This is a genomic window from Paenisporosarcina sp. TG-14 (assembly GCF_000297555.1).
GTDB lineage: Bacteria > Bacillota > Bacilli > Bacillales_A > Planococcaceae > Paenisporosarcina > Paenisporosarcina antarctica.
Genome location: NZ_AMGD01000005.1, coordinates 1 through 57,671 on the forward strand (window position 1 = coordinate 1; position 57,671 = coordinate 57,671).

Annotated in this window: 58 protein-coding genes, 1 riboswitch and 1 other annotated feature (1 of these 60 running past the window's edge); of the genes, 20 read left to right on the forward strand and 38 right to left on the reverse strand. The window is 36.7% G+C overall.

Annotation, left to right across the window (positions count from 1 at the left end; all coding sequences use genetic code 11):
* Positions 1-33: 33 nt before the first annotated feature.
* Positions 34-1,521 (reverse strand): peptide MFS transporter, encoded by a 1,488-nt coding sequence (locus C406_RS0101680; protein ID WP_017378852.1) that lies wholly within the window; start codon positions 1,519-1,521, stop codon positions 34-36.
* 259 nt (positions 1,522-1,780) lie between these two features.
* Here C406_RS0101680 and C406_RS0101685 point away from each other — a divergent pair, with 259 nt between their 5' ends.
* Positions 1,781-3,499: an ABC transporter ATP-binding protein gene (locus tag C406_RS0101685; protein ID WP_017378853.1), complete on the forward strand. Its 1,719-nt coding sequence runs from the start codon at positions 1,781-1,783 to the stop codon at positions 3,497-3,499.
* Between the two features lie 50 nt (positions 3,500-3,549).
* Here C406_RS0101685 and hflX read toward each other — a convergent pair whose 3' ends face one another.
* The 3 genes from hflX to C406_RS20425 all read right to left on the reverse strand — a co-directional run bounded on the left by hflX (position 3,550) and on the right by C406_RS20425 (position 5,914).
* Positions 3,550-4,821 (reverse strand): GTPase HflX, encoded by a 1,272-nt coding sequence (gene hflX / locus C406_RS0101690; RefSeq protein WP_017378854.1) that lies wholly within the window; start codon positions 4,819-4,821, stop codon positions 3,550-3,552.
* 142 nt (positions 4,822-4,963) lie between these two features.
* Positions 4,964-5,653 carry a VOC family protein gene (locus tag C406_RS0101695; RefSeq protein ID WP_017378855.1) on the reverse strand — a complete coding sequence of 230 codons (690 nt, stop codon included), beginning with the start codon at positions 5,651-5,653 and terminating at the stop codon, positions 4,964-4,966.
* 48 nt (positions 5,654-5,701) lie between these two features.
* Complete coding sequence (locus tag C406_RS20425; RefSeq protein ID WP_155966677.1) at positions 5,702-5,914, reverse strand: hypothetical protein; 213 nt, start codon at positions 5,912-5,914, stop codon at positions 5,702-5,704.
* 128 nt (positions 5,915-6,042) lie between these two features.
* Here C406_RS20425 and C406_RS0101705 point away from each other — a divergent pair, with 128 nt between their 5' ends.
* Together C406_RS0101705 and C406_RS0101710 are read left to right on the forward strand one after the other, a co-directional pair.
* The gene (locus C406_RS0101705) at positions 6,043-7,665 is read left to right on the forward strand and encodes a diguanylate cyclase (RefSeq protein WP_017378857.1); all 1,623 of its coding nucleotides are present in this window, start codon (positions 6,043-6,045) and stop codon (positions 7,663-7,665) included.
* A 13-nt stretch (positions 7,666-7,678) separates the two neighbouring features.
* On the forward strand, positions 7,679-8,050 hold the full coding sequence (locus C406_RS0101710) for a response regulator (RefSeq protein ID WP_017378858.1): 372 nt from the start codon (positions 7,679-7,681) through the stop codon (positions 8,048-8,050).
* 24 nt (positions 8,051-8,074) lie between these two features.
* Here the strand turns inward: C406_RS0101710 and C406_RS19200 are convergent, their stop codons facing one another.
* From C406_RS19200 to C406_RS0101725, 3 genes are all read right to left on the reverse strand, one after another.
* A complete protein-coding gene (locus C406_RS19200; protein WP_017378859.1) occupies positions 8,075-10,480 on the reverse strand; it encodes a sensor histidine kinase in 2,406 nt (801 codons plus the stop codon).
* A 157-nt stretch (positions 10,481-10,637) separates the two neighbouring features.
* Complete coding sequence (gene putP, locus C406_RS0101720; RefSeq protein WP_017378860.1) at positions 10,638-12,122, reverse strand: sodium/proline symporter PutP; 1,485 nt, start codon at positions 12,120-12,122, stop codon at positions 10,638-10,640.
* A 150-nt stretch (positions 12,123-12,272) separates the two neighbouring features.
* On the reverse strand, positions 12,273-13,907 hold the full coding sequence (locus C406_RS0101725) for an AMP-binding protein (RefSeq protein WP_017378861.1): 1,635 nt from the start codon (positions 13,905-13,907) through the stop codon (positions 12,273-12,275).
* Between the two features lie 159 nt (positions 13,908-14,066).
* Positions 14,067-14,211, forward strand: a riboswitch (FMN riboswitch).
* A 612-nt stretch (positions 14,212-14,823) separates the two neighbouring features.
* Between C406_RS0101725 and ribE the strand changes: the two genes are divergently transcribed.
* The 5 genes from ribE (at position 14,824) to C406_RS0101750 (ending at position 19,026) form a co-directional block, all read left to right on the forward strand.
* Positions 14,824-15,453, forward strand: a complete 630-nt coding sequence (gene ribE / locus C406_RS0101730) for a riboflavin synthase (protein ID WP_017378862.1) — start codon at positions 14,824-14,826, stop codon at positions 15,451-15,453.
* Positions 15,454-15,466: 13 nt separating this feature from the next.
* Positions 15,467-16,660 carry a bifunctional 3,4-dihydroxy-2-butanone-4-phosphate synthase/GTP cyclohydrolase II gene (locus C406_RS0101735; protein ID WP_017378863.1) on the forward strand — a complete coding sequence of 398 codons (1,194 nt, stop codon included), beginning with the start codon at positions 15,467-15,469 and terminating at the stop codon, positions 16,658-16,660.
* A 16-nt stretch (positions 16,661-16,676) separates the two neighbouring features.
* Positions 16,677-17,144 carry a 6,7-dimethyl-8-ribityllumazine synthase gene (gene ribH, locus C406_RS0101740; RefSeq protein ID WP_017378864.1) on the forward strand — a complete coding sequence of 156 codons (468 nt, stop codon included), beginning with the start codon at positions 16,677-16,679 and terminating at the stop codon, positions 17,142-17,144.
* Between the two features lie 65 nt (positions 17,145-17,209).
* Positions 17,210-17,737, forward strand: coding sequence for a histidine phosphatase family protein (locus C406_RS0101745; RefSeq protein ID WP_017378865.1), 528 nt, complete (start codon positions 17,210-17,212; stop codon positions 17,735-17,737).
* A gap of 128 nt (positions 17,738-17,865) precedes the next feature.
* Positions 17,866-19,026, forward strand: a complete 1,161-nt coding sequence (locus C406_RS0101750) for a class I SAM-dependent methyltransferase (protein ID WP_017378866.1) — start codon at positions 17,866-17,868, stop codon at positions 19,024-19,026.
* A 103-nt stretch (positions 19,027-19,129) separates the two neighbouring features.
* Here C406_RS0101750 and C406_RS0101755 read toward each other — a convergent pair whose 3' ends face one another.
* Genes C406_RS0101755 through C406_RS0101765 form a run of 3 tightly spaced genes read right to left on the reverse strand, consistent with a single transcriptional unit; the run spans position 19,130 to position 21,268 of the window.
* Entirely contained in the window at positions 19,130-19,789 is a 660-nt protein-coding gene (locus tag C406_RS0101755; protein WP_017378867.1) for a diphthine--ammonia ligase, read from the reverse strand.
* Between the two features lie 2 nt (positions 19,790-19,791).
* Positions 19,792-20,280, reverse strand: a complete 489-nt coding sequence (locus tag C406_RS0101760; RefSeq protein ID WP_017378868.1) for a hypothetical protein — start codon at positions 20,278-20,280, stop codon at positions 19,792-19,794.
* Positions 20,270-21,268: a GNAT family N-acetyltransferase gene (locus tag C406_RS0101765; RefSeq protein ID WP_017378869.1), complete on the reverse strand. Its 999-nt coding sequence runs from the start codon at positions 21,266-21,268 to the stop codon at positions 20,270-20,272. The genes C406_RS0101760 and C406_RS0101765 overlap by 11 nt, the downstream gene beginning before the upstream one ends.
* 109 nt (positions 21,269-21,377) lie before the next feature.
* Between C406_RS0101765 and C406_RS0101770 the strand changes: the two genes are divergently transcribed.
* Positions 21,378-21,632, forward strand: a complete 255-nt coding sequence (locus tag C406_RS0101770) for a hypothetical protein (RefSeq protein WP_017378870.1) — start codon at positions 21,378-21,380, stop codon at positions 21,630-21,632.
* Positions 21,633-22,240: 608 nt separating this feature from the next.
* On the opposite strand, the gene C406_RS0101775 is transcribed toward C406_RS0101770, so the two are convergent.
* The 9 genes from C406_RS0101775 to C406_RS0101815 all read right to left on the reverse strand — a co-directional run bounded on the left by C406_RS0101775 (position 22,241) and on the right by C406_RS0101815 (position 30,166).
* Complete coding sequence (locus C406_RS0101775) at positions 22,241-22,933, reverse strand: HAD family hydrolase (protein ID WP_017378871.1); 693 nt, start codon at positions 22,931-22,933, stop codon at positions 22,241-22,243.
* 130 nt (positions 22,934-23,063) lie between these two features.
* Positions 23,064-24,002 carry an HD-GYP domain-containing protein gene (locus C406_RS0101780; RefSeq protein ID WP_017378872.1) on the reverse strand — a complete coding sequence of 313 codons (939 nt, stop codon included), beginning with the start codon at positions 24,000-24,002 and terminating at the stop codon, positions 23,064-23,066.
* Positions 24,003-24,227: 225 nt separating this feature from the next.
* Positions 24,228-25,769, reverse strand: a complete 1,542-nt coding sequence (locus C406_RS0101785) for a flotillin family protein (RefSeq protein ID WP_017378873.1) — start codon at positions 25,767-25,769, stop codon at positions 24,228-24,230.
* 17 nt (positions 25,770-25,786) lie between these two features.
* Complete coding sequence (locus tag C406_RS0101790) at positions 25,787-26,308, reverse strand: hypothetical protein (protein ID WP_017378874.1); 522 nt, start codon at positions 26,306-26,308, stop codon at positions 25,787-25,789.
* Between the two features lie 406 nt (positions 26,309-26,714).
* Positions 26,715-27,353, reverse strand: a complete 639-nt coding sequence (locus tag C406_RS0101795; protein WP_017378875.1) for a pentapeptide repeat-containing protein — start codon at positions 27,351-27,353, stop codon at positions 26,715-26,717.
* 108 nt (positions 27,354-27,461) lie between these two features.
* Positions 27,462-27,833, reverse strand: a complete 372-nt coding sequence (locus tag C406_RS0101800) for a YobA family protein (protein WP_017378876.1) — start codon at positions 27,831-27,833, stop codon at positions 27,462-27,464.
* 5 nt (positions 27,834-27,838) lie between these two features.
* Positions 27,839-29,149 (reverse strand): RNA-binding domain-containing protein, encoded by a 1,311-nt coding sequence (locus tag C406_RS0101805; protein ID WP_017378877.1) that lies wholly within the window; start codon positions 29,147-29,149, stop codon positions 27,839-27,841.
* An 88-nt stretch (positions 29,150-29,237) separates the two neighbouring features.
* The gene (locus C406_RS0101810) at positions 29,238-29,696 is read right to left on the reverse strand and encodes a GNAT family N-acetyltransferase (protein WP_026045572.1); all 459 of its coding nucleotides are present in this window, start codon (positions 29,694-29,696) and stop codon (positions 29,238-29,240) included.
* A 2-nt stretch (positions 29,697-29,698) separates the two neighbouring features.
* Positions 29,699-30,166: a hypothetical protein gene (locus C406_RS0101815; protein WP_017378879.1), complete on the reverse strand. Its 468-nt coding sequence runs from the start codon at positions 30,164-30,166 to the stop codon at positions 29,699-29,701.
* 246 nt (positions 30,167-30,412) lie between these two features.
* Between C406_RS0101815 and C406_RS0101820 the strand changes: the two genes are divergently transcribed.
* Entirely contained in the window at positions 30,413-31,198 is a 786-nt protein-coding gene (locus C406_RS0101820) for an HAD family hydrolase (RefSeq protein WP_017378880.1), read from the forward strand.
* Between the two features lie 90 nt (positions 31,199-31,288).
* Here C406_RS0101820 and serA read toward each other — a convergent pair whose 3' ends face one another.
* From serA to C406_RS0101850, 5 genes are all read right to left on the reverse strand, one after another.
* The gene (gene serA / locus C406_RS0101825) at positions 31,289-32,875 is read right to left on the reverse strand and encodes a phosphoglycerate dehydrogenase (protein WP_017378881.1); all 1,587 of its coding nucleotides are present in this window, start codon (positions 32,873-32,875) and stop codon (positions 31,289-31,291) included.
* Positions 32,876-34,036, reverse strand: a complete 1,161-nt coding sequence (locus C406_RS0101830) for a pyridoxal-phosphate-dependent aminotransferase family protein (RefSeq protein WP_017378882.1) — start codon at positions 34,034-34,036, stop codon at positions 32,876-32,878.
* A gap of 54 nt (positions 34,037-34,090) precedes the next feature.
* Positions 34,091-34,327, reverse strand: a binding site (T-box leader).
* Between the two features lie 172 nt (positions 34,328-34,499).
* The gene (locus tag C406_RS0101840) at positions 34,500-35,990 is read right to left on the reverse strand and encodes a DASS family sodium-coupled anion symporter (protein ID WP_017378884.1); all 1,491 of its coding nucleotides are present in this window, start codon (positions 35,988-35,990) and stop codon (positions 34,500-34,502) included.
* Between the two features lie 408 nt (positions 35,991-36,398).
* Entirely contained in the window at positions 36,399-36,827 is a 429-nt protein-coding gene (locus tag C406_RS0101845) for an NUDIX hydrolase (RefSeq protein ID WP_017378885.1), read from the reverse strand.
* 21 nt (positions 36,828-36,848) lie between these two features.
* Positions 36,849-37,583 carry an SDR family NAD(P)-dependent oxidoreductase gene (locus tag C406_RS0101850; RefSeq protein WP_017378886.1) on the reverse strand — a complete coding sequence of 245 codons (735 nt, stop codon included), beginning with the start codon at positions 37,581-37,583 and terminating at the stop codon, positions 36,849-36,851.
* Between the two features lie 208 nt (positions 37,584-37,791).
* On the opposite strand from C406_RS0101850, the gene C406_RS0101855 reads away from it, so the two are divergent.
* Positions 37,792-38,733, forward strand: a complete 942-nt coding sequence (locus tag C406_RS0101855) for a 3-hydroxyacyl-CoA dehydrogenase NAD-binding domain-containing protein (RefSeq protein ID WP_017378887.1) — start codon at positions 37,792-37,794, stop codon at positions 38,731-38,733.
* Between the two features lie 146 nt (positions 38,734-38,879).
* On the opposite strand, the gene C406_RS0101860 is transcribed toward C406_RS0101855, so the two are convergent.
* The 8 genes from C406_RS0101860 to C406_RS0101895 all read right to left on the reverse strand — a co-directional run bounded on the left by C406_RS0101860 (position 38,880) and on the right by C406_RS0101895 (position 45,432).
* On the reverse strand, positions 38,880-40,547 hold the full coding sequence (locus C406_RS0101860; protein WP_017378888.1) for a hypothetical protein: 1,668 nt from the start codon (positions 40,545-40,547) through the stop codon (positions 38,880-38,882).
* Between the two features lie 588 nt (positions 40,548-41,135).
* Entirely contained in the window at positions 41,136-41,747 is a 612-nt protein-coding gene (locus C406_RS0101865; protein ID WP_017378889.1) for an NUDIX hydrolase, read from the reverse strand.
* Positions 41,748-41,820: 73 nt separating this feature from the next.
* Positions 41,821-42,324, reverse strand: coding sequence for a GNAT family N-acetyltransferase (locus C406_RS0101870; protein ID WP_017378890.1), 504 nt, complete (start codon positions 42,322-42,324; stop codon positions 41,821-41,823).
* A gap of 12 nt (positions 42,325-42,336) precedes the next feature.
* Positions 42,337-42,957: an FMN-binding negative transcriptional regulator gene (locus tag C406_RS0101875; RefSeq protein ID WP_026045573.1), complete on the reverse strand. Its 621-nt coding sequence runs from the start codon at positions 42,955-42,957 to the stop codon at positions 42,337-42,339.
* A gap of 21 nt (positions 42,958-42,978) precedes the next feature.
* Positions 42,979-43,665: a peptidase E gene (locus tag C406_RS0101880; protein ID WP_017378892.1), complete on the reverse strand. Its 687-nt coding sequence runs from the start codon at positions 43,663-43,665 to the stop codon at positions 42,979-42,981.
* A 57-nt stretch (positions 43,666-43,722) separates the two neighbouring features.
* Positions 43,723-44,118: a hypothetical protein gene (locus C406_RS0101885; RefSeq protein ID WP_017378893.1), complete on the reverse strand. Its 396-nt coding sequence runs from the start codon at positions 44,116-44,118 to the stop codon at positions 43,723-43,725.
* A 19-nt stretch (positions 44,119-44,137) separates the two neighbouring features.
* Positions 44,138-44,338 carry a YwbE family protein gene (locus C406_RS0101890; RefSeq protein ID WP_017378894.1) on the reverse strand — a complete coding sequence of 67 codons (201 nt, stop codon included), beginning with the start codon at positions 44,336-44,338 and terminating at the stop codon, positions 44,138-44,140.
* Positions 44,339-44,484: 146 nt separating this feature from the next.
* Positions 44,485-45,432: an ABC transporter substrate-binding protein gene (locus C406_RS0101895; RefSeq protein WP_017378895.1), complete on the reverse strand. Its 948-nt coding sequence runs from the start codon at positions 45,430-45,432 to the stop codon at positions 44,485-44,487.
* 119 nt (positions 45,433-45,551) lie between these two features.
* Between C406_RS0101895 and C406_RS0101900 the strand changes: the two genes are divergently transcribed.
* The 3 genes from C406_RS0101900 to C406_RS0101910 are packed head-to-tail and all read left to right on the forward strand — an operon-like array spanning position 45,552 to position 48,257.
* Entirely contained in the window at positions 45,552-46,550 is a 999-nt protein-coding gene (locus C406_RS0101900; protein WP_017378896.1) for a FecCD family ABC transporter permease, read from the forward strand.
* A gap of 3 nt (positions 46,551-46,553) precedes the next feature.
* The gene (locus tag C406_RS0101905) at positions 46,554-47,591 is read left to right on the forward strand and encodes a FecCD family ABC transporter permease (RefSeq protein WP_017378897.1); all 1,038 of its coding nucleotides are present in this window, start codon (positions 46,554-46,556) and stop codon (positions 47,589-47,591) included.
* Positions 47,592-48,257 (forward strand): (2Fe-2S)-binding protein, encoded by a 666-nt coding sequence (locus tag C406_RS0101910; RefSeq protein WP_017378898.1) that lies wholly within the window; start codon positions 47,592-47,594, stop codon positions 48,255-48,257. It begins immediately after the preceding gene.
* A gap of 231 nt (positions 48,258-48,488) precedes the next feature.
* Here C406_RS0101910 and C406_RS0101915 read toward each other — a convergent pair whose 3' ends face one another.
* Positions 48,489-49,244 (reverse strand): LysM peptidoglycan-binding and 3D domain-containing protein, encoded by a 756-nt coding sequence (locus C406_RS0101915; protein ID WP_017378899.1) that lies wholly within the window; start codon positions 49,242-49,244, stop codon positions 48,489-48,491.
* A gap of 389 nt (positions 49,245-49,633) precedes the next feature.
* Positions 49,634-50,488, reverse strand: coding sequence for an STAS domain-containing protein (locus C406_RS0101920; RefSeq protein WP_017378900.1), 855 nt, complete (start codon positions 50,486-50,488; stop codon positions 49,634-49,636).
* Positions 50,489-50,751: 263 nt separating this feature from the next.
* Here C406_RS0101920 and C406_RS0101925 point away from each other — a divergent pair, with 263 nt between their 5' ends.
* Both C406_RS0101925 and C406_RS0101930 read left to right on the forward strand, forming a co-directional pair.
* Positions 50,752-51,189 (forward strand): OsmC family protein, encoded by a 438-nt coding sequence (locus C406_RS0101925; RefSeq protein WP_017378901.1) that lies wholly within the window; start codon positions 50,752-50,754, stop codon positions 51,187-51,189.
* 22 nt (positions 51,190-51,211) lie between these two features.
* Positions 51,212-52,003, forward strand: a complete 792-nt coding sequence (locus tag C406_RS0101930) for an SDR family oxidoreductase (RefSeq protein WP_017378902.1) — start codon at positions 51,212-51,214, stop codon at positions 52,001-52,003.
* Positions 52,004-52,316: 313 nt separating this feature from the next.
* Here the strand turns inward: C406_RS0101930 and C406_RS0101935 are convergent, their stop codons facing one another.
* The 3 genes from C406_RS0101935 to C406_RS0101945 all read right to left on the reverse strand — a co-directional run bounded on the left by C406_RS0101935 (position 52,317) and on the right by C406_RS0101945 (position 54,848).
* Complete coding sequence (locus C406_RS0101935; RefSeq protein WP_017378903.1) at positions 52,317-53,399, reverse strand: ATP-binding protein; 1,083 nt, start codon at positions 53,397-53,399, stop codon at positions 52,317-52,319.
* A gap of 346 nt (positions 53,400-53,745) precedes the next feature.
* A complete protein-coding gene (locus C406_RS0101940) occupies positions 53,746-54,255 on the reverse strand; it encodes a GNAT family N-acetyltransferase (RefSeq protein WP_017378904.1) in 510 nt (169 codons plus the stop codon).
* Positions 54,256-54,506: 251 nt separating this feature from the next.
* The gene (locus C406_RS0101945) at positions 54,507-54,848 is read right to left on the reverse strand and encodes a TraR/DksA family transcriptional regulator (RefSeq protein ID WP_017378905.1); all 342 of its coding nucleotides are present in this window, start codon (positions 54,846-54,848) and stop codon (positions 54,507-54,509) included.
* A gap of 125 nt (positions 54,849-54,973) precedes the next feature.
* On the opposite strand from C406_RS0101945, the gene C406_RS0101950 reads away from it, so the two are divergent.
* The 3 genes from C406_RS0101950 (at position 54,974) to C406_RS0101960 (ending at position 56,858) form a co-directional block, all read left to right on the forward strand.
* A complete protein-coding gene (locus C406_RS0101950; protein ID WP_017378906.1) occupies positions 54,974-56,155 on the forward strand; it encodes a YbfB/YjiJ family MFS transporter in 1,182 nt (393 codons plus the stop codon).
* Entirely contained in the window at positions 56,142-56,507 is a 366-nt protein-coding gene (locus C406_RS0101955; protein ID WP_017378907.1) for a VOC family protein, read from the forward strand. Before C406_RS0101950 ends, C406_RS0101955 begins: the two co-directional genes overlap by 14 nt.
* Positions 56,508-56,654: 147 nt before the next feature.
* Positions 56,655-56,858 (forward strand): 2-hydroxymuconate tautomerase family protein, encoded by a 204-nt coding sequence (locus tag C406_RS0101960; RefSeq protein WP_017378908.1) that lies wholly within the window; start codon positions 56,655-56,657, stop codon positions 56,856-56,858.
* A gap of 70 nt (positions 56,859-56,928) precedes the next feature.
* On the opposite strand, the gene C406_RS0101965 is transcribed toward C406_RS0101960, so the two are convergent.
* Complete coding sequence (locus C406_RS0101965) at positions 56,929-57,429, reverse strand: GNAT family N-acetyltransferase (protein WP_017378909.1); 501 nt, start codon at positions 57,427-57,429, stop codon at positions 56,929-56,931.
* 88 nt (positions 57,430-57,517) lie between these two features.
* Here C406_RS0101965 and C406_RS0101970 point away from each other — a divergent pair, with 88 nt between their 5' ends.
* Positions 57,518-57,671, forward strand: the 5' portion of a protein-coding gene (locus tag C406_RS0101970; RefSeq protein ID WP_017378910.1) for a MarR family winged helix-turn-helix transcriptional regulator. 293 nt of this gene lie beyond the right edge of the window; the window shows 154 of its 447 coding nt (coding positions 1-154); the start codon lies at positions 57,518-57,520; its stop codon lies off the right edge, out of view.

Below are 57,671 nucleotides of genomic sequence, written 5' to 3' on the forward strand. Positions count from 1 at the left end.
ATAATATTATCGGTAGGCTCTTCTCTGTTTTTATTAACGTATTCCACGCATAAGGTTTTCGATTTTTGATGCAAATAAATACAGCAATAAACCGATAACTAATGCAATACCCCCGATGACACCAAAATAGATGATCTCATTTTCAGGGCTGTACAATTTTACAACTTGAGCATTAATTGCTTGTGCAGAAGCATTTGTTAAGAACCACAAACTCATCGTTTGGGCAGCAAATGCACCTGGTGCTAGTTTTGTTGTTACTGATAAACCAACTGGAGAAAGAAGTAATTCACCAATTACAACTAGGAAGAAACTTAACACTAACCAGTATGGACTAACTAATGTTTCTGTTCCGTATAGGTAAGCTGGAATAATCATCACTAAGAATGACATACCTGCAAAGAATAAACCTAACGCAAATTTCTTCGGTGTAGATGGTTGTCTTTCAGCAAGACGTACCCAAAGCCATGCGAATACTGGCGCAATTGCAATAATGAATAGAGGGTTTAAAGATTGGAACCATGCTGGAGATATTGTCCAAGATCCAATCGTTAAGTCTGTTCGCTGGTCTGCATATTGAGCTAAAATGATGGCACCTTGTTCTGCTATTGCCCAAAATACCATAGCCGAGATAAATAGTGGGATATACGCAAGAACACGAGATTTCTCATCTGCATTTGTTTTGGCACTTCGGTACATCACGATAAAGTAAATCGTAGGAATCACAATACCTAAAATCGACACGATCATCGTAAAGACATTAATTGTCATAACTCCAGTTTGAATTAAAATAAAACCAATAATTAAAATGGCAACTAGAGCAATTGCCAAACGCCCGAAAATTTTCTTGCGTTCACTTTTGGCAATTGGGTTCGGCACATATGAACCAGCTAAACCAAGGTATTTCTTTTTGGTAATCATAAAGACGATTAATCCTAGTAACATACCAACTGCAGCAATTCCGAAGCCTAAATGGAAGTTATAGTTAAGACCAATTGTACCTACTATTAATGGTGCTATAAATGCACCCATGTTGATTCCCATGTAGAAAATACTGAAACCAGAGTCACGACGAATATCGTTATCTGAATACATTTCTCCGACAATACTTGAAATATTAGGTTTTAATAAACCTGTACCAATGATGATAAACGCCATCGATATGAACAGCGTATTAATGCCACCCGGTAACGACAAAGCAACGTGGCCTAACATAATTGCTATACCACCATAAAATACGGTTTTGGTCGTTCCTAGTAATCTGTCAGCAATCCATCCTCCGATAATCCCAGACATATATACAAGTGATCCGTATACCGCCATTATCGAGTTTGCCGTAGATTGTTCTAAACCAAGTCCGCCTTGATTTAGTTCATAGTACATATAGTAGAGCAAGATTGCGCGCATACCGTAGTATGAAAAGCGCTCCCAAAACTCTGTAAAGAATAAGCTTAATAAGCCTTTTGGATGTCCAAAGAATCCTTTTTGAGGAACGGACTTGACAATCTCTTCTCTTGTCGCCATATTTTTCACTTCTTTCTTTTAAATTTTAAGAAATACACATTCCTTTTTTATGTAGAATGTACAAAATATACTGATAATAAAGGTCTAATTGCTATATCAGTATAAAGACAACTTTAACAGTTTAACGTTCCATCTTTACATTGTCAAAAAACATTGGGAACTTGAAATACGTTAAAATCCTTCGAGTTTAGAAGTTTTTATGTCGTGTTTTGGATATTTCGGCTATAATTCTTATATCAAAACATCAAGGAGAAACTTAATGATAAAAAAATTCTTTTCGTATTATCGTCCACATAGACGATTGTTTATAATCGATTTCAGCAGTGCTATAATCGTGGCTATTTTAGAGTTGGCTTTCCCATTAGCTGTTCAATGGTTTATTGACACATTACTTCCAACTCGTGAATGGGATACGATTGTCACAGTTAGTGTCATCTTACTAGCCATTTATTTAATTAGTACCGTACTACAATATATTGTCAGTTACTTAGGACACAAGCTAGGTATTAATATAGAAACGGACATGCGTGAACAGCTCTTTACTCATGTACAGCGCCAATCTTTCCGTTTTTTTGACAATACCAAAACTGGCCATGTGATGAGCCGTATTACAAACGATTTATTTGATATTGGCGAGCTCGCCCACCATGGTCCTGAAGACTTCTTTATCGCAATCATGACGTTCATTGGTGCTTTTGTGATCATGTACAACATCAACCCTGAGCTCGCCATCATTGCGATTATTATGGTTCCATTCCTTACAGTACTTGTGGCATTTAGTAATATTAAAATGAATCGAGCATGGAAGAACATGTACATTAAAATTGCCGATGTAAATGGTCGAGTAGAAGACAGTGTTTCTGGTGCTCGTGTTGTTCAATCTTTCACAAATGAAGAGTTTGAAATTAATCGCTTTAAACATGACAATGGACAGTTCCGGTTAGCTAAACTGGTCGCCTACAAAGTAATGTCTGGAACACATTCCAGTATTTACATGATGACTCGTCTTATGACACTGGTCGTATTGGTTGTTGGCGCCTGGTTCACTATTAACGATAAATTAACGTATGGAGAGCTTGTTAGCTTTGTCTTATTTATAAATGTTTTAATTAAACCCGTCGATAAGATAAGTGCTCTACTTGAACTTTATCCAAAAGGTATGGCTGGCTTCAGACGATTCTTAGATTTAATTGAGCAAGATCCAGAAATCGTGGATCGAGAACACGCAAAAACGGTTGATCATTTAAACGGTGACATTTGGTTTAATGATGTGGACTTCGGTTATGATGAACACAAAAAAGTACTCTCAGGTATTAATCTCAAGGTGAAAGCTGGGGAAACAGTAGCCTTTGTTGGTCCTTCTGGTGCTGGTAAAACAACGATTTGTTCATTGATTCCACGGTTTTATGATGTAACAAAAGGATCAATCTCAATAGATGGACTAGATATTCGGGATATGACAAAGCATTCTTTACGATCTCAAATCGGGATTGTTCAACAAGACGTATTCTTGTTCACAGGAACGGTCCGTGAGAATATTGCATACGGTAAAAAAGGTGCAACAGATGGTGAAGTGCTAGAGGCTGCTCGAAAAGCTCATTTACAAGAATTCATTTCGGAACTTTCTGATGGATTTGATACACAAATTGGTGAACGAGGCTTGAAATTATCAGGTGGCCAAAAGCAACGTTTAGCAATCGCTCGTATGTTCTTAAAAAATCCACCCATTCTTATTTTGGATGAAGCGACTTCTGCTCTTGATACAGAAACCGAAAAAATTATTCAACAATCATTAGCAGAACTTGCTGAAAACCGGACAACGCTTATTATCGCTCACCGATTTGCAACAATTCGGGATGCTGACCGCGTCCTAGTTGTTACCAAAGACGGGATTGCAGAAGATGGTACGTATTCAGACTTAGTGAAAGCTGATGGTTTGTTTGCACGACTTCATAATATTCAGTACCAAGAAGTATAAAGAAAAGAAAAAAACGCATTTCCGAGATAAAAATCGGAAAATGCGTTTTCTTATTTTCCAAGCACGAATTCTTGGTAACGATCATAATCTGCTTGTTTTAATTCGACTTTTAATAATGTACCTTCCTCTTCATACTCAGAGGTTTGAACAGATGCTTGGTCATTTAAATAAGATACCACGTCCCCACGTTCATAGGGGATGAGCATTCGACATGTCTTATAGTCAGCAAAAATATGAGTGCGAATCAATTCGAGTAATTCGTCTAATCCAGCACCTTCTTTTGCAGAAATCCAGATGTTATTACCGCTAACATTCGGATAGTTCAAATCAGCTAAGTCAGATTTGTTGTATACCTCAACTGTCAGTACATTTTCAACCCCGACGGCTTGCAATGTTTCATTCGTAACATCCATCATATAGCGATATTCATCATTTGAAACATCTACAACATGAAGAAGTAGGTCAGCTTCGCGTGCTTCTTCCAATGTAGATCGGAATGCTTTTACTAAATGAGTTGGCAACTTACTTACGAACCCTACTGTATCAGTGAGCAAAAATTCTTTTTGGTCGGGCAAGCGAATTTGACGAACGGATGTCTCAAGCGTTGCGAATAACATATCTTTCTCAAACACTTGCTTGTCATCAATCTGTCCAGTTTTGGTAAGTAAGCGATTCATTATCGTCGATTTACCTGCATTTGTGTAGCCCACAATCGATACGACAGGAATTTCATTTTTCTTGCGTTGTTTTCTTTGTGTTTCTCGTTGATCTTTTACATGCTCTAAGTCTCGGCGAAGTTTTGCAATTTGGTCTTCAATCTTCCGACGATCGAGTTCTAGTTTAGTTTCACCAGCACCACGGTTCTGAAAACCACCACCAGCACCTCCTCCTTGTCGACCAAGAGATGCATTTAGTCCAACTAGTCGCGGTAACATATACTGAAGTTGCGCTAACTCCACTTGCATTTGTGCTTCTTTCGATCTTGCACGACGAGCAAAGATATCTAAAATCAACATTGTTCGGTCTATGACTTTACATGCAAGTGCCTCTTCTAAGTTCCGAATTTGAGAAGGGGATAATTCATCATTAAAAATAACTAGATTTGCATCTGCTTCTTCAAAGAATGCTTTTATTTCATCTATTTTCCCTTTTCCAACATAATGCGCATGATTCACTTTGTCTAAATTTTGAGTGACTTCCCCCACAACTTCTACGTTTAATGCATTTGCCAAGTTGTGTAATTCTTCTAAACCATACTCAAAGTGTTTATCTTTTTTTAAATTAACGCCCACTATGATAGCGCGTTCTAGTAATTCGTCCATATAGCAATTCCTCCTATAGTTTCAACCGAGAGATAATTGTATTATTGCTTATTTTTTCACAATTTAGATATATCTTTATTTTATCATAGTCATTGTAATGCAGACAAATTCAGTCGCGCGCCGGTATTCCTGAACCCATATATTATTCAATTGTACTAACAATAACATCAACTAAGCGTTCTTTTTCATTTGTTATTTCTTGAAATATCAGATTTGTATTCGGTAATTCCAATGAATTTTCCACTGCAGTTATATTTAATAAATTACTCCATTCTAATACGCATTGTCGTAAGTGTTTAACCTCTAGTACACAACTAGAAATGACACTTTTTTCATACTCTTCTTGAATGGATCCATCTTCTCTTAAACTTTGCATACGCTCTTGAAACGATTCTTCCCATTCAATAAAAAAAGGGTACGGCAATTCATCTGAAACTTCCTGCTCGATGAAAAGCATTTTCCATTTCCGAATAAATCCTGAAGATGTCTCACGTTCAGCATCTAACACACCAGAAGTTAGCCATCCTTCACTACATAATCTATCATTTAATTCACTTATATTATCAGTTCGAAAACAAATACTTCCCCATCCTTCTCCACTTTCTAAATCATGCAGTAAGAGTTTTGTAAGAGGATGATTTACTTGTTTTGCAACGTCCAAATTTTCCACAGATAAATATTCTATATAACTATTTTTTGTATAAGTTAATGCATTTACCGTTCCCCAATTTTTGTGACGCCCCCCGATTGAAGTGCCTTTGTGTTTTTGTACATTCTCTTTTGGAGATTGTTTACTAAAATACACAACATGATCAAGTTCTATCATAGCCATCATTCCTCTCCTCTTTATTATGAAGAGGAAACCTATAAGTCGCAAACGTTACAAATGGTTAATTAGCCATGTGAGCCCTTTGTGTTCACGTAAATCTCCTTCTGGAACCGTCTTATTCAAAATAATGATATCTAATTGTTGTGCATGTTGGTCTTGCCATAACCATATGAAAAGCGGCATTAATAAAACCAAAAGAAATAACATAAACCAACCTATAAATTTCATAAATGCCACCGTCTCTCTGTTACTAGATATTTTCATTTCACAATAATTCCAGACTGATTTCCTACTTAATTCTATCTATGTATCTAGATAAATAAAAAACACATCCGTAATTTTCCCTACACAAATATTTGTTATAATTAGGAGAAAGCCAATGATAATGGGGTGTGGTTCAAACGGGAACATCGTATAGCCAAATGTTAAAACAACGCGTGAAAGATACAGTTGTTTTATGGGAAAGCCAAGAACAACTTTCGAATAAAGATATGTTTCAATTTTTTCATAGTTTAAAAGGAACTGCCGGAACCGTTGGACTTCATGAATGGTCTGAAATAGCTGGAAAGTTACTCTATTTATTTGAGGAAACCAGTGAAGATCTAGTGTCTTCAAAATTAAGGAACACTGCATTACAAAAAATGAAAAACTTATTAATAGAGGACGAACAATTAGTAGCTCATTCAGAAGTAGTTAGTACTCTACTAGAAGAAAAGTATTTTGTTCTCATTATTGATAATGATATTGAGTTTGTTAGGCTTGTTAAAGACACGTTAGAAACAGAAAATATTGGGGTTTTAATTGCCCCTACAGCAAAAAAAGGGCTAGAAATGTTCTTTACATTGCAGCCGAATTTTGTGTTAATTGATTTATTATTACCTGATGACAATGGCTTTAATATACTAAAACAAATTTCCGCTCAAGCAAGACAACATTTTATTCCTTTGGCCATTACCAGCTCTAATAAAACAAAAGAAGCTGCTAAGGAGGCATATGAGCTTGGGGCAACAGATTTCATTGGTAAACCACTAGATATCGATATTTTTGTGCCATATGTAAACAATAGAATTCAAAACAAAGAAAAAATCTTACACTCTATTGCAACAGATGAATTAACTGGGGCATTTAACCGGAAACAATTAACAAGTAGCGCACCATATCATATACAAATGCACAAACAGCTTGGAAAACCCCTTTCCATCGCTATGCTCGATTTAGATAATTTCAAAAAAGTGAATGATACATATGGACATTTAGTCGGTGATGAAGTGTTAAAAGAATTCGCTAAAGCTATTCAAAACGAATGTGATCAAAATGAAATTTTATTTAGATATGGTGGAGAAGAATTCACTATATTATTTTTGAATAAAACAGCTGATGAAGCTGATAAAAGAGTTAACCTTTTCCGTAAAGCTATTTCAGCGAAATACTTTTCTAGTACTGCTAATCCATTTAAAATGACCTTTTCGGTCGGAATCTCATGTTTACACAACAACCAAACTCATATTAAACAGTTGTTAGAGGAAGCTGACTACGCACTCTACCAATCTAAACATAGTGGCAGAAATTGCACGACCTTGTTTACAGAAGAAAAAGTACCTATGATTCATAAACGCTCACTTAATATTTTTATTATTGACGATGATCCAATTGTTGGAACTTTGTTAGTCTCTCAGTTTTTAAATTGGCACCATCCTCGATTCGAGATCATCGTAACAGCAATAAACGATGGCAGAGAATTTGTAGGCTCCAATTGGTACCATGAGGGACAAGATCATATTTTATTATTAGATAGCTTAATGCCTAGCATGTCCGGAATTGAAGTGCTTGATCATGTACGCACCAACTATCCTTCAAAAAATGTGTTAATCTCTATGCTATCAGCCCAAAAAGAAGAAGAGAAGATTTTGCAAGCACTCCATCTTGGAGCGGATGATTATTTATTAAAGCCCTTTCATACGAAAGAAGTTATCTTGCGCATTCAACGTTTAGCTGAACGATTATTCTTATCATGAGGGAGTTTGTGAAATGGACAACAGGAAAAAAATATTAGTATGTGATGATGACGAGATTATCCGAATGTTGTTAGCAGACTCTTTAGAAAATGAAGAGTGGATTGTGGAAGAAGCTGTTGATGGCAAAGAAGCTTTAGACAAGTTAATAAATCAGCATTACGACTTAGCCGTAATTGATTACATGATGCCTTATTTCACGGGGATCGAAGTAGTCGAAAAATTGCCTTTACATGTAAAACAAAATCTACCTATCATTATGCTCACAGCTAAGTCACAAAAAGAAGATAAACAATTAGCAACAGCTGTTGGTGTGACTCACTTTGTACAAAAGCCGTTTAGCCCAGCATATTTATATGAACTTATTAGTACAACTTTCACAAATTAAAATGGCCACAAAATGTGGCCATTTTTATATATGCTGTGGAAAAAATAAGTGTACGGTCGTTTCTTCACCTTTAATAGAGGTAATCCAAATTTGTCCTTTGTGGTATTCTACAATTTCTTTTACTATTGACAAACCAAGTCCAGTTCCTCCAACTTTTCGCGTTTCACTATTATCAATTCGATGAAATTTTTGAAAAAGTTTTGGTATTTCATCAGCATGAATGCCAAGTCCATAATCTTGTATAGTGATTTTTAATCCACTATCTTTATTAACCAAACGAATATTTACAACTTCTTTACCAGGAGAAAATTTGATTGCATTACCCAGTAAGTTGATGAAAACCTGTTTAATACGATCAACATCTGCGATTAACATACTGTGAAAAGCTTGATTATCAATATTGATTTCGTGATTATTTTGGTATTCATAGTTCCCTATAATTTCAGGAAGTAAAGACGCTATATCAACTTCAGTGAAGTGATACATAAGTTTGCCGCTCTCCATTCGCTGAACATCCAAAAAATCATCGACTAGACTAGATAATCTTTTTGATTCTTTATATATTGTTTCTATATATCTTTGTTTCCGATCATTTGTCGTTTTCTTGTTCAATAATAACTCTGAAAATCCTAATATACTAGACAACGGCGTACGAAGTTCATGACTGACAGTACTGATTAGTTCAGTTTTCATTTGATCAATTTCATATTCTTTCGTAATATCTCGATTAACAAAAATCGTACTCGTTTTTGTCCCATCTGAAAAAATACAGGCTGAGTAAAGATTAATAATTTTAGTACCTTTTCGTTTAAATGTGTATTGAATTCGTCTAATGTCTGTGAAATCTTCCTTTATAGCTTGTTCAAAAAAACCAATAATTTCATCTGGATTGTCAGCAAATTTTTGGTGAAGGGAAATCCATTTAGAAAACGGTGTACCTTTTGGATAATGACTTTCTCCAGAAAGAAGATCATATAAGGATTGATTGTACTGAAGTAATTCTCCCTGTTGTCCAACTAAGAAAATTCCTTCTTGAATCGTTTTCACAATTCCTTCATTTAAGTTACGCTCATATTGATTATTTTCATATAGTCGAATTCGTTCTAGTGACAAACTAACTCGATTTAGCAATGCTTCAATATCGGTAATTTCTTCAGTTGTAAACAACCTTCCTATTCGTGCACAGGAGAAGACTGCAATTAGTCCGCCTTTTTCCTCTTTTATGCCCACAAATAAATCATTTACTAAAGTACCTTTTGGTGCCAATCCTAGCTCAATATCGCCTTCTCGAATAATAGAAAATGAATCTTCAATATGTAGTCTTTCCATCACATAGTTATAACGATCTTCCATAAATCTCCGATCAAACTCTTCCGTAATTCCCTGTGAAGAACTTTCAAGCGTTTCTAAAAGCCATAAAAGACTAATATTTAAATCGAATTTTTCATGTAAATATTCACGAACAATTACCACTAACTCTTGTCGATTGAGAGAGAATGTTAAGCTATGATTAAGTTGATTCATCACTTCTAAACGATTTTTTGCATTTTTAACTTCTAGTAGTGAATTCTCAAGTAACTTTTGTTTTGACTGCACTTCACCTTGTTTCATTATTAGTTCATCATTTTGAGCCTGCATATCTGATTCATTTTCATGGATTGTCTTCATTAATGATATTAATGAGAAATTTAATGCACCCAATTCATCAGTTCTTACGGTGTTAGGTAAATTAATTTCACCAGTGTTTGCAAAAAAATCTGTTCCTTGTTTCATCACTTCAAGAGGTTTCACAATACGATTCAGTGTTTGAAAAAACGTAATAAGTAAAATAATAAACAATAATATGGCGACAAATATTGTTATGTTAATCTTCGTTTGGAAGTCGTCATTAATTTGTTGAGAAATCAAATCACGAGAATTAGTCGTTTTTTGATGAAATTCATCTGTGTAAGCAATAAATTCATTAACCTCATTATTTATTCCGCTCTTGGAGAGGGCTCGCAAACCTATATAGTCATTAGCCTGAACCAAAGCGATGGCATTTGGCAATGAGGACGTTTCAAACGTCACTAAGAAATCTGTAAGTCCAACTAGCAAATCATCTTCTTCTTTAGATAGTTTATATTGAGTTAATAAGGCCAATGTATTTTTCGTCTCCGTTAATTCATCGTAAACAAGACTTAATTCAACCTCATTTTGAAACGCATAATAGCCTCGTGACCGAAAAAACACATTATTTAATGATTCTTTTAATTCATTAATCAAAACATCCTTTTTTTTCAACGCTTCCCCTTGTTCGGTAAACTCTTGTTGATTTTTTTCAAGCCAATACACAGAACAGGCTCCTAAAATTATTAAAAACAAACCAATCATCAATACAATGACTAAATACTTTTTACGTATGCTATCTTGGATGTTCAGAACGTTCACCTCTTGTACCTCTACATTTTACTTACACCATACTTTATGATCTAAATAATTGCATTCATCTATGTAATAATTTTTGAGTTTATTAAAGATATTTATTTCTTCATAAGAAAATTTTGCACAAAAAAATCCCACAACTTTTGAGTTGTGGGATTAATCTTTATTTTTCTTGGTCTAATAGCTTCATCGTTTCATCGAATTCACGTTCGATTTCTGTATTCTTACGGTACGTAAAGATACTCACAACAACAGCAAATAATAGACACAATATGAAACCTGGAACAATTTCAAACATTAGTCCTTTTAAATAGTCATTATTACCCCATATAATAACGGTAATTGTACCAATGACCATCCCAGATAATGCGCCCCATGTCGTTAATTTTCTCCAGAATAGAGATAATAAAATTACTGGGCCAAATGCAGCACCAAATCCTGCCCAAGCATATGAAACTAAATCTAAAATTGATTTATTTTGCTCCCAAGCTATGAACATCGCTACTAGAGAGACAAGTAGAACGGCAATACGACCCAATGTAACATATTGTTTGTCCGTTGCTTGTTTTTTCACAACAATTTTGTATAAATCTTCAACTAACGCTGATGAAGTTACGATTAATTGAGATGATATTGTACTCATAACAGCGGCTAAAACAGCGGCCAACATAATACCTGCAACAAAAGGATGGAACATAATTTGTCCTAATGCAATAAATACAGCCTCTGGATTGCTTAAAGATTGACTAGGATTTTGTTGGAAGTAAGCAATACCAATTAAAGCAGTTGCAATAGCACCAAGTAAACTTATTGCCATCCAACCAATCCCAATACGACGAGCTTGTTTTGTTTCTTTAACTGATCTAATTGCCATAAAGCGTACAATAATATGTGGCTGACCAAAGTATCCTAGGCCCCAAGCAACTGCTGAGAGAACACCTAATACAGATGCGCCTTCAACTAAACTTAAAAGTCCTGGATCTACTGCGCGGATACTTTCAGATGCTCCTTCAATTCCTCCTACCGCAAATATACCGATAACTGGCACCAATATTAACGCTAGGAACATGATAATCCCTTGAAGAAAATCTGTGTAACTTACAGCTAAGAATCCACCAAATAGTGTATACGCAATTACAACTGCAGAAACGATTAGCAAACCTACATGGTAATCAAGTCCAAATGAACTTTTAAAGAACACTCCACCTGCTACCATTCCCGAAGATACATAGAACGTAAAGAATATTAGAATGATGATTCCAGACACGATGCGTATTAGACGTGTTGTGTCTTTCAATCGATTTTCTAAATAACTCGGAATCGTAATTGAGTCATTTGAAACTTGAGAGTACGCACGTAAACGTGGGGCTACAAACAACCAGTTTAAGTAGGCACCGACTGTTAAACCTATCGCAATCCAAGCCTCTACTAAACCAGATACATAAATAGCACCTGGTAGACCCATTAATAGCCAACCTGACATATCTGAAGCACCAGCACTAAGTGCAGTTACGCCAGGACCTAATGAACGTCCTCCTAACATGTAATCTGTTAAGTTCGACGTTTTTCTGAAAGAATAGTAGCCAATCAATAGCATAGCAGCCATGTAAATAATTATAGCAATTAGTTGATAAACATAATCCGTCAAATAAATTCCTCCTTTGAGAATATTATGATTTCTATCTAATCATAACATGCTTATAGAAGAACCACGAGTACATATTTTTAGTGAAATCAAATAAACCTTATAATTACCAATGCTTTGCAGGTTACTCTATTTCCCGGGAAATATGTCGAATTATGCAGGTTGAATTGTTTCTTTCGATAATTCACGCAGTAAATATTTTTGAATTTTACCCGAAGCTGTCATCGGATATGCATCAGTAAATTGAATATAGCGTGGTATTTTATGACGAGAAATTTTTCCTTTACAGTATTCACGTATTTCTTCTGCATCAATAGTTAAACCATCTTTAGTAATAATCCAAGCCATTAATTCTTCACCATACTTTGGATCAGGTACACCTACTACCTGGACATCTTGAATGCTTGGGTGTTGATATAGGAATTCTTCGATTTCACGAGGATAGACATTTTCTCCTCCTCGAATTACCATATCTTTAATTCTTCCAGTAATTTCGATGTATCCTTCACTATCTAAAATTGCAATATCTCCAGTGTGAAGCCATCCTTCATGATCAATGGCTGCTCTAGTTGCTTCTTCGTTTTTATAATAGCCTTTCATAACGTGATAACCTCTTGTACACAATTCTCCAGGCATTCCCGTTGGTAATTCTTCATTGGTTGCTGGATCAATAATTTTCACTTCAACATATGGATGTGGTTTCCCAACAGTTGCTACTCGTTTTTCAATTTCATCATCAGATTTCGTTTGAGTAATAACAGGGGAAGATTCAGTTTGTCCATAACATATAGTTATTTCGCTTGCTCCCATATCGTCAATTACTTCTTTCATTACCTCAATTGGACAAGGAGACCCTGCCATAATTCCTGTGCGTAGTGATGATGTATCGTATTGTTTATAGTCCGGATGATTTAATTCCGCAATAAACATGGTTGGTACTCCGTGAAGTCCAGTACACTTTTCGTCTTGGACAGCTTGTAAAACACGTTTAGCATCAAATTGTTCCACTAATACCATTGTGGATCCATGAGTAACTGCAGCTAACGTCCCTAATACACAACCAAAACAATGAAAGAAAGGCACAGGAATACATAAGCGATCGACTTCAGTTAATTTCATAAAATCACCTATGATTTGCGCATTATTTACAATGTTCATATGCGTCAACATGACACCTTTAGGAAAACCAGTGGTACCAGAAGTGTATTGAATATTAATGACATCATCAAAGTGCAGCGAGTTAAGTCTTTCGTCAAGCTCTTTATCACTAATAGTTGTTGCATATGATTCAAACTCACTCCACGTAAAAATGCCAGGGTAGTTTTTCTCACCCATGACAATAACACGCTTGAAATGCGGTAAATTTTCACTGTCAATATTGCCTTTTACTGATGTTTTTAATTCAGGGCATACTGCATTAATTATATCTATATAGGAAGTACCTTTAAATTCTTCACCCAAAATAAGCGTCGTTGCATCCGATTGTGTTAACAAATATTCAAGTTCTCTTTCTTGATAATTTGTATTAACCGTTACAAGAACTGCGCCCATTTTGCCGGTTGCAAATTGACTCAGCAACCATTCTCGTTTGTTGTCTGACCAAATGGCAACATGCTCGCCTTTAGCAATCCCCATCCCCATGAAAGCCTTTGCTAAATGATCAGTTTCTTCATCAAATTCCTCATATGTTTTACGAATCTGATGTTCTGGATATACGTACGCTTCAGTAGTAGGATATTTTTTTGCTATTTCCCTAACAACCGCTCCCACCGTTTGCTCTTTTAACATGATACATTCCTTCCCCCTTCGTAAACATTCGTGAATAAGTTTATGTTATCACAAAATTCAAGTAATTTGTAAAGATTATCTACCAAAGTAATCCAATAAGTAATTGAATTTATCATTTGTTGTACAATGTGATATTATAAGAAAGACAAATAGTAACTTTATATTCTTCGGGGCAAGGTGAAATTCCTTACCGGCGGTGAGCAAATGAAAATTTGTAAGTCCGTGACCCGGTACTTGAAAAAGTAGCGGTGGAGTTGGTGCAAATCCAACACCGACAGTATAGTCTGGATGGGAGAAGAATATAGAGAAGTACATTTGTTATGCTTGCGCAACGCTTCTTTTCGATTTGAGGGACCTCTTATTTACTAGCATCATATTTAATCGCTAGTACATCTCTTACTGATTAAACTTTCGATACTAAAGTAACTTAGATACCCTATTACGAATCTATGCCTCTATCTTATAGGTATACTTCTTAAAGGTATCGAAGTTAACGGTCTCATTGGAAATTCGAAAAGAAGCGAAGTAACTTACTCGAGCATTTTGCAAAAACATTACACTTCAAATGCCTTTTGTCACATTATCCTACATCGAAAACTGACGATAGCAACTGGCTACCTTCTTATAGAAACACGAGAAGATGTTATTATACTGAGTCATGTTTAGATGTTCTTTTAGTAGGCGTTGACAAGGTACTTCTGAATCATCCTTTCCTCACCACCCGTTTGCCCCATGGTGGAAAAAAACCCAACAACTATTTTTCAGATTCATATTTACAGTACACAAATATTTATACGCTTAACAAAATATATAACAAGTCTTTATTTATTCATTAAATAGAGCAAATCACAAATTACCTAAACTTTAAGACTTCGATTTTCAAATTGATGCTCTTTTCAGGAGGGAGGTTGTTTACTTGTTCACGGGTATCATTGAAGAAATAGGTTCAGTTACTTCTATTCAAAGAAAACCACATGCACTAGAAATGACTATACGAGCAAAAATGATTTTAGATGACGTCAAAAGAGGCGATAGTATCTCGGTTAACGGTGTTTGTTTAACTGTCTCTTCTTTCACGAAAGAAACGTTTGTCGTCGACGTTATTCCAGAAACGTTTAAATCAACCACATTGGCCGATTTAACATCTAAGTCTCATGTTAATTTGGAACGAGCAATGGCGGCTAATGGTCGTTTCGGAGGACACTTTGTCAATGGGCACGTCGATGGAATTGGTGTTATTCGTTCCATTAAAAAAGAGACCAATGCCATTACCAAAAAGATTGAATTAGACCCTAGCCTTATGAAATACATGATGATAAAAGGCTCTGTTGCAATTGATGGAACATCTCTTACCGTTTTTCATGTAGATCGAACATCAATTTCCGTTTCCTTGATTCCAACAACAAAAAGTGATTCAATACTTGGAGACAAAGGCATTGGGGACAAAGTAAATATTGAGTGTGACATGCTTGCGAAATATACAGAACTCATTCAGACATCTAAATCGAATATGTCAAAAGATTGGCTACAAGAACACGGTTTCTAAAAGGAGAATTCTTATGTTTTATACAGTAGAAGAAGCAGTTGAAGTATTAGCAAAAGGACAAGCCATCATAGTGGTGGATGACGAAGATCGTGAAAATGAGGGAGATTTTATTGCTTTGGCAGAATTTGCTACTCCTGAAATCGTCAATTTAATGGCTACTGAAGGAAAAGGCTTAATTTGTGTCCCAGTGGCAGAAGAAATTGCACAGCAACTACAATTTGGTTTAATGACAGACAAAAACACAGACCCATACGGTACAGCATTCACAATCAGTGTTGATCATAAAGATACAACAACTGGCATCAGTGCATTTGAACGGTCTCATACCATTCTTCAAATGATCAACAGTGAATCTAAAGCAACTGATTTTAAACGTCCGGGTCATGTCTTTCCTTTGATTGCCAAAAAAGGCGGAGTATTAAAGCGTGCAGGACATACGGAAGCAGCTGTCGATCTAGCCTTGCTAGCAGGATCTCCTCCAGCGGGCGTCATTTGTGAAATTATGAATGAAGACGGTACTATGGCAAGACTTGATGACCTCGTTATCATTGCGGAGCGACTAAATATCGGCATCTTAACTATTGCTGCGTTGATTGCTTACAAACGTGAACATGAAAAACTAATCACTCGAGAAGTCGAAACCTTGTTACCTACTGAATTTGGTGATTTCAAAATTGTTGGTTACACCGAAACATTTACCGGGAAAGAACATATCGCTCTTGTTAAAGGGGAGATTTCAAGCGACACGCCTGTTCTAACTCGTGTTCATTCAGAATGTTTAACTGGTGATGTTTTTTCATCTCGCAAATGTGATTGCGGAGCTCAGCTAGAGGCTTCACTTAAACAAATTGAAGCAGCAGGTTCAGGTATTTTACTCTATATGCGTCAAGAAGGCCGTGGCATTGGTTTAATAAATAAACTAAAAGCATATGCACTTCAAGATCAAGGGTTAGATACTGTTGAGGCTAATCACAAGCTAGGTTTTGCAGATGACTTGCGCGAATACGGGATTGGCGCACAAATTTTACGAGATCTAGGTGTACGGAAAATGAAGTTGCTTACAAATAACCCTCGAAAAGTTGCCGGGATAGATGGATACGGTTTGGAAGTAACTGAACGTGTGGCTATTGAAATCCCTGCTCATGAAGAAAACGAAACATATTTGAAAACAAAACAATCGAAGTTAGGTCATTACCTAAGTTTCTAAAGGAGAAAACACATTCATGACTACACATTTAGAAGGATATTTAATTGGCGCCGATTTGAAAGTAGGAATTGTCGTTGGACGTTTTAATGAATTTATTACGAGTAAACTATTAGGTGGAGCTGAAGATGCTCTTAAAAGACATGGTGTTGATGATGCTAATGTGACTATCGCTTGGGTACCTGGAGCGTTTGAAATTCCTCTTGTAGCTAAACAAATGGCCGCATCTAAAAAATATGATGCCGTAATTACACTTGGAACGGTTATTCGTGGCTCTACACCACACTTTGACTTTGTGTGTAACGAAGCTGCTAAAGGTGTTGCAAATGCAGGATACCAACATGATGTTCCCGTTATCTTTGGCGTATTGACTACTGATACGATTGAACAAGCAATTGAACGTGCAGGAACAAAAGCTGGCAATAAAGGCTGGGAATCTGCAACTGCCGCAATTGAAATGGCTAATTTAATGAAAAAATTCGCTTAATTTATTACCCTGAAGCCTTATGCTTCAGGGTTTTTTCCATTTTAAGGATTGGGAGTGATTTAGTATTGAAAACGTTATACTTCGTTCGACATTGTTCTGCGACCGGACAGATCTCTGAAGCTCCATTAACTGAACTTGGACACCAACAGGCACAGGAGTTGGCTTCTTTCTTCAAAGATATTCAGATTGACCACATCATCTCGAGTCCTTTTATTCGAGCTCAAGATTCAATAAGTCCAACTGCACATGAAAAAAACCTTTCGCTCATTATCGATAACCGGTTAGCAGAAAGAATATTGAGCACGTCCGATTTACCAGACTGGCTAGAGCTTCTTGAAAAAACCTTTACAGATTTAAACTTGAAATTTATTGGTGGAGAATCTAGTCGCGAAGCTACTGACCGTGCCATCGAAGTTGTTAAAGAAGCATCGAGCAATTGTATATTTGTTACACACGGTAATTTATTAAGTCTTCTTTTAAAACATTTTGACAGTTCAATTGGATTTTCAGATTGGAAATCACTTAGCAATCCAGATATTTATCAAATCACGATTACCAATAACAAGAGCATAATCAAGCGTTTATGGACATAATGAAACGAGCTTTAACTTTTCATTTTATGTTCTAGTCCAGTCACATCCAAATGAAATCTCAAATTATAAGTTAGACGTAGTGAATGTGTTAAAATAGCGAAAAGAAACTTAAAAAGAAGGCGAACCTTATGGAATATCAAGAAATGATTATCCAATTAACTGCATTAATTAACAACAAGCAGTTGATATCTGCAACAATTAGCCAACCTCGAGCTAATTCAGATGAAGTAAAACGTGTAAAACTCAAGCCGATTGAATTAAAAGGTATATACCATATTCAGTTTGAATATCAGTACGAACGCATATTAAAACACGAAAATCTTGAACTCGAATTGGCGAGTGAAAAGTTAAATCATTTGTTGAAGCAATACAGACAAGTACAAGCTGAATTTCAAGAAGAGAAAGTACATATCCAGCTATCGAAAAAATTCAAAGTTTTATGGAAATCAGATCTTGTTCTGTCTCAAAAAGTGGTAAATCTTTCTCATAACAGAAAGAAAAACTATTTGTTGGACGAAGACACAGCCTATCCCTTTTTAATTCGATTAGGTGTTCAAACTCCTGATGGCAAAGTTAAAAAGCAAAAGCATGATAAGTTTCGTCAAATTAACCGCTTTGTCGAGTTTATTGATGATGCACTCGACTACCTTCCGAAGGACCGGCCCGTTCGAATTTTAGATTTTGGTTCTGGTAAATCATATTTAACTTTCGCGCTATATCATTATCTACACATTGAAAAAGGCTTAGATATTCGTGTCACTGGTCTCGATTTGAAAAAAGAAGTTATTGAAGAGTGTCAACAAATTGCTAGTGATTTGAAGTATGACCATCTTGAGTTTTTAGTTGGGGATATTAATGACTACAACGAAGAAACGTCTGTTGATATGGTCGTAACGCTTCACGCATGTGATGTTGCCACTGATATGGCACTTGCTCGCGCTGTAAAATGGGGAGCGAAAGTAATTTTAAGTGTCCCTTGTTGTCAACATGAGTTAAATGCCCAGCTTAATAGCCCCACACTCGATTTAATGTTACAGCATGGCCTTGTCAAAGAACGTTTCGCTGCACTTGCAACCGATTCAATAAGAGCCGAGCTATTAAAACTCGTTGGCTATGAAGCACAGTTACTCGAATTTATTGATATGGAACATACACCGAAAAATATTTTGATTCGAGCATATTTCACAGGGAATAAGCCCACTTTAGAAGAACAAGTAAAATACCGAGCGTTTGTAGATTTTTTACAAGCCAAGCCTTTTTTAGAGAATGAACTTAAAGACTATCTATGATTACTATTTGATACATGGGTCGCAAAAAAGACAATCCTCTATATCTGAGGATTGTCTTTTTGTTTAATCCAGCTCTTGGCTTTGCTACCTTACTAAAACTCACTTATTCTTTCAAGGAGACGTCTAAGAACACATATCCCTCATTCTCACGCACTTCTCCAAATGCCACTGGGACGCGAGATGAGAAGATTGGTCCATCAATCACAACTGTATGGAATTCACCATTTTCTCCACAAGAATCGATTCCGAGTGCTTCTAATTCATCCATCAATTCGCGTGTGAAAGTTCGTCCAATGTATTCACGAGACATCATTCCTGTATTGATTACGACAATCACCGCTTCAAAACCGACTTCTAATAGCTCTTCTAAAATCGCACGACGAGGCTCTTGCCAAAGTGGATGGATCGGTACAATATTCGATTTTTCACAAGTTTTTTGCACCCATTCAAGATGGCCTTGTAAATCAATGTCACCAAATACTCCATGTGTAATTTCATCAGCTCGACATTCATCCATGGCATCAATAAACTTCAATTCGTAGTCGCTCCAACCCGCTCCGCGGATCATTAAAGGAATACCTATACGCTCTGCTTGTGCGAGTACTACTGAAAATGGCAAGGCGTGTGACTTAGACACTTCTTCATCTTCTTGAAACATTGTGAGCAATCGTTTTGGCTTCATACCTGATTGTACCGCGCGATAAAATGCCATTGCTGAATCTTTTCCACCACTCCATGAAGCAACAAAAGGTTTATTTTCCATTGTCAAACTCCTAACTCTGAGCCATCACGTATTTCAATAGCGTTTTTTGAATTCTTTAATATAGCACGTACTTGTTTTTTATATATGGTTTCGTATTGATAGGTCCACTTAAACATTCGACTATACATTTTCCATGTAGGTGTATAACTCGCATGTTCAATGCCTCTTTTTTGTTGTATAAACCTCCGTGAAATCCTGTAAATACGTACAGATAAACTTGGATGCAAAAAGAGAATTTGATCTGCTTCTTCAAATGTCTTTAACGACCAGCCTAAATGGGCACCTTCGATAATCCAAGATGGTTCACTTAATATCGCTTGTAATTTTGCATCTCGTAGTTCCTCTGAATTTCGACAATCACCTATTGTACTTCTCGACCATACCACATCATCTAATGAATACATGGAAATTCCTTTTTGTAGGGCCAGTTTCCGTGCAAGTGTGGTTTTTCCACTTCCCACTGACCCTACAATACGTATTTTAGTTGCCATGCGCCCAAGCAATTCGATTATCAACTGTACGTACCATGCGTATCATAAACGTTTGATAGCCCAGCTTTGGCCAAAAGTACGAAGCTAGATGGTTAGGCGTATGCCAGTCTGCTAGTGAATAGTCGTATCCCAACTCTTGTAACTGAGCGTGACTCGCATCTGCAAGTGCTTTCCCTACTCCACGGCCTCGGTATTGTGGATTTGTAGATGCAGTTGGAAGCTCCACTGTCCGATCAGGTGTATACATATTGGCGGAAGAATCAGCTTCATAATAGACATGGAAGCCTACTGGAATACTGTCTTGTTCACCAATCATCACAATAGCCTCGGCATCTTTAGCTAGTGCTGCATATCCACTTTTCACATCTTCTAGTGATTCTTTAGTAATTGGATTCCAAGAAGGGGCAGATGCTTGATGAATACTATTCCAGCGCGACATACGCTTAAGAATCTCCGTATCGCTATCTGCTAACCGACGAATACGTAAAGCACTTTTTTCTGCCTCTTTTGCTTTTGGTTCATAGTTTTGAATATCGAGAATTGCATATTTTTGTTCGAACCGGAATCCTTGTTCTAACCATTCATATACATGTCGATCATAACCGATTGGGACGTATACTATATGTTGGAAATAACCACCAGCTATCCATTCCGCACCAGCTTCAGCATACAATAGACGTACTAGCCTCGGATGTGCATCTTCTGCAATCGCTAAACCTAAATAATCGATGATAATATGTCGACCTTTTTTTGCATCTTCTCTAAATTCATACAACATATATCCAATTACTTCGTCATTACGAAGTGCCACTATACCATTAACGAATGGTTTTTCACCTTCTTTTCTTAGAAGGTTTTCCGTTTCTTTTGAGTCTTCAAAACGAGATGGTAAGAATGAATAGCGACTACGTTCCACTTGATGTCTTTTCGCTAAAAGAATTGCCATAGCCGGTAAATATTGCTGGTCAAACCCAACAAATTGAATCATTTGAAGTCCCCCCAAGTTTGTAATATCTTGCTTTTTTAGTATTCCATGAGTTCCCTTTCTATCCACAGAGCTAGTTGCTATACTTATTACATTAGAAAGGGGATAAACCATGGAGTTAAAACGAGTTGCTTATGGCGTTATTATGGCCGCTACGCTAATTTTTGTTCGCTTTATTGATATTTATGTTTATGATATGTCTACTTTTATATCTATGATTATCATCATTTTAATAATGGTCGTAAGTTACAAAGTGGTTGACCGTTCTACATTTTTCGACCGACAAATTTCAAGGAATACATATTACGTGATGAATACACTCATCATTGCTTTACTAATCTTCGTTTATTATGCTATCGAATCGTAAAGCTGTGAAGAGAAATCTATTCTCTGGCCGGTTTTGTAAGTTTAGGATGGACTCGTTGTATTTGTTAGAGTTGCATAGTCTTCTTTATAAATGTTATCGATAACTTCACAAATCTCATTTAGGTATCGTGACCATCCTGACTACCTGTGTTCTACTACATTGAGTTATGCCAATTTTATTGGGGTCAAAAAATCACTTGAAAATACAAATGATGTTATCTACAAGATTCGACATAATAATCAAGTTTCCTTTATTTTATGCTTAATCCTATAGGTTTATTGTTCCGATTTAGATAGCCCATGACTTATTTATAGGTAGTATGTTCAAATTAAAAAAGAGGGCTGTCCCAAAAGTCATTTAAAATGACTTTTATGCTCAGCCCTCTTTTTCATATTAAAATTGGCTCGGTTAACAATTGATTTCCGTTACAACGACTCTTTCTTGTTTCAAAGCTAATGTAGCGATGCAACGCCCTTTCATGTTTCGAAGCTAGCGCAGCGATGCAGAAACAGAAACATAAAACAGGTGGAGAAAAATATGTCGTTTTCTCCACCTGTTTTATTTTAAGGACTATTAGACAGCCCCATATTTTATAATTGATGTTTGTTTCATACCCGATCATCTTTCTCTTCTTTTGCATGTAATTCAATTGGATTATGCACTTTCATTATTGACAAAATTTCTGGTAGTGTATCAATTATATTGTCTGCAAGTAGATTTTTATATTGCCCATTCCTTTTCCAAATTGTCATTAAACCTACTTTTCTGGCAGCTTCTATGTCGTTTATTGGGTGGTCTCCCACGTAGCAAGCTTCACTAGCCTTCACATTTATACGTTCCAACGCACGTTCAAAAATAGCGGCATCTGGCTTTGACATTCCTTGCGATTCTGAAATTAATACAACATCGAAGAATGATTCGATAGAAAGAGCCTCCATACTAGCTTGTTGACCGGCATGGCGACCATTTGAAATAAGCCCGAGCAGAAAATTTTGACACTTTAAAAGAGTAAGTGTTTCAATTAATCCTTCAAAAGGAACGCAAAATTTGTGAAAATGATTGATATAGTCTTCAAATAATAATTTCTCTATTTCTGCAGATAAATCGATTTCTTTTGCAATTTGTCTATAGACGATGTCTTTAGGGACATAGCCATTGGCATCTAATTCAACAACTCGCTTTACAAATTCTTCTTGTGTCAACGGAAGTTCAAACTTTTGGTGCTGTGCTTTACAAAAAACTAGTAATGTTGCTTCGCGGTTAAGCAATGTTCCATCCAAATCAAATAATATTGCTTTCAACTATTATCACTCCTATTAAGAAAAGTGTAACGCTCCTTCTAGCTCGACACAAATATTCCAAGTACGAAGCTTTTGTTAGTTATACTTTCTAATCTACAGAAAAAAAGACTTGGACAAATTCTCCAAGTCTTTATCTCCATTTAAATTGTTGATCGTGCAATAGTTTCAAGAATGCGTCTACCACTACAGGATTGAATTGCGTTCCTCTTCCTCTAACAATCTCTTGGATAGCTTCTTCAATCGAAAAGGCTTCACGGTAAATTCGATTTGTTATCATCGCGTCAAATGAATCAACCACTGACACAATCGCAGCCTCTAATGAAATTTCTTCCTCTTTTAATCCATTAGGATATCCTTTTCCATCAAATCGTTCATGATGCTCTTCCACTATATATGCCGAATCTCGCAACCACTTTACTTCATGATTACGCATCATTTGCGCCCCAATTGCACTGTGAGTCTTCATAATACACCACTCTTGGGCAGTTAGTTTTCCTTTTTTATTTAAAATTTCTATAGGAACTGCTAATTTTCCTATGTCATGGAAATAAGCACCCCAACGAAGCTTGGTTACTCGTTCAACTGGTTGTTCAAGCTTCTTCCATAGTTCAATAGAATAGTCTTTGATTCGTGAGCAATGATGATACGTGTAGCCATCAACCCGTTCAATAGCAGCTGCATCTCTTTGAACAAGTTCGGTGTTTTTAAAATTAGTTTCAAATTCATCAACTGACATTTCCACAAAAATTTCAACCTCATGTTCACTATAAAACGACAGCAACTCCGAGTAATTAGATGCATCTAATGTATCGCCTTCTCGAAGGAAGAATGTCTTTCCTTCATATTGCACTTCAATTTCACCATGAACAACCGTATACAGTTCTGTTATTTGACTGCTTTTTTCTGATGAATATCGCACCCAAAATGAACGCTTTGCCAACAACGAGAAAAGACTATACGCGATAGTTTCAGTTTCTCCTATATAAGTCGATACAGCATGACCAACATCTATACGGTCAAGCACACGATTTTCTTTAATGTATTTGATTTGATCAATCGTTAACTTCATAGGTTCCTCCATGCAAAAAAACAATCTTCTATTGTTTATACCCTTTCATTTACTGTAACTTTTATTGTGATATTTGTCACTATATATTCGGATAAGTGGATAAAAATTCAAATTACATAAATGGAGATTTAATCTTAGCCGCCTGCCGAGTTCAAGTGTTTAGCTCTAAAAGCTTATACTTTCTTATTAAATTTAAAAAGCTCTCCAGTTGGAGAGCTTTTTAGATCAAACGGATATGTGTTCTTCGGCTTTATCTTCTTTTTTCTTTTCCTTCATCTCATAAGATATGCGATCTAAACTTGGACGGATCGTTCCTTTACCGGAATAGTTTTCGATCATCTCTTTCAAATCAACACCTGAGGAAGCCTTTAATGTTTCTTGTAGGGTAGACATTAAATTTGTTGCATACGATGTGATTTTATTGGCTCCTCCACCTTCGCCACCACCCGTATCAACTACAGTAATCTTGTCAATATTAGATAACGGACTTGCAATCTGCTTCGCATATTCTGGCATCATATTTACAACCATATCAAGAACGGCAGCTTGACCATATTGTTCGAATGCTTCAGCTATTTTCCATTTCGCTTCTGCTTCAGCAAGACCTTTAAGTCGAATGATATCTGCTTCTGCTTCACCTTGTGCACGCTCTGAGTCGGCTTTCGCTAATCCGTCAAGACGTACTTTATCGGCTTCAGCTTTCGCTCTTGCTTCGATTCTATATTTTTCTCCATCAGCTTCAGCCATTTCACGCGATTTCTCAGCTGCTGCTTTTTGCTCAATTGCGTAACGATCAGCATCAGCTTTCTTTTTAACCTCAGAGTCGTATTGTTTTTCCCGACGCAAAATTTCTTTCTCTTCAAGTTCAATTTGCTTTTGACGCTCAATAATTTTAATTTGCATTTCTTGTTCCATTACTTCTTGTTTTGAGCGTGCTGTTTGAAGTTCGTATGCTTGGTCAGCTCTAGCCTTGGCAACATCTTGTTCAAGGCGATATTCCGCCACCTTTAACAAATTCTCTTTTTCTGCTAAAGCAATTTCTGTTGCACGTTCAATTTCATATTGCTGTGCCTCTTTTGCAGCTTCAGCACGTTTAATACGAGTTTCTTTATCGGCATCTGCTGTTGCAATGTCAGCATCTCTTTTCACTTGTGCAATACGAGGTTTCCCAAGGGAATCCAAGTATCCGTTTTTATCACGCACATCTTTGATAGTAAAGGACACGATGATAAGTCCCATTTTCGCTAAATCTTGCGAAGCGACACGTTGAACTTCTTGTGAGAATTTATCACGGTTTTTATATATTTCTTCAACTGTCATAGAACCTAAAATCGACCGTAAGTGACCTTCTAAAACTTCTTTTGCTTCATTTTCACGATCTTCTTTTGATTTCCCTAAAAACTGTTCTGCAGCAGTAGCGATTTCAGAAATCGATCCGCCAATTTTAATAATGGCTGTTCCATCTGCCATTACGGGTACACCTTGTTCTGTATACACTTCTGGCGTCATTACTTCTAATTTGCTTGATAATAAGCTAAGTGGTTTTGCTTGTTGGAACACCGGTAAAACAAATGTACCACCACCACGAATAATTTTTATTTTGTTACCTGAATCATCTGTATGCACGGTTTTTGACCCTAAATAACTCCCTGTAACAATCAATGCTTCATCTGGACCAACTGTTTTGTATTTCGTCACGTATACCGCAATAATTGCAATTAATAGAAATACTACTACCCCAATAACTACACCAATACCTAAATCCACTCTCAATTCCCCCATTCTTATTTCATGAAATCAAATGCTTCGTATTCTCGAACGAGAAACGTCCCTTCTTTTACATCAATCACTAACACTTCTTTGCCATAGTCGATTTCTTCGTTATCGAATCCAATTGCCCGTTTATTGATTAACCCGTTCACTGTTTCGATAACAATTTCACCATAACCATCAATGGGAATTGGTGTAATTACCTTCCCTACTTGACCAGCTAAAGACTCGTCAGTATATGCCATTGATACCTCTGCTGATGACATCGGAAGTAAGATAAAAAAGTATAATAAAATATCTAAAATCACCCCGACTACAACACTAACAATTAAAATAAACCAACTGTTCCAAGATGTCGAAACTTCGAGCACATAGCCAGTTGCTGAAACTAACGTTCCAAATGCCATAATGACGGAAGGATTAAAAAAAGGAATACCTTCATCTATCCCTTCTATTACATCTCCGAAAAATACATACAGAATTGTCGCAGCTCCCACAATGAGTAATACATATAAGTAGATTTGTTCAATCGCCACACCAGACACTCCCATTTCAGCAATTCTTTAGTGATACCTATACTACGATTTCCTTTGATAAAAGTTTCATTTTTCAAAAAATATTATATTCTACTAAAAAGTTGGGGGGGCTAATAGTATATAAAAAAACAGATGGAGAAAAAGAGTCCACTGAAAAAGTCTATCTATCATTTCTTGGTCTAGTACAGGTGATTTCAAGCTTGCATAGCGATGCAGCGCACTTTCATGTTTCGAAGCTAGCGTAGCGATGCAACTCACTTTCATGTTTCGAAGCTAGCAAAGCGATGCAGAAACAGAAACAGAAACATGCGTCCGCTTGTAACCGAAATCAACAGCTATATTTTTTAATATGAAAGGGGCTGCCCTTAAAAGTCATTTTAAATAACTTTTAGGACAGCCCCAGCTTTTATTCTTTTATAAGTAGTCCTAGGGATTTTGCAAACCCCATCGCTTGTTCAGGTGAGACGGTGCATCCTGACAACTTTTCTACACTCACCGTTAGTTGTTCATATGTACATGTGCTTAAATCAATATTTTCTAAAAACGTTTCTGTAAAGTTGGAACCATCTAATTCACATTCATTGAATTCCACTTTATCAAATATACAATCGAAAAAATCAGCTTTATTAAACGTATTTTGCTCAAACTTCACTCTTTTCATTTTACTAAAACTAAATGCAGCATAATTCGCCACACAATTCTTCATTGCAACATGCCCAAAGCGACTTTGTGTGCACTGTATTCCTACTAGTTTTGACTGATAAAACTCCACTCTATGAAACACAGATTCTCCAAAATCCACATTGGACAAGTCACAGCGTTCAAACTTACAATCGATAAATTCTACTTGATCAAAACGAACTCCATCAAAAACCACGTCACGGAAATGTACTTGATCAAAACTTATTTTGTTCTCTGGTATTTCTAAAACGTTCCAATACGACACAATTCCCCGGGAAATAAATCTCTCTTCCTCTACGTCAATTAAAGTCGAAATATCTAATTCTTCGAGTAGTGACGGGATTTTCGGCTTATCTATTTTCAAACTTGTACACCTCTTATAAGTTAATATTAATCTTTTCATCCTACTCTTAAAGGTGTAATAAAACCTTAATTTCTATAAAAGTTCTTATCACATTAACCGTTCTTATTTTCACTTAATTATTTCTACACTATCAGCACTCGCTTGTCCTGGAGAAGATTGATCGATTTGGCTATACGTGACGCGAACAGAGTCAAACTCTTTCACTTTTTTTAATTGATCAATTGACAGTGTAAACCAAATTGCTTCACTGATATCTTTGAGCATTTCTTGTTCTGTTTGCCCATCTAATTCTGTTGCATCCTTCCCACTTATCACTAACATACGTGCATCATCTACTTTGGCAACTGTGCCTTCTATTGACATTGAATTACCAATTTGAGTTGGATTATTTTGATAAAATATCGTAATTGACACCACGATAGCTGATATAGCAATGAGCGTTAAGATTACAACTAAAATTACGGCTTTTTTGCCTTTCATACTTCTCATTCCTCCTGTTTTGTATTGGCTAGTGTATATATACGTCCTTTTCGCTCTCCTATTGCTACGAGTTGATTCTTCGTAACCATGTCACGGACTATTTGAGTTACGCGAGATGGAGAAACACCTAATATTTTTTGTAAGTCTACATTTTTCGCATGTTTATGCTCAAGTAAATAGGACATAATAGCATCCTCATGTGTCATTTCTTGATGAGTTGATGTTCGCTGGTTATTGTTACTTACTTTTTCGACTTGTTCTTTTCTTGGAAGCCTGACGCTTATGCTATCTTTCTGAACAGAAATTTTAGGTTTCTCATCACCGTCACTATAACTATCTATAATTTGACGAATTCCGTCACCACGTCCATCAGTTAAACCAAGGTCAACAAACAGTGCATGTAATAGCGGATTTCTACGGACAATTCGTGCTCCCTTTTTTATTGACTCTATTGATAAACCTTTTATTAAAGTTCCAGGTGATGCTATTTCCATACGATTGGCAAAAATAATAACAGATACATCACCTTCGATAGAGTAGTCTCGATGAACAAACGCATTAACAACACTTTGTTGAACCAGCTCTTTAGGATATAAAGATTGGACTGTCTGTAACATTGTCATAATTCTACTGACTTGAGTTACAATTGATCCAGAAAAATCACTCACTTGTTGGCAAAATGAAGTAGACCGGTCTCCACTGTATTGCAATAATACTGACCGTGTATGAGAAGAATCCGCTAACCATGAACCTAATCTTGTTAGAACAAATTCACCATTATTCCATCTAATAATACTGTAAGAAGCTAGAACATCTTCCAAATTTTCTTGCATATTTTTAAATCTATCTGTTGTGGTATTCGCATTCTGAATAATATCAAACAGACCTGAAAAATCTTTTGCACGGAAAGTAGTATTGGTTAGTGCATTTTCCGATTCGTCTAAATAACGTAATCGCAGAAAACCATGAACTTCATCTGCTGTTTTTAACAATTGTTTTTTTGAGCCATATCGAACATAGAGGTCTCCAAATAACGTATCTCTTTGACGGTAGACGTGTTCAGTTGCTGTGACTCTCACTTCTAAAATAACTTTGCCATCTATATGTTCTTGAATGATTTCAACTAGAGGCAGAGGCTCTACCATTTTACTCAATTGGTCATACACTGCATTTTCCTCTGCTAACGGATTTTCTAACCCTAAAATATTTTTTTCGTCGCTCATTCCAATCTTTATGATGCCACCGGTTCCATTTGCAAATGCAATAACTTCTCTATACAGCTTGTTCGTTACTTTATCTTTATATTCAATATTCAATCCGTTCACCACCTATCGATAATTGTTATTACTAGTATATCGATAAAAGTTTAAATCCTCCAATAAAAAAAAGAGCTAGTTAACTTCCCTAGCTCTCAAATGTGTAACATAAGCGAATCATATCGCGACATAGCAATCCATTTTCATAAATCGGTTCATCATAGCTTCGGGTAAAATAATCGAAATCGACACCCACAATACGAAATCCGCATTGTTGATACAGCTTTAATTGATAAATACTTGAATTACCTGTCCCTATTTCTAGTTGTGCATATCCTCTTTTAGAAGCTTCTTCAATTGCATGAGAAATTAATTGTTTTCCTAGGCCTTTTCCTTGAAAATCTTCATGGACAGCGACACTCATGATTTCTACTACAACTTTCTTCGTTTCTTTAAGCACATATACAGCGATAGCTTCGCCTGACTCTTCCCCTACATAGACCGTGCTACTTTTTATATATCCTTCTACAATTATACGACAAGGATCAGCAATTTCTAGTAACTTCCATGGAGGAGTTTCACCAGGATTTAATTTACGAATTAACATCATTATTTTGAAGAAAGTTCGAAGCCTTCACTTAATAAGTACTCTTCAGCTTCACCAAATGACTCATGGCTTTCTTCCAAGTTGTGTGAGTGGTAAATATTCCAAAGAGTGTCTTCATGAACAAGTTTCAATTCTTGTCCTTCAGCATTCCTCCACACTTGCTCTTCTACAACTTCTTCTTCAAACTGTTCTTCTTCAGACAAGATGCCAATTGAATCAGCAATCATCTCACGTAACTCTACTTCCGTCGCTTCACGAATATTAGTCATTCCTTTATTATCTGATTCGTATTTTTTTAAATCTCCAACAAATACAAAGCCATTACCGTTAGGGTGTAGGTGATAAATGACTGTTTTTTTATCATATAAACTACCTTCAAAGTGATAGTTCACACGCTTTAACGAAACATCTTTTTTCGTTAGTTCAGGAAATGATTCAATAATTACTTGTTTTTGTTCAAATGTTAACATAATAATCCTCTTTTCATAATGGTTCTTTGGCTAATTATAGCACATGAACACGGTAAATTTTGTTGACACTATAAAACAATAACAGCTATAATCACAGTCATATATGAAAGTGAATTTTGAAAAAATAGTGAAATTATATATGACTTCTGAAAGTATTATTTTGTGAATATTTCAGTCATATTATTCATTTCATCGATATTTAGCTAAGATTTTTCTCTATCAATTATATTAAGGATGTGTCCATTTGTGATAAAAACGATTATTTTCGATTTAGATGATACATTATTGTGGGATAAGAAAAGTGTAGAAGTTGCGTTTCAGGAAACTTGCCAATTTGCCGCAAAAAAACTTCAAATTGACCCTGCCCTTTTAGAAGAAGCTGTTAGGTTTGAAGCAAGCGAACTCTATGCCTCTTATGAGACCTATCCATTTACTAAAATGATTGGCATTAATCCATTTGAAGGACTATGGGGTACATTTGATGATGTGGGTGAACAGTTTCAGAAAATGAAAGAAATTGTTCCCGCATATCGCATAGAAGCATGGACTAGAGGATTGCGTAGAATGGACATTGACGATCCAGAACTTGGAAAACAATTAGCTGAGTATTTTCCAAAAGCACGGAAAGCTAACCCTTTCATATACAAAGAAACATTCCAGGTGCTTGAACGTCTTAAAGATTATTACCAGCTTGTACTCTTAACTAATGGTTCTCCTACATTGCAAAAGACCAAACTTGAAATAACATCAGAAATTGCACCTTATTTTACCCACATTATTATTTCAGGCGCATTCGGTAGAGGAAAACCTGATCCTTCCATTTTCGAATTTGCTCTCTCTCAAAGTAACTTACAAGCAGATGAAGCCATTATGGTCGGCGATAACTTAATGACTGATATTTTAGGAGCTTCTAGAGCAGGTATCCGCTCTGTATGGATAAATAGAGAACTCAAACAGCCGGATAAAGAAGTAAAACCTACATACGAAATCACTAACTTGGAAGAACTATTTCCGATTTTAGAAAACTTATAGTTTAAGCCTTTAAAAGGGTAATAAAAAAGTATGGAAAAATCAATTATGATTTTTCCATACTTTTTTTGTTATTTGTCCATTTTCGACCTTCTATAAATCAATCGCAATGACATCATCAATGTCTTCTAACTCTTTCAATCGTGCAATTTCATTCGGCTCGATGTGTTTATCAATTGTTAACATCATAATCGCATCTCCACCAAGCGCTGATCGCCCTACTTGCATCGTGGCAATATTGATATTTTCTTTTGCCAACAATGTACCAACACGGCCAATTGCACCCGGTTGGTCTGTATGTTTAATAAATACAATATGTCCTTCTGGAATAACATCTACAAGATAGTTATCTACTTTAACAATACGCGCTCCCAAGCCATTTAAAAGAGTACCTGCTACTTTTCTAGTACCGGTCTCTGTTTTCACTTCGACAGTTATTAAATTCGTGAATCCTTTTGAAGCAGATGATTTGTGTTCGTTGACCTGAATCCCAATACGATCTGCAAAGAATTTCGCATTCACTTCATTCACATGATCACCAAGATTACGTTTCAAAATTCCTTTTAACGTGTTACGAGTCAATGGGCTCACTTGAAAATCTGCTAAATCACCAGAATAATAAATATTAACTTCTTCAATTACTTCGTTTGTTAATCCAATTACAAACGCTCCTAATTTCTCAGATAAATCGAAGTAAGGCTCAATTTTTTTCATAATTTCTTTTGAGACAGATGGAAGATTGACCGGATTACGAACCAGTCCACCATTTAGGAAATTAACGACATCTTGACTTACGTCTACCGCAACACTTTCCTGTGCTTCAATTGTACTTGCCCCTAAATGGGGTGTCGCTATTACTTCAGGAAGAGTAAGGAGCTTGTGATTCACAGCTGGTTCTTGTTCAAATACGTCTAAAGCTGCCCCAGCCACTTTCTTAGAAACGATGGCATCATATAATGCCTCCTCATCAATTATGCCTCCTCTAGCACAGTTGATAATTTGAACACCGTCTTTCATTATTGTAAAGGCTTCTGCATTAATTAAATGCTTTGTTTCTTTCATTAGAGGCGTGTGAACTGTAATAAAGTCTGCTTTTCGCAGTACATCTTCTACAGAACCAAAGTCAATGCCCATCTTCAGCGCTTTTTCAGCCGTTAAAAAAGGATCATAGGCAATTACATTCATTCGTTGCCCTTGCGCTCTAGCAGCTACCTCCGCTCCAATACGACCAAGACCTATGACACCAAGAGTTTTGTTTTTTAGTTCAACTCCTACGTAAGTCTTACGATCCCATTTATTGTTTTTCAAGGCATGAAATGCTTGTGGTATTTTTCTTGCAAGTGACATCAGCATAGCCATCGTATGTTCTGCAGCAGAGTTGGTGTTTCCATCAGGTGCATTGACGACAATGATTCCTTGTTCAGTAGCTGCATTTAAATCGATGTTATCTACACCTACACCTGCACGACCTATGATTTTTAAATTAGATGCTTTGGCAATAATATCAGACGTAACTTGGGTTTGACTTCGAACGAGCAAAGCATCAAAATCATTTATACGATTTGCCAATTCCTCTGGTGACCAATCCGTTTCGATGACAATATTCATTCCCTCCGCCTGTCTTAGCGGATAGATTCCTTCTTCACTTAACGGATCACTGATTAATATGTTAAAAGCCATTTAGACTAACACTCCTTGATTTAAGTAAATTTTTTGAGCCGCAGCTGTTCCCGTACCTAACACGATATCTTTACCAATTAACTGTAATCCAATTTCCACCGTACTAATTATTTGAAGAACATCAGCTGGTGAACAGTAACCCATATGTCCGATTCGAACTATTTTACCTGCTAAATGTTGCTGGCCGCCCGCAATAGACAGTCCAAATTCTTTTTTCAACACTTTCCGAAGTTCTTCCGCATCAAAATCATTCGGTTTTACAGCTGTGACTGTAGGAGAAGCATGCTCATCACTTGTCAATAAAGGGATTCCCATTGCATGAAAAGCCGCACGTGTCATCTGCATCATTAATGTATGCCTTTTGTAAACTTGTTCTAGTCCTTCTTCGTCTATTAAGTTTAGAACTTGTTCCAACCCAAATAGTAAAGACAATGCAGGTGTAAAAGGTGTTGTATCTTTTATTAAATTATCACGATATTTTTTTAAGTCCAAGTAAAAACGAGGTTGGTCATTTTGCTCGATTATCTTCCACGCTCGTTTACTGGCAGCTACAAAAGTTAATCCTGCAGGTAGCATGAATGCTTTTTGAGAGCCCGTTACCATGACATCAATTCCCCACTCATCCATCTGAGTATCTACACCACCAACGCACGAAACCCCGTCTACAACTATCAAAGCGTCACTTACTTGTCGAACAGCTTCACTTAATTCTTTAATGGGATTCAAAATGCCGGTCGAAGTTTCACAATATGTAGAGAAAATGGCTTTTATTTGTGGATGTTCTTGTAAATAAGATTGAATGGCTACAGGGTTTAGCGCTTTGCCCCATTCAACATCAATTCTTTGATAGTTAATCTGGTATGCTCCACAAATTTTTGTGAAACGGTCGCCAAAAGCGCCTGTGACAATAACTAATACCTCATCACCTGGATTAACTACGTTTACTACAGCAGCTTCTAAACCAGCTGTCCCGCTTCCTGTAATGATGGCTACTTCTTGTGAAGTCCCAAAGATCGCCTTCAATTTGGGCCCTATTTTTCTTAGCATATCAGACGTATTTTGTCCTCGGTGCCCAATCATAGGTTGAGTCATAGCACGTTGAACACTTGGTGGTATCGGGCTCGGTCCTGGAATTCGTAGAATTTGTTGATCAGCTAACATAATCATTCTCCTCTCGTTTTTAAAACCAAAAAAAACCTTTCTCCTCTTACTAGTGTAAGGGGCGAAAAGTTTGTAACTTACGCGGTACCACCCTTTTTTGCTACCCTTTTTAACAGAGCGCAGCCTCATTGGTTAACATGCTTAACGTGCATGAAGCGAATGAGCTTACAAATAAGGATTCAACTCATCTATTCAAAAGTGCTACATTATGTAGAAATCGCTGATTCTCACCAACCATCAGCTCTCTAAAGATTTCAAACCCATAAGGCGTATCTTTATCAACATATTTTAATAAGTATGGAATTTCATTAAGAATAACAAAATTCAGATAATTGTCAATACGCATTTCTCCTATTTAATCAATGTAACCGTTTACTTTAAAAATAAATATTTATTATTAATTTTTTGTCTATTTATACCAACAAAAGATGCTCACTAATCTGAGCATCTTTTGTTGCTGATATTATAACAATCCAATCCATTTCCAATAAGTAGCACTAAATAATAAAATGAGTAAATAACCAGCAATGGTTAAGGGTACCCCGGATTTCAAGAAATCTTTTACGGTAAAAGCACCTGTTCCATATGCCAACATATTTTGAGGAGCACTTACTGGTAATAGGAAACCAAAACTAATGACAAATTGTTGAATTAACACAAAACCAATTTCATTCACATCAAGCGCAATGGTTGTTGTTAGAGCGATAAAGATCGGTATCAGAGCTGACGATAAACTGGTGGCACTAGCAAATCCTAAATGGATTAAAATATTGAATAGTGCTAACAAGGCTATGGTTGCCAAAATCGGCATCTCATCAAGTCCCATTGAACCGAATACTTTATCTGAAAGCCACTGTGCACCTTGTGTATCTAAAAGGATCGTTCCAAGCGAAATACCAACTGCAAAAACCAAAATTGTTCCCCAGGGAATTAGTTTTTCAACCGTTTTCCAATCAAATACCCCTATTTTGGGGGTTAATAAAAAGGCAATTGCAATAATGGTGACAGTTGTTGTATCAAATGGATGCAATTTTTCTTCTGTTGCCCAAAAGAATAGGAGCAGCACTGAAACTATTATTAATCGTAGTTCAGAAGATTTAAGCGGTCCTAGTTCTTTTAATTGGCCAACAACCAATTCTGTTCCGCCTTCTACCACTTTAGTTTCAGGTTTAATTATTTTCATCATAATGAAATACAAAATAACTGACATGATAATCGACCATGGTGCTGCGTACATAAACCAGGCACTCCAAGAAATGGTGACACCAAATTCTTTTTCGATAAATCCTAGAGCCACCATATTTTGAGCAGCACCAGTTTTAATTCCGACATTCCAAATTGATACAGACTGAACAGCTGTAATGACAAGCAACGCAGCTAATCGACTATTCGATGGTAGTCCAAATGCAGCAACCATCCCAAGGAGAATTGGTACAACAGCACCAGCACGTGCAGTCGCACTAGGAACAAAAAATGCTAATACGATTGAAACTAAAATAGCACCAAACACAATACTTCCAGTTTTAGTTCCGACTCTCGACAGAATCCATAAAGCAAGTCGCTTGTGTAAATTAGTTGCTTGCATGGCAGTAGCTAAAAATAAAGCAGCAGCTACTAAAGCGACAGCCGGATTACTAAATCCACCTAAAGCCATTTTAAGTGCATTTTTTGTTCCCAGCATGATTGATGGATCATCGATACTCGGAGCAAGCCCTAAAAGTATAGCGATTAATCCAATTATCATGGCAGCACTGACGGGATAGGAGACGGCCTCCGTTACCCATAAAATAACGGCAAATGCTAAAATTGCTAATCCCCGCTGTCCTGCTACAGGCAAGGCCTCTGGATTTGGCAATAAAACAATAGTGATTAAGACGATGAATGCAAGAATAATCCAAAGAGGCTTACTATTATTCTTTTCTTGTTTCCTTGGCATTGGTATTTCAGAAGTCATTCCAACCAACCCTTTCCTATTATTTTGAAAAATTTTTCAAGATAAATTTAAAGACATTAAACAAATTTGGATACACATAATAAGAAAGAATCTACTGGCTATTACTTTTAGCTATTTTCTCACTAGAATTTGTGAATGTATTACCCTTCCATTATGTTCTTATTTCTTGAAAATATCGCAATATATCTAAAATATTTAAGAACTAGTAACCATATTATTCTTAATTTGTACATTGTTAAGCCTTTCTTTTTATGCTTTTCTTATGAATGGTCAGAAGTATTTTCATACAGTAATATAAATTGAAAAAACCTTCTAAAGAGTTCTTAGAAGGCTTTCATTTTTCTATTTAATTATTTTTCTATTCTATTAACCTTATGTATTTTTTAACCATCTTCCCATAAGTTGTATCTACTCGGAAATATTTCCAGTTTGGTTTCCCAATAATTCTTTTAAGAATTCAACATCTTCTGGATAGCTCATTTTCAATTGATCTAATTCCTCAACAGACTTCCAAGCTATATCTAAAATGAATTCATCAGGATCCTGCACGATTAAATCCCCACTTACTACTTTCACTTGAAAATACTGCAACTCATATGTAATTTTATATTCATCGTTTGTCCCATTCTTATCTTTAAGTTTTGATACGACCTTCACTTTCAAGCCTGTCTCTTCCTCAAATTCACGAACACAGCATTGTTCAAACGTCTCATTGTCTTCAAGTCCACCTGAAGGAACAGTCCATTTTGGCTCTTCATCATGGGCTGCTTGCAATACCATTAATACTTGGTTGTCTTCATTGATGCATACACCTGAGGCACCCTTCCACTTAAACATCTATGTTCCTCCTTACTTAACTTAATGTTCGTAAATCATTTTGTGTGTCATTCCACCATCCACAACTAAATCAATGCCTGTGACAAAATCGTTTTGTGGATCCGTTAAATACAGGCATGCTCTAGCAACATCTGAAGGCTTTCCTACTCGTCCCGATAAATGTTGTTCGTGATCAATATCTCGAAGTTCACTATAATCACCAGTTTCAATCCAACCTGGTGAAATAGCATTGACTGTAATGTGATGTTCAGCCAGAGACGCAGCAAGAGCGTGAGTAATGGCTATAATCCCACCTTTGGTTGCAGCATATGCTTCTGAATTCGGTTCCGACATCGTTGCACGGGTAGAAGAAATATTCACGATAGCTCCACCACTATCCTGCTTGCGCATGTGTAAAGCTACTTCACGAGAACACAAGAAAACACTTCTTAAATTAGTATTTATCAGATCATCCCATTCTGTTATTGATAACTCGAACAAAGGCTTAAAATCACTCTTCCCTGCATTATTAATTAAAATATCGATGCGCCCGAATTTAGTAATTGCTTGCTCCATTAAACGTTTAACATCTTCTTCTTTTCGAACATCCGTTTTTATAAACACACTACGCACAAGTTGTTCACTAACTTCTTTTCCTAATTCCTCATTCACATCAGCAATGATTACTTGTGCACCTTTTGCCACATATGCTTCCGCAATGCCCCGCCCAATACCGTGCGAAGCACCTGTTACGATAACGACCTGTGCTTGATTCATAGTAATTCCCACCTCTCAATTTATATTAACGTGTCCACCATTCGTTAACTAATACAATCCCAACGACCACCACAACAGCAAGAATATAAAACCATTCCGGTATTCCACTAAAACTAAACACCTTACCACATCCACTCTTTTTCGATGATATCTATGTAATAATAATAACATGTAAACATGTATGAACAACGAATAAGGAGGTTGAACAATGACACACTTACATAGTGACTTACAACGCTTTAATCCCGTCACAGTAATTGGTGCCGGGACAATCGGACTTTCATGGGCAACTTTGTTTTTAGCTCACGGATTAACCGTGCGATTATATGATCCAAGAACTGATTTGCAAGAAGTAGTTGATCAACATTTTAAGTCCATTGGTTCCACTTTATCACTACTAGGGCTTCCAAAAAATGGCTTTGAGTCACGTTTATCAATAGGCTCTGACTTACAACAAGCTATAACTGGTGCAGCGGTTATTCAAGAAAACGGGCCAGAAAAATTAGAACTGAAACAACAATTATTTGCTGACATTGAAAGCTACATTAAACCACAAACATTGTTACTGTCATCTTCATCGACAATTCCAGCAAGTGATATTTCATCATTTATGAAAGATAAGAGTCGTATGCTAATTGGGCATCCGTTTAACCCACCACTTGTGATGCCACTGGTCGAAGTGGTGCCGGGCAAGTTCACTTCTAATGAAGCTGTTGAAGATGCACTGCTCTTTTATAAAACACTTGGAAAAGCCCCACAGCTCATACGAAAAGAAGTGTTCGGCTTTGTAGCAAACCGTTTGCAGTTTGCAATGTTGCGTGAAGCTATGTATTTAGTGGATGAAGGCGTTGTTAAAATGGAAGATGTCGATGAAATCGTGAAAGATTCAATCGGCTTACGCTGGGCAGCCTCTGGGCCAATGCTCGGCATGCATTTAGGCGGTGGTCATGGCGGTATGGAAGCATTTATGCGTCACTTAGGACCAACTATGGAAAAAAGCTGGGCGGCACAAGGTAATCTTATGATGAATGAAGAGGCCATCTCCCGATTAGCAACAAAATCTCGAGAATCCTATAATCACATGACCATTGATGAGCATGCGCAAACACGTGATCAAAAACAAATGGCCATATTAAAAGTGCGTGATTAAGAAAAGTGGAATGGCATCATGCCACATAAAAATGCGTAGAAGCGTTCTACTCCTATAGTGCTCTAGCATATACTTTGGCAAAAAATTATATTCTTATAGTTAATTACAAAGAATGGCTGTCTCATTAATCTGAGACAGCCATTTTCTTAGTCCAATTCAGTTATCGATAACTCTTTTACAGGTAGGAACAACTCTCCAGTATTTAAATACGTCACAGTTACTTTATCCCCTACTTCTAAGTAAACCACTAGAGGTGATATTTCGCTGGAGACCAAGTAATTGGTTCCATCAGTTAGCAAGAATGATACAATCGTGAATTCACCGACACGCTCTTTGTACACACGTTCGACTGTACCACTAACCTTTGCTTCTTCCGCATTAGAACTACCATCTACACTACTTCCTCCACGTTGTAATGCCGTTTTATATAACTTTAATGCTTTGTTGGGCGTGTTTGCAAAAGTAGATATTTCTGGATTTGCTGCAGAAACAATAAAATAGTTTTGCAAGAATCCATTCGCATCTAGTACAGGTGTTAACCAACTTGCCTCCCCATAAAAATTATAAAGAATTGGCATTTCTCCTGACCATTTTTTCTCAATAAATTTCTTCTCAATAATCTGTAATGCACCTTGTGAATCCATATAAGATTCGTCCATATTCCCCGTGAAATACGTGGCTTCTCCAGTTCGTGCATCCGTTAAAGAATACCCAAGCATGGAATCAACGCCTTCTTTTGGACTCGTGAAATCAGTGAAGTAGAACATTGCCCCGTTCTCGTTAAATACAGGACTGACATTCGCTTCAATTCCTTCATCAGTTGGCAATCTTACATCTTTCTTACTAAATTTACTGTTCAAGTATCCGTGTATATAGTTACCAAAGTAACTATTTTGTAAACTCACAGCTTCTGGTGAAACTGCTCCATCGATAAAGGGAGGTACTTCATTTAGAGCATACGCTTTGATGTCACCAGTTTGTGGCTCCACTACAGCTACGCCAGTTACTTCAAAACCGTTTCGAGCAGACACAAATTCCCCAAATGTACGGATATAATGAGATTTTCCTTCATCATCAATTTCAAGCTGCATTGCTCCATTGAAAATCTTTTCCGGCATTTCTAAACGTAGATGACGCGCGACATTCTTTTGAAAGAATGATGAAGGTGTATAGGTCATTTCTTCTTTAATAAACTTCGGATTATCTGAAGAATTAGTTGCACTCATCGTAAAATATCCTGGTGTTGTATCCCCATTTAACCACTTGAAAAATCCAGAGAATTCAACTGGTGCAATATAGACATATTCATCATTTACTTTTTGTATTTGCAAATTACCTAATTCGTAGTAACTCGTATTTGGAACTTGACCAAAAGCTTTTTTCATTTTATTTCGAGCAAATTTTGGCGGAACACTTGCTGGAGTTTCAGTTTCATCAAATGCTTCGATTTCAACTTCTTGTTTCATTTTTGCAGACTCAAATTTTTCATCTGCATTAAATAAAACGGCGCTTAACATATAGCCTCCAAAGACAATGGCCGCTAAGAATAGCACACCTTTCACACGTTGTTCTTTGCCTGTTGTTGAAAATGTGCCAATCCCAGTTGCTAAAATAGCAAGTGGCCATAATGCAGAAGGATTTCGATCTATATTTGTTACATAATAAAATGCAAAGACAATGATTGCTAACACAACCGCTGAACCAATGATTCCCGCCACAATCCCTTTGCGTTTTTCTTTCGGCAATGTAAGCGGCATGATTAAAAGTGCTGCAACAATTGCCACTCCAATGCTATATAGGAAAGTTAATCCCATGTGAATTCCTCATTTCTTAGAAGTTCTACTTCTTAATACGAATGACATCAACTAAAAGTTTCGATGAATCTATTAATAAACATAAAAGTGACTGCTAGCTTGTAAAACTACTGAAAGACTCCCCCCAAGGACACATTCGGCGCATCCAGACTTTTATATTGAATATACTGGATGCTCACAGCGGGATTCCATCTGAGTGAAGTTGTTTATTCCCGTTTAAAGTGATTTATTCCTCTTCACGATTGGTTTATTCCCGTTCAAACGCAGTTTATTCCCGTTTAATTTGATTTATTCCCGTTCGCACACGCTTTATTGCCGTTTAGCCTATTTTCCCCAATCTGGCAGAGTAAGATCTTTTCCCATACAAACAATTAAAGAAGCTAATCATCACTCTTATAAATAGTGATTAGCTTCTTTTTCTATTTATCCGATATTATCTGTTCAATTCCAATCTAAAAAAGCGATTGAAAATTGTTTACTCAGTATGTAACATATTTCATTCATCAATAACTTTGAACCCTTTGTTGTTGCCTTTAGCCTACGATCAAAAAATTTATCAACAATGAAAATCAAAAACTTTCACATTACTCATTTTTTTCGTATCGCATTCATCAAGACTGTATTTATATACCCGGTGCCATGTGGGACAAAATCTTTTAGTGTGGCATTTATTGCTGTTAAGTCATCATTTTTTGAATGGATGCACTGCAACGAAATGTGCGCAACCTTCTTGTCGTATAATCTTACAACTTCGGATAGCGGTGAAGAGAATATGCCACTTACTTCTTCTTCCTGTAGATGAAAGGGGAGATGCTTATTTTCCGTAATGTATATAAATGTGTGCGCAAATTCATTATCCATAAACCCTTCTTGCAAGATGCTATCTTTAATAATGCCGATGAATTGGAGTTCTTCCATGCTAATGTTGATGCCAAGTTCTTCTTTCACTTCACGAATTCCATCTTTCGCCGTTTCGTTAGCGAGTATGTGTCCCGCTGCTGTAATGTCAAAAAGACCTGGAAAATCTTTTTTCACTTCGCTTCTTTGTTGAAAATAAAGATAAGGTACACCATTTTCAATATAGACAAACCAACAATGAAATGTCTCATGCCAAAGACCATGTTGATGAATAAATGACCTCGTATTTTTCCCGACCTTTTGCTGTTTTTCATCAAAAATTGAGAGGTATTCTTGCTCCATGTATAATCACCACATTTGATTTAATTTGTACTTGTTATATCGAATTGCTTTTTGGCTTTGCTTATTTCTTTATCTACCATTCCAGACTCATGTAAACTTCATCTACATATGTATCGCCAGTTTTCATTGCATTTTGCTCTATACCAAACGCTACAAAACCAGCTTTTTCATATAATCGAATTGCTTGAATATTTGTTGATACGACAGTTAAATTGATTTTTTCCACATGTTGCAATTCTTTTGCATGATTAATTACTGCATGCAAAAGAGCCGATCCTATTTGTTTACCACGCACTCTAGGAGTTACGTACACAGCAAACAAATTCAATCGGTGACGAAGTTTAGGGGCCCCTTCTTCTGCAATTGTCATTATACCAACTAAATCGTTATCGATAAATACACCAAGTGTTGCAGCTTCTATGGCATCCAAATTACTCGCTACTCGTTTCAAAGGGTTTAATCTTGATATCGCATCTTCATAAGTAGTTGCAAAAGCTTCCGGATTTTGTTGTAATGCTTCAAGTCTCAAATTCCAATAGACTTCAGCGTCTTCTCCAATTAGTTTACGAATCTTCATTTTTCCGCCCCACTATTCTATTGGTAGTGATGTCTTTTCCATCCATTTCCCAATATCTTGTTCATGTGATTTATCTATCTTTGTTAGTTCATCAATTACCCGCTCCACTCGCTCATTAGAATGGTTTTGACTTAACTTTGCTTTCCCTTTTATGTTATCGATAGCAACAACAAATCCGACAACGCCTTTTGATAAAGAAGATATATACCCTGGTTCGACATCATGTAAAGAATATTTACTTGAAGGTTCTTCGTACTTTTCGGTTAATTCGACCATTGATTGCCAAAGTCGTGGATCTTCCTCTTTCATGAGTTGAACTTTCCCTTTTACATGAACCGTTACATAATTCCATGTTGGAACAGAGTTGTGGTTTTCATACCAAGATGGTGAAATGTAACAATGGGGTCCTTGAAACACAACCAATACTTCTTGGTCTTCCAAGTCAACCCATTGTCGATTTCCTTTTGCAAAATGACCAATTAGTTCAGTTTTATCATGACTTAACAGCAACGGAAGATGTGTAGCTGTTAATGAGCCCTGATGAATAGATGTTAAAGTCGCAAACCCGTGGGCAGTTATTACTTCGTCTATTTCTTGTCGATTCTTCATTTCAAAATATGATGGGATGTAAATATTAAACCCCTACTTTCTCTGCTATAAACCTAAATATAGTGTGGATAATTGTGTTTCTTTATCTTTATCCACGCGATAACCGTGGGCAGTTGGGCGAGAGCTGACAATACAATCCAATTCTTCATCAATAAAATGAAGAGCCACTCCATCATCTGCGGCAAAACCACTTATGATACTTCCCTCTTTTATGAACTTTTGATACGCTGGTCTTCGATTTTCTTCACCATCATAGTGAGGACAATGACTACCTCTGAGTATGCCAAGACAAGATATGGGTTCAAGTCCAGAACCGTAAGAATCTGTTACTCCTTCTTCAAACCAACAAAGTGACCCTGCACTCAACCCAGCAAGAATCGTACCATTGTCGTAGGCTTGGCGAATGGCTACATCAAGTTCCCACTCACGCCACAGCGCCATTAAATTTTTGGTATTGCCACCACCAACGTAAATAATATCTTGATTCATAATAAATTTCTTAATATCTCGCGTATGTGGTTTAAATAAGGAAAGATGTGTGGGTTCACACTTCTCCATTTTAAAGAAGTCATAAAATTGCTCGATATATACCTCTGCATCACCACTTGCCGTTGCAATAAAACAAATCCTTGGATTTACTTTTTTGCATTGTTTTAATATATATCGGTCCAGTAGAGGATTTTCTGGCTCCATTAAAAAGCCGCCGCCACCTAAAGCAATTACTTGTCTCATTTCGTGTTCCCCCATCCCACTTATTTTCCGATTTTGTATTGAAGATTACTTGTTACTCTATTTTGTGGTCCCTTTATTAATGACTGTTGAAATTAAATCCTCAATCGAACCTAAGCAAATCTGCACTTCGGGTAGATGATAAAACGTGCTGGTCGTTTCCATATTCATCGCTTCTAAGTTCGGTGAAAAGAGGAAAATCTTTTTGTGCCCTGCAATTGCCAGTCCAAGTTCAATATGACTTCCTTTTCCACCGGGTAAAAGCACCACGACGACATGTGAATCTGCAATTGCTTGTTTTTCAAGCATCCCTATTTTTTGTAAGTCTTCAAGTGAATTAGCCCGTTCATTCTGTGTCCAATCATATGTATGATGCCACCCAATTTTCTTGAGTTGGAATGACACCTTTCTAACGACTTCTTTGTTTTGAAAACTAGATGCCACGTAAAAATTCATGTGGGATTTCCCTCTCTTTTTAAGAAGATAAAATGTCACATACGCGACCAACTTGTCCATCTTCTAATCGGACTTTAATGCCGTGAGGATGTTTTGGCGAATTGGTTAGTAAATCTTTCACTATACCTGCTGTTTTAACACCTGAGCGTTGATCGTTTTTCAGAATTACGTTAACTTGTAAGCCAGGTTTTACATCTGCACGAATTTGACCATTTGCCATGATTATTCACCCTTTCTATCTTTCTATTTTATCATAAAAAGAACTAGTATTTTGACAATTAAAAATGTCAAAACACTAGTTCTTGAATAATATTTATAAGTTTTTTTCATTACAGCAATTAACTTTACCTTGCCTAGCTATTTTACTTATTTGAAGTAGGTTTCCAAGTCATCCAACATCAAATCAGCAGCTAAATAACCACCTGCTGTGTTCCAGATAACATCGTCTACTTTAAATACTTTTTTCGCTTTTGAAACTTCAAGGTTTTGGAACAATGGATCGTTAATCCACTCATCTTCTAATTTTGTTGCTTCCTTATCGCCTGTTTCATAAGTGAAATAGAACATAATGTCGCCATCCATTGCTGGAATCCGTTCCTTTGTGACACCTTTTTCTGCGAAATCAGGTAAATCTTGCTCTGCAGGTCGTGCAAAGCCTAGTTGCTCTAATATCACACCTGAGAATGAATCTTTATGGTAAATACGTACATCTCCCGCCATAAAGCGTACCATGGATACTTTTTGCTTCGTTTGATCACCTAAAGCTACTTTTAAATCTTCAATGCGGTTATTGTATGCATCTAATTTTTCTTGTCCTACGTCTTCTTTATTAATTGCTTTTGAGTATAGTTTGAAATTTTCTTGCCAGTCTCCGCGTAATGTTTCGGCGAATACGGTTGGAGCTATTTTGCTCAACTGATCGTAAATTTTTTCTTGACGCATTTTGTTTCCAATTATTAAATCTGGTTTAAGAGCTGCTATCGCTTCTAGTGAAGGTTCTGATTCGTTACCTACTGTTTTTGTGTCTTTTAATTGGTCAGCTGTATGTTTATACCACGTATCTCCTGTAAATGCTTCAACAGCTCCAACAGGCGTTACGCCCATTGATAGGACGGCTTCTACTCCTTCATTTGTTAACACAACGATGCGTTTCGGCTCGTCTTTAATCGTTGTTTCTCCCATTGCATGTGTAACTGTGTAGCTTTCCTCTTTTGCTGTATCTTCACCACTTGTCGCAGGTTTTTCTTGCGTTTTGCCACATGCTGCTAAAATTAGTAGCATGAAAGCTATTAATAAAATACCTAATTTCTTCATATTTTTTTCTCCTTTTTATCACCCAATTGAGAATGAAAATCATTTACAGTTAGTACTTTATATGATACGATTTTACTTGTCAACAAGTGTTTTCAAAATAATAATTCAGAGGTTTAAATATGTTACATACAAATACTACACGTGGCTGGGGTGTTGCTATCGGCATCATTTCCATTATTATTTTAATGAGTTCTAGTTTGGTTTACGGGTATACCAATACCACTTGGTCAGATGCGTTCTTGGCTTTTGTTCATCCGACTTCTTCAAATGAACATATAATTATTCGCGATGTACGGTTTCCTCGCGCAGTGATCGCAGCCTTCGTTGGTGCATGTCTTGGTGTTTCAGGTGCCATTATGCAGTCCATCACGAGAAACCCACTGTCTTCACCAAGTATTCTTGGTGTTAATGCTGGGGCAAGTTTCTTTGTCGTTGTTGGGGTCGTTTTTTTGTCTGTTCAAAGTTTACAATCCTATATGTGGCTTAGTTTTGCAGGAGCCACTTTTGCTTTTTCACTTGTATTCATCTTAAGTAGTACTGGTCGCGAAGGGCTTACACCACTTAAATTAACTCTGGCAGGTTCCGCAATTACAGCATTATTTGCATCGTTTACCCAAGGATTATTAGTTTTAAATGAAACCGCTCTAGATCAAGTATTATTCTGGTTAGCCGGTTCAGTGGCTAATCGACCACTTGATCTACTGGTTAACGCGTTACCTTACATGGTAGTTGCTCTATTGCTAGCTTTTGTACGTGCGAAAGAATTGAATGTATTAAGTATTGGGGATGACGTTGCAGTAGGTCTTGGTCAACGAACAGCGTGGATTAAGTTTTTCTTCGGCGCATGCGCCGTTGTTTTGGCTGGATCTGCTGTAGCGGTTGCTGGTCCTATTGGATTCGTTGGCATTATCATTCCACATTTAATCCGGTCATTAGTTGGACTCGATCATCGTTGGATTCTTCCTTATTCTGCTATGGGTGGCGCAGCTCTTTTACTGCTTGCAGATATAGGAGGGCGCTATGTATTAATGCCTCGAGAGTTACCAGTAGGTGTTATGACTGCTCTCATTGGGGTGCCTTTCTTTATTTTTGTGGCACGTAGAAAGTTGGGGATATAACAAATGAAAATATTCAATCGACTTGATTTTACTCGCCATCCCTTCTTTGCCACAATTATTGTTTTCCTTGCCGTCGTTACGGTCATGTTATTATCAGCTGGTTCTGGAGAATTCCCATTATCTCCAACGAAAGTAGTTACTGCGCTATTTGGTTTCGGAGATGAATTTGACCGAACTGTTTTAATCGACTTTAGGTTACCTCGCATTGTGATGGCTCTCTTCGTCGGAATGTCACTAGCTGTATCCGGGGCAATTTTACAAGGTATTACGAAAAACCCACTTGCTTCACCTGATTTAATCGGAATCACAGCAGGTGCTTCTTTCGCTGTTGTTTTATTCTTAACTCTATTCTCAGATGACAATAATTCATTAACTGTGAGCATTCAGTGGTTGCCATTATTCGCCTTTTTGGGTGCTACTTTGACGGCACTAGTTGTTTTCTTATTGTCATGGAAGAATGGTATTGCTCCGTTTAGACTCTTGTTAATCGGGATTGCAGTCGCTGCATTTATGCAAGCTGGCACAACCGTATGGATATTAATGGGACCTATTTATCGTGCAAGCCAAGCTACAATTTGGACGACAGGAAGCATATACGGCGCGAATTGGTCGCAAGTTTTTGTCATTATGCCTTGGGCGTTATTGTTTATCACAATTTCTCTCTTGTTACGTAGACAAATGAATATTTTAGAACTTGGGGATGAAATTGCAACAGGGGTTGGGTCTCGGGTTCAACTAAACCGAATTTTATTACTATTAGTAAGTACTGGACTAACCGGAGTAGCTGTTGCCTTTGCTGGAGGTATCGGATTTGTCGGCTTGCTCGCACCACATATTGCCAGAAGAATCGTAGGACCAAAATTTCAATCAATGGTTTTATTTTCAGCAGGAATTGGCGCGCTCCTTGTTCTCATTGCTGACTGGATTGCACGTGTAGCATTTGCCCCGATTGAAGTTCCAGCTGGTGTTTGGACGGCTGCTGTTGGAGCACCGTATTTTATTTTCTTATTAATGACAGGGCGCAAAAAGGGTGGTACTTAAATGAAGAGTGCTATCTTGGAAGACATGGTCGAAAATTTCAGTTGGCATCAAGATCAACTTGCATTACACACATTAACACTATCTGATCTATTTCATGAACCCTCTCTCGATCAACATCTAACTCGATTGACGACTGAATTCGGTAGTCCTACAAGAGCACATGCTGCTTCGATGACGGCAAAAAGAATTGGATACATAGCCGCTCTTATGATTTATGCTCGTAACAAACACGCTGTTTTGATACACCCTAAAGTATGCACATTTGTAACGATTGCCAAAGAATCAACAAATACTAGTTGGACACCTGTTTATTCGTTTCCTCTCGAAACGGCAGAACCTCGCCAGTCTACAGTAGAATGGATCACGCAAGAGTTGTATGCTCAAACTGTCGTTCCTATCGTTGAATTACTCGCGAAAGAAAGAGGCATCTCACGTGTTGTATTATTTGAAAATATATTTATCTACATTAAATGGATTTTTATTTCTAAACTTCAAGATAACATTACTTTTCAGCAGTTAATAGAATCATCGGCTTTGGAATTTGGAGTTAAAAAGTTACATCCAATCGCTTTATATGAATCTGGAAGAAGTACTTTACGTAAAACATGTTGCTTATATTATCAAACACATGACGCTGTTAAAGCGTGTAAAACTTGCCCACGATAAGAAAACAAGCTTGAGAGCGCAATCTCTCAAGCTTGTTTTTTGTAATAACTCGTTTCTAGGGATTTCGCTTAAGTAAAGTTAGATCTATTAAAACTACTTAGAATAAAAAATAGATTTTTACTATTACAACGTAAACCTTATTTTTTACAACTGAACCACTAGTTTCACTTCAATTTCTCTTTAAAACAAAAAAAGATGAGCACAAGGCTCATCTTCTCTCAATCAATTAAATTAATCTAATATTTTAATATTTACTGTTTGACGACCCCAGTCAAGAGCGTCTTGTTGATCTGCCATAAAGAGATCTATGATGTTGCCTTTAATCGCGCCACCAATATCTCCTGCGATTGCTTCTCCGTAACCTTCAACCCATACACGTGATCCAAGTGGAATCACTGATGGATCTACTGCGATAACTTTTTGGTCTGGATTTGAACGCAAGTCAATACCCGTGTAAGTTGTTCCTGAACACCCTTCGCAATAAGCAGTATATGCTGTTGCTGTTACTGTCATCTCTTTTGCAGTAGATGAAGTTGGTGCTGGTGCAGAGGCTTGAGTGGTTTTAGCTGGTGCTGGTGCTGTTGTTGTTTGTGCAGGTGCTGAAGTTCCTTGCAATACAAACTCATTACCTGGGAAGATTAAATCACTTGAAATATTATTCCAATTCATTAAGTCATCCAATGAGATATTGTGTATTGAGGCTATTTTATAAAGCGTATCACCTTTAACTACAACATGTTTCCCCGACTTGTCTACTACCTTGTCTGCTACCTTATCTGCTAACTTGAGCTCTTGTTTAGGATATATAAGAGTAGAATTCAACTCGTTCCAAGCTTGTAAATCTGCTACGCTAACATTATTGCCTTGTGAAATAGCCCATAATGTATCCCCTGATTGTACCGTATGAACTCCTGATGCAGATGCTTGGCCTGCTGCTCCTACTGATAGTGCTGCAATTGCAGTTAGTGCAACGATTTTCTTTTTCATAAATGAATTTCCTCCTTTTCACTAACGACCATCAGCATAGCACCCGAAGATGACAGGAGCGTTACAAAAAAGCGTGAAAAACTTATCAATTACATGACAAGATTGATCCTTCTGTTACATTTGTAATATATACCTTTATGCCCACTTTATTCTTATAGAAAAAATAACCACAAATTATCCCCTAATAATTATAGGTAATAATGTCTATAATTGTTGGATAATATTTAATTTTTGATAGTTTCACTGTGTTTTATATAAGTAAATCAATTTTCTCTAAACCTACGCATTACAGTTAAATATCACTGTGTAGGCTTTATGTCTTATAAAAAGTAGTGAAAAATCGCACAAAAGAAAACACCTTTCCAATGTGAAAAGGTGTTTTCTTTTGGCTATTCACGTTGTAATACAAAACCGATTCGTTGGAGCGCTCGTTCTAAAGTAGAGTCAATCGTGATGTCTTTGAGGTCCATATGTACTTGTAGTGCATTCATAGCCATTTGAGGTTGGAAACCTGTCAAAATAGGTTTGACTCCAATAATTTCTAGGATTTTAACGAGTTTTAAAAGCGCCCCACTAACGGTAGCATTGATTTGAGTAACTCCGGACAAATCGACGATTAAATAGTCTAAATCGTAATCTCGGCTTTTCGCTAAAGCAATTTGAATAATATTTTCTGCTCGTTGTGCTGTAATATCACCGATAATCGGTAAAATAGCTACACCTTTTGTTATAGGCACTAAAGGAGCAGTTAGTGTTTGAATATGTTGATTTGCCTTGTCCAGTTCAAGTACATATGTAAGGACAGAAGCCATTGATTCAAATATCTGTATATGCTGCTCAGGAAATTCTATATTTTTCGTATCTAATCCACAGATGGTTCCATAGTTTTCTCCATTTTCAAAATAAATAGGAATGCCTATGAAAGAGCCGCTCCCTAAATCTGCTGCCACTTGGAGTTCATTAGCCTGTTGGTGTTGAGTTATATCTTCAATTACTAAGATTTTACGACCATGGTCTACAGTCAATTTGCAAAAGGTTTCTTTAAAAGGCAGTTCTTCCCCTTCGTTTATAAGATTATCTTTTACATTCACTGCTTTGATAATACGATTTGTTTCCTTATCGTTTTTTGCAATAAACAGTGTATTCATATCGACGATTTTACTCATCATCTGTAAAATACATTCGGCCGCTTCGTCAAAGTTTTGAAAACTCTTTCCTTTTAATGTTAGCATTCGCTCATCCATGCGTATTCACGCCCCTTTGTACCCTTAAAATGTAATTTAAGTGTACCACTGTTTAAGTTTCTACTATAGTAGATAGAAAAAGGATTACAATAAAACATTGCACCATCCCTCCTCACTCTTTATTACCTCAATTCCCGTCTGTCCCCAAAAGAAGCTATTCCTACTGTAAATTCAATTAAAAAGTTTCATTTCACGAAACATCATTACTATATTATTCTGTAAAATCATTTACAATGAAGAATAGAAGAACGAGGGGGATTTTTATGGCACTTCATTCTTTTCATTTAAAGGCAAATTGGCCCGGTCTTCGTAATGATGTGGGAACAATAGAGACTGCAAACTTACATACCAAGATTTCGATTCCGCCTGAGATGGACGGTCCTGGAATTGGAACGAATCCTGATGAAATGTTACTTGGTGCAGCTGCTACTTGTTATATTATTACTCTTGCCGCTATGCTTGAACGTAGCAAGATAGAGAAAGAAAGTTTAACTTTGACCTCTGAAGGCATCGTTGATATTACCAAAGGAGTCATCACGTACAAAAAGATTATTCATCGTCCTCATCTCAAGTTACAATTTGGAACAGATTTGGAGTTAGCGCAAAAAATAGCAAAAAAAGCCGAAAGTTCTTGTATGATTAGTCGGGCACTTAAAGGGAATGTAGAGATTGAATTAGAAGTTAAGCTTGAAGTCATATAAGTTTAAAGAAAAGAGGGATTGTATGGATTTACAATTAAAAGATAAAGTCGTTGTCGTTACGGCTTCGAGTAAAGGTTTAGGAAAAGCAACAGCTCTTGAATTTGCTAAAGAAGGGGCTACAGTTCTTTTATCCAGTCGTAATGAAGCAACATTGGCTCAGACAGTTGATGAAATTAAGCAACTGACGAATAACCAGCATGTTTATGCTAAAACATGTGACATGTCTTCAGTTGAAGACATAAACGCTCTTTTTGCTTGGGTAACGGCAGAATTTGGCGGTGCCGATATATTAATTAATAATACAGGAGGACCAACTGCTGGTGGATTTAAAGACTTAGAAGATAGTGATTGGATGGCTGCATTTGAAAAGAACTTACTTAGTTATATTCGGACGACACGTGCCGTATTGCCTCATATGGAAGCAACTAATTTCGGACGTATCATCAATATCTCTTCTTCTTCGACAAAAGAAGTCATTGATGGGTTGATCCTATCCAATACCTTCAGATCTGGTATGGTTGGACTGACAAAAAGTTTAGCTAGAGAATATGCGAAAAATAATATCTTAGTAAATACCATCGGTCCAGGTCGTATTGCAACAGACCGCGTTGCTGAACTCGACCAAATTGCAGCAACTAGACAAAGTGTTTCTGTTGAAGACATTGTAAAACGCAGTGAAAGTTTGATTCCAATCGGACGTTATGGACAACCTGAAGAATTTGCTAAGGTTGTGTTATTTCTAGCATCTCCCGCAAATACGTATATGACCGGTCAATCTCTTATCATAGACGGCGGTATGTTAAAAGCTCTATAATTTTTTTGCATCAGTCTTTCATAGATTGGTGCTTTTTTATGAATTTATATAAGAAAAGCAGAAAGCGCCTACTAGCTCATCACTGGTTCTGAAGCTTAGGTGTGAGCTTTGGAGCTAGACATAACAACTCCAAGTACGAAGGTATTGCTCGAAAAAACTTATACTTTCTTAAATTAACGAAAAAAAAATGCCCTTTTCAGGATATCTGAATGGACATTAACAAGTATAATACTTAATCTCTACCTATATCAATATTGAAATTTGAGTTTCACTATACATTTCTCATGTCTAAGAATCGACAAATAGACATAATTCAATGCATTTCAAAACCAACTGGGTTCTCTGGTAATTTCATGTGAACTGTTGTACCCCGGTCGACAACACTGTGTACAGTTATTTGTCCACCATGATCATTAATTGTAGAGAATACTTGTGTTAACCCTAGACCGGTTCCATCGCTTTTGTTCGAATAAAATGGAGTTCCAAGTAAATTGATTTTATCTTTAGGAATACCGACACCGGTATCGCTAATTTTCACATGAACACTGTCACTTTGATAGTAGTGTTCAATTCGAAGCTTCCCTTTACCTGGCATTGCTTCAATTGCATTTTTAATCAAATTAAAAAACGCTTTTAAATACATATTCTTCTTTCCAAATATATGTTTATCACAATCTTGAAAATCTGTTTCAATCTCTATGTCATATAGTTTGTCTTGAAATAAAAACAAAAGAGAGGACAGTTCTTTACATAAATCAATTTCGGTAATTGGTTCACTGTAGAGATCCGGTTTAGCTACTTGAAGTAAATTTGACAATGTATCAATTGCCTTCTCTAATTCACTTTCCATCGCTATTAAATAAGGGTGTGGATTATTCTCCTTTAGTAATTGTAAAAAACCTTTGACTGAGGTTAGCGGATTCTTCACTTCATGTACAATACCTGCAGCAATTTGTCCAATCGACGCCATTTTCTGTCGATCATACAACATTTTCTCCGTTTCTTTTCGTATCGTAATATCTCTAAAAACGGTTTGCATGGCTCTTCGATTACCAAATTGAACTGGCTGACAGTAAAACTCAACATCCACGAGGGTCCCATCACATCGTATAATCGCTTGTTCAATCACTTCAAGAGGTTCTTCTCCACACATGCCATGTTCAATTCGTTCCCGAATCATGTCCTTCATGTCATCCTGAATAATATCTAAACAGTTTGAGCCAATTATTTGTTCTTTTGTTCCCCTTAAAAATTCAGATCCTACTTGATTAATATAAATAATTTTATAGTCTGCATGAATAATAATGGTCTCAACTGAATACTCCATTATTCTGATATACATCATTTCACTTTGAAGTATTTCATTTGATTCCATGGTCTCTAATACTTGATTCATGATTCGCGCTCCTTTCTATTGAATTAGACAAATATGGGTTGCATTCATAAAAATCAAAGGTATATTTAAGCTTGCTAATAATGTGAATTTTCATTTAATTAAATTCAGTTTAACTGATAATTGGTAGATTGAAAACAGATTTTTACCATTTTTTATTACTTTTTATATTTTTTAGCACCATTTTACTGTTTTTATTGAAAATAAATTTATCTTTTCCAGTTAAATTCACACTTGGTAATAGGTACCACTAGCTAGTTTAATAGGCTATTTATCTTATACTATCACATATGAAATAATTCCCTTATAATTGGATGAAAAAATTTATAAAATATTCAGACATTTATTTTCAAGATTCCTTAACAGAAATCCAAAACCTTCTTCTCATCTGACCTTCTTCAGTTATAAACAAATCGTCTTCTACTCCCCCATTATTTAAAATGACTTTTGTAGAACCAATATTGTCTTCATCACATGTTATTAGAACTTGATTGATATGAAGTTCTTTACATTTATTAAGTGCTTCTTTTAATAAATAGGTTGCGTACCCTTTATTTCGTTCAGAGGGCAGAATACCGTACCCGATATGCCCACCGATTGTTCGCAAAAACTCGTTAAGTTCATGACGAATATCGACCATTCCCACTATTTGATGGTCATTATTTACTAAAAAGTAATGGGAACTCGGTACCCAAGGGGTCTTGCCTTTTGCACGTTCGTCCAATGTATCTAAATAATCTTCATATGTATGAAACCCTGATAAATCCATGCTACTCGGAACCATTCGTGCAGATCCCCATTCTTCCATGTAAACTTTGTGTTGTTCTTTCCACTCAAGTGATGGCTTGACTAATTTCATCTTAAATTACCCCCTTCTTCATTAAAAGTTGAACATTAACGAAATGACCATTTATTTTTTGCAATTATTTGTTCTTCATCCAATTTATATATATTTTCATATTTTTAATTATAGAATAAAGTTTACTCTTTTGAATAGTGTGAAACTCTCTTTCTAAAATAGTTAAAAAACGCAAACGAAAGAAGTCTCCGTTTGCGTTTTTTATTTAAATTTTAAAATTATCTGTTTAATCTTGCTTATCTTCTTTTTGTTTAAACATCTTGATCGGCATGTTCAACACATGTTTGTGCTGTTGGTAAAGCTTCAAGTCTTTCAAATGGAATGCCTTCCCCACCTACTGCACAAATTCCGTACGTACCATCTTCAATTGCTTGCAATGCCGTTTCAATTTGTTCTATTTCTTCTTCCTTGTGATGTTCAATTGCCATTTCTGTATTTTGACCTGTCAAATCCGTCGCATTATCAGCAAGATCATTATCATAATTGGATAACTCCGTTGTTTCTAAAGGGGCATCTTCCTGAAGACGTCCTTTTACTTCTTGCAAGTCTTGCGTTAGTTGATCTTTCAATTGCTTTAATTGTTGAACATTCATATGTTATGTCCTACTTTCTTTGCTTTTCCTTATATATCTCCTCTTTATCATGGAAATCAAACCTTTTTTTCAATTTTTCATTTAATAGAGTATGATGGGAAAAGAAAAATAATGGAGGAATCGCCTTGTCTAGAAATCCTTATTCAATTGTCATCGGTGGCGTTTTCGCCCTTTTTATTGCCATGAGTATAGGGCGTTTTGCTTACACACCTATCTTGCCTTTTATGCAACAAGAAGCTGAATTTTCTACACGCTTCGCTGGTTTCTTAGCCTCAAGTAATTACGCCGGTTACTTGGTTGGTGCTATTATCGCCATTCTTGTTCCTTTAAAACGCAATCGCGCAATTTTTTTGAGAGTTACTATCATTTTCAGTGTTTTATTAACGTTACTCATGGGTCTTACATATAGTCACACTTCATGGATGGTATGGCGTTTCTTTTCAGGCATTACCAGTGCATTCGTTTTCGTTTTAGCTTCGAGTTTAATACTTGATCAACTGGCAAAACTACGGAAACTTGGATGGGTTGGCATTATGTATGGAGGGGTTGGTCTTGGTATTTTCATATCGGGATTACTTGTTCCTCTATTAATAGAGAACTTTCATTATCAAGGTGCTTGGATAGGTCTTGCTTGCTTAGCCGGACTCTTAAGTATTATTGTGTTTCTAACCATTAAAGAAGATACCACCGAACCTTCTGTCACTCTGTCTATTACACCTATAAAACCAAAGAAAAAGACGAAATGGCTCCCATGGTTATTGGTATCGTATGGATTAGAAGGATTAGGTTATATAGTCACTGGGACATTCATTGTTGCAATTGCCCAACAGACTCCCTCTTTTGGTGGCAATGCCACAAGTGTTTGGGTCTTAGTTGGTTTAATGGCAATCCCTTCATGCGTCATCTGGTCATACTTTGGAAGTAAATATGGGTACATGTTGTCCTTAATGATTCTATTACTAATTCAAGCTGTTGGTATCGTATTACCAGCGTTATCGGATTCTTCTTTCAGTTTTTATGTAAGTGCCATTCTTTTTGGTGCAACTTTTATGGGGGTAACGACTCTTGCCACAGCGTTTGCACGCGATAAAAATCCTCTTGGTAGTGCACGAGTCATCGCTATCATGACGACCGTTTATGCACTTGGACAAATGATTGGACCTTCGATTGCAGGAGTATTAACTGCAGAAACAGAAAGTTATACTGGGGCACTTACAGGCGCAGCTTTAGTAGTATTTATCGCCGCACTATTTTTACTTCCTTTAGTTAAACAAGAAAGGGCGGAAAGCAAAGATGATGTTAATTAAACGAGTTGATCATATTCAACTAGCAGCACCAATTGGTAGTGAAGAAAAAGCACGCTTGTTTTTTCAAGGAATTCTTTCATTGCAAGAAGTAGAAAAACCGCATGAGTTAAAGAGAAATGGAGGCGTTTGGTTTTCGAATGGACATGTACACATTCACGTTGGCGTAGAAAAATCTTTTATACCAGCGAAAAAAGCACATCCCGCTTTTGAAGTGTCAGATATAGAAGAGTTTGCTACTCATATCAGAGAAAAAGGTATCTCGATTCAAGTTGACGATAAATTACCAGGAGCGAAACGGTTCTATGTGGATGATCCATTCGGGAATCGATTGGAATTTCTAGAATGGATGTAAGGTAAGCGCAAACGTCTTCTTAAAATGCGCCGAAGATGGAAAGCGCAAATTGCGCCTTTCTGCCCCCGTGGGATACCGCTTGAAGCAAGACATTACAATTCGAAAAATCATGAATTCTACATGTAAGAATAGCGAGGAGTGATGAAAATGCCTTACGTAAACATTAAAATTACAAATGAACATGTAACTCCAGAGAAAAAAGCAGAACTTATTAAAGGCGTCACACAGCTATTAGTGGATGTTTTAGACAAAAATCCTGAAACAACTGTTGTTGTTATCGATGAAGTAGATACTGACAATTGGGGAATAGGTGGTCAATCGGTAACCCAGAGACGTCACCTAGGTAAATAATGAAGTGCTGACCAAGTCACACAAGTTCTTTGAGAATGCTTGTGTGACTTTTTCCTTTACAGACACTAATTTATTTATCAACACCTACCGAATCACTTCTTCTCTCCATAATGATATTATCCCGCCAGACTCCATCCATCTCCCCAATTTTCTCGTGTATTCCTAAGATGCGAAATCCACATTTTTTATGGAGCTGGATGCTAGATTCGTTTTCAGGAAAGATGCTTGCTTTTAGTGTCCAAAATCCTTGTTGCTCAGATACAAGTATCAATTCAGATAAAAGATGTTTTCCGATTCCTCTTCCTTTTGCTTTTGGATGTACGTAAATACTGACTTCTCCCACACCTGCATATACTGGACGGGCTGATGTATAAAGTACTTTTGCCCATGCCAACACTTGAAAATCTTCTTCTACAATTAAATGACAACCTGGGTGTGCTGATCCCATCCATTTTTCATACGATGGTGCTATTGTTTCAAAAGTCGCGTTTTTCGTTTTGATACCCTCTTCGTAAATTTCTTTAACTTGACCCCAATCTGAAGGAATCATTTGACGAATTATAAATTTCATATGAACACTCCTTATTTTAAATTAACTTTAATATAATAGTTGCATTTTGCAAATGAATGACATATAATTAATTTAAAGAGGTGACAACATGGATAACAAACGTGAGCTTTTTCAAATTTTAACTCGCCGCTTCGGTATATTAAATAAAAACTGTTGTGCAGGTGGTAACATCGATATTACAACCGTTCATAGTCATATTCTATATGAAATAGATAAACAACATAGTCCATCGATGCAACAAA

What these genes read in the sequence shown, in the direction of transcription:
- C406_RS0101680 (WP_017378852.1), bottom strand. Translation starts at nt 1,521, where the DNA reads ATGGCGACAAGAGAAGAGATTGTCAAGTCCGTTCCTCAAAAAGGATTC.
- C406_RS0101685 (WP_017378853.1), top strand. Translation starts at nt 1,781, where the DNA reads ATGATAAAAAAATTCTTTTCGTATTATCGTCCACATAGACGATTGTTT.
- hflX (WP_017378854.1), bottom strand. Translation starts at nt 4,821, where the DNA reads ATGGACGAATTACTAGAACGCGCTATCATAGTGGGCGTTAATTTAAAA.
- C406_RS0101695 (WP_017378855.1), bottom strand. Translation starts at nt 5,653, where the DNA reads ATGGCTATGATAGAACTTGATCATGTTGTGTATTTTAGTAAACAATCT.
- C406_RS20425 (WP_155966677.1), bottom strand. Translation starts at nt 5,914, where the DNA reads ATGAAAATATCTAGTAACAGAGAGACGGTGGCATTTATGAAATTTATA.
- C406_RS0101710 (WP_017378858.1), top strand. Translation starts at nt 7,679, where the DNA reads ATGGACAACAGGAAAAAAATATTAGTATGTGATGATGACGAGATTATC.
- C406_RS0101725 (WP_017378861.1), bottom strand. Translation starts at nt 13,907, where the DNA reads ATGTTAAAAGAGCAAACGGTGGGAGCGGTTGTTAGGGAAATAGCAAAA.
- C406_RS0101735 (WP_017378863.1), top strand. Translation starts at nt 15,467, where the DNA reads ATGTTTTATACAGTAGAAGAAGCAGTTGAAGTATTAGCAAAAGGACAA.
- ribH (WP_017378864.1), top strand. Translation starts at nt 16,677, where the DNA reads ATGACTACACATTTAGAAGGATATTTAATTGGCGCCGATTTGAAAGTA.
- C406_RS0101750 (WP_017378866.1), top strand. Translation starts at nt 17,866, where the DNA reads ATGGAATATCAAGAAATGATTATCCAATTAACTGCATTAATTAACAAC.
- C406_RS0101755 (WP_017378867.1), bottom strand. Translation starts at nt 19,789, where the DNA reads ATGGAAAATAAACCTTTTGTTGCTTCATGGAGTGGTGGAAAAGATTCA.
- C406_RS0101760 (WP_017378868.1), bottom strand. Translation starts at nt 20,280, where the DNA reads ATGGCAACTAAAATACGTATTGTAGGGTCAGTGGGAAGTGGAAAAACC.
- C406_RS0101765 (WP_017378869.1), bottom strand. Translation starts at nt 21,268, where the DNA reads ATGATTCAATTTGTTGGGTTTGACCAGCAATATTTACCGGCTATGGCA.
- C406_RS0101770 (WP_017378870.1), top strand. Translation starts at nt 21,378, where the DNA reads ATGGAGTTAAAACGAGTTGCTTATGGCGTTATTATGGCCGCTACGCTA.
- C406_RS0101780 (WP_017378872.1), bottom strand. Translation starts at nt 24,002, where the DNA reads ATGAAGTTAACGATTGATCAAATCAAATACATTAAAGAAAATCGTGTG.
- C406_RS0101800 (WP_017378876.1), bottom strand. Translation starts at nt 27,833, where the DNA reads ATGAAAGGCAAAAAAGCCGTAATTTTAGTTGTAATCTTAACGCTCATT.
- C406_RS0101810 (WP_026045572.1), bottom strand. Translation starts at nt 29,696, where the DNA reads ATGTTAATTCGTAAATTAAATCCTGGTGAAACTCCTCCATGGAAGTTA.
- C406_RS0101815 (WP_017378879.1), bottom strand. Translation starts at nt 30,166, where the DNA reads ATGTTAACATTTGAACAAAAACAAGTAATTATTGAATCATTTCCTGAA.
- serA (WP_017378881.1), bottom strand. Translation starts at nt 32,875, where the DNA reads ATGGCTTTTAACATATTAATCAGTGATCCGTTAAGTGAAGAAGGAATC.
- C406_RS0101830 (WP_017378882.1), bottom strand. Translation starts at nt 34,036, where the DNA reads ATGTTAGCTGATCAACAAATTCTACGAATTCCAGGACCGAGCCCGATA.
- C406_RS0101840 (WP_017378884.1), bottom strand. Translation starts at nt 35,990, where the DNA reads ATGACTTCTGAAATACCAATGCCAAGGAAACAAGAAAAGAATAATAGT.
- C406_RS0101845 (WP_017378885.1), bottom strand. Translation starts at nt 36,827, where the DNA reads ATGTTTAAGTGGAAGGGTGCCTCAGGTGTATGCATCAATGAAGACAAC.
- C406_RS0101850 (WP_017378886.1), bottom strand. Translation starts at nt 37,583, where the DNA reads ATGAATCAAGCACAGGTCGTTATCGTAACAGGTGCTTCGCACGGTATT.
- C406_RS0101855 (WP_017378887.1), top strand. Translation starts at nt 37,792, where the DNA reads ATGACACACTTACATAGTGACTTACAACGCTTTAATCCCGTCACAGTA.
- C406_RS0101860 (WP_017378888.1), bottom strand. Translation starts at nt 40,547, where the DNA reads ATGGGATTAACTTTCCTATATAGCATTGGAGTGGCAATTGTTGCAGCA.
- C406_RS0101865 (WP_017378889.1), bottom strand. Translation starts at nt 41,747, where the DNA reads ATGGAGCAAGAATACCTCTCAATTTTTGATGAAAAACAGCAAAAGGTC.
- C406_RS0101870 (WP_017378890.1), bottom strand. Translation starts at nt 42,324, where the DNA reads ATGAAGATTCGTAAACTAATTGGAGAAGACGCTGAAGTCTATTGGAAT.
- C406_RS0101880 (WP_017378892.1), bottom strand. Translation starts at nt 43,665, where the DNA reads ATGAGACAAGTAATTGCTTTAGGTGGCGGCGGCTTTTTAATGGAGCCA.
- C406_RS0101885 (WP_017378893.1), bottom strand. Translation starts at nt 44,118, where the DNA reads ATGAATTTTTACGTGGCATCTAGTTTTCAAAACAAAGAAGTCGTTAGA.
- C406_RS0101890 (WP_017378894.1), bottom strand. Translation starts at nt 44,338, where the DNA reads ATGGCAAATGGTCAAATTCGTGCAGATGTAAAACCTGGCTTACAAGTT.
- C406_RS0101895 (WP_017378895.1), bottom strand. Translation starts at nt 45,432, where the DNA reads ATGAAGAAATTAGGTATTTTATTAATAGCTTTCATGCTACTAATTTTA.
- C406_RS0101900 (WP_017378896.1), top strand. Translation starts at nt 45,552, where the DNA reads ATGTTACATACAAATACTACACGTGGCTGGGGTGTTGCTATCGGCATC.
- C406_RS0101905 (WP_017378897.1), top strand. Translation starts at nt 46,554, where the DNA reads ATGAAAATATTCAATCGACTTGATTTTACTCGCCATCCCTTCTTTGCC.
- C406_RS0101910 (WP_017378898.1), top strand. Translation starts at nt 47,592, where the DNA reads ATGAAGAGTGCTATCTTGGAAGACATGGTCGAAAATTTCAGTTGGCAT.
- C406_RS0101915 (WP_017378899.1), bottom strand. Translation starts at nt 49,244, where the DNA reads ATGAAAAAGAAAATCGTTGCACTAACTGCAATTGCAGCACTATCAGTA.
- C406_RS0101920 (WP_017378900.1), bottom strand. Translation starts at nt 50,488, where the DNA reads ATGGATGAGCGAATGCTAACATTAAAAGGAAAGAGTTTTCAAAACTTT.
- C406_RS0101925 (WP_017378901.1), top strand. Translation starts at nt 50,752, where the DNA reads ATGGCACTTCATTCTTTTCATTTAAAGGCAAATTGGCCCGGTCTTCGT.
- C406_RS0101930 (WP_017378902.1), top strand. Translation starts at nt 51,212, where the DNA reads ATGGATTTACAATTAAAAGATAAAGTCGTTGTCGTTACGGCTTCGAGT.
- C406_RS0101935 (WP_017378903.1), bottom strand. Translation starts at nt 53,399, where the DNA reads ATGAATCAAGTATTAGAGACCATGGAATCAAATGAAATACTTCAAAGT.
- C406_RS0101940 (WP_017378904.1), bottom strand. Translation starts at nt 54,255, where the DNA reads ATGAAATTAGTCAAGCCATCACTTGAGTGGAAAGAACAACACAAAGTT.
- C406_RS0101945 (WP_017378905.1), bottom strand. Translation starts at nt 54,848, where the DNA reads ATGAATGTTCAACAATTAAAGCAATTGAAAGATCAACTAACGCAAGAC.
- C406_RS0101955 (WP_017378907.1), top strand. Translation starts at nt 56,142, where the DNA reads ATGATGTTAATTAAACGAGTTGATCATATTCAACTAGCAGCACCAATT.
- C406_RS0101960 (WP_017378908.1), top strand. Translation starts at nt 56,655, where the DNA reads ATGCCTTACGTAAACATTAAAATTACAAATGAACATGTAACTCCAGAG.
- C406_RS0101965 (WP_017378909.1), bottom strand. Translation starts at nt 57,429, where the DNA reads ATGAAATTTATAATTCGTCAAATGATTCCTTCAGATTGGGGTCAAGTT.